The sequence below is a fragment of the Echinicola soli genome (genome assembly GCF_006575665.1).
Lineage (GTDB): Bacteria > Bacteroidota > Bacteroidia > Cytophagales > Cyclobacteriaceae > Echinicola > Echinicola soli.
The window spans coordinates 1-57,671 of sequence record NZ_CP041253.1; the positions used below are offsets into that span (position 1 = coordinate 1).

At 43.5% G+C, this 57,671-nt stretch carries 57 protein-coding genes (1 of these 57 running past the window's edge); 24 read left to right on the top strand and 33 right to left on the bottom strand.

Going from position 1 to position 57,671, the window contains the following annotated elements; translation table 11 throughout:
- Window positions 1-185 precede the first annotated feature (185 nt).
- The gene (gene dnaA, locus FKX85_RS00005) at window positions 186-1,613 is read left to right on the top strand and encodes a chromosomal replication initiator protein DnaA (protein ID WP_141612793.1); all 1,428 of its coding nucleotides are present in this window, start codon (window positions 186-188) and stop codon (window positions 1,611-1,613) included.
- Here the strand turns inward: dnaA and FKX85_RS00010 are convergent.
- From FKX85_RS00010 to FKX85_RS00020, 3 genes are read right to left on the bottom strand one after another with little or no spacing between them, the layout of a single operon-like run.
- On the bottom strand, window positions 1,610-2,413 hold the full coding sequence (locus tag FKX85_RS00010) for a DUF3298 and DUF4163 domain-containing protein (RefSeq protein WP_141612794.1): 804 nt from the start codon (window positions 2,411-2,413) through the stop codon (window positions 1,610-1,612). The genes dnaA and FKX85_RS00010 overlap by 4 nt on opposite strands.
- 19 nt (window positions 2,414-2,432) lie before the next feature.
- Window positions 2,433-3,431: a methylmalonyl Co-A mutase-associated GTPase MeaB gene (gene meaB, locus FKX85_RS00015; protein WP_141612795.1), complete on the bottom strand. Its 999-nt coding sequence runs from the start codon at window positions 3,429-3,431 to the stop codon at window positions 2,433-2,435.
- Between the two features lie 23 nt (window positions 3,432-3,454).
- A complete protein-coding gene (locus FKX85_RS00020; RefSeq protein WP_141612796.1) occupies window positions 3,455-3,862 on the bottom strand; it encodes a hypothetical protein in 408 nt (135 codons plus the stop codon).
- Between the two features lie 189 nt (window positions 3,863-4,051).
- Here FKX85_RS00020 and FKX85_RS00025 point away from each other — a divergent pair, with 189 nt between their 5' ends.
- Genes FKX85_RS00025 through FKX85_RS00035 form a run of 3 tightly spaced genes read left to right on the top strand, consistent with a single transcriptional unit; the run spans window position 4,052 to window position 5,717 of the window.
- Window positions 4,052-4,588 carry a CopD family protein gene (locus tag FKX85_RS00025; protein ID WP_141612797.1) on the top strand — a complete coding sequence of 179 codons (537 nt, stop codon included), beginning with the start codon at window positions 4,052-4,054 and terminating at the stop codon, window positions 4,586-4,588.
- Between the two features lie 15 nt (window positions 4,589-4,603).
- Window positions 4,604-5,272 (top strand): SCO family protein, encoded by a 669-nt coding sequence (locus FKX85_RS00030; RefSeq protein ID WP_141612798.1) that lies wholly within the window; start codon window positions 4,604-4,606, stop codon window positions 5,270-5,272.
- Entirely contained in the window at window positions 5,253-5,717 is a 465-nt protein-coding gene (locus tag FKX85_RS00035; protein ID WP_141612799.1) for a c-type cytochrome, read from the top strand. Before FKX85_RS00030 ends, FKX85_RS00035 begins: the two co-directional genes overlap by 20 nt.
- Window positions 5,718-5,814: 97 nt before the next feature.
- Here the strand turns inward: FKX85_RS00035 and FKX85_RS00040 are convergent, their stop codons facing one another.
- Window positions 5,815-6,231, bottom strand: coding sequence for a hypothetical protein (locus FKX85_RS00040; protein WP_229239722.1), 417 nt, complete (start codon window positions 6,229-6,231; stop codon window positions 5,815-5,817).
- Window positions 6,232-6,639: 408 nt separating this feature from the next.
- Between FKX85_RS00040 and FKX85_RS00045 the strand changes: the two genes are divergently transcribed.
- Entirely contained in the window at window positions 6,640-7,461 is an 822-nt protein-coding gene (locus tag FKX85_RS00045; protein WP_141612800.1) for an aminotransferase class IV, read from the top strand.
- A 13-nt stretch (window positions 7,462-7,474) separates the two neighbouring features.
- On the opposite strand, the gene FKX85_RS00050 is transcribed toward FKX85_RS00045, so the two are convergent.
- Genes FKX85_RS00050 through FKX85_RS00070 form a run of 5 tightly spaced genes read right to left on the bottom strand, consistent with a single transcriptional unit; the run spans window position 7,475 to window position 14,458 of the window.
- Window positions 7,475-7,909, bottom strand: coding sequence for a hypothetical protein (locus FKX85_RS00050; RefSeq protein ID WP_141612801.1), 435 nt, complete (start codon window positions 7,907-7,909; stop codon window positions 7,475-7,477).
- An 18-nt stretch (window positions 7,910-7,927) separates the two neighbouring features.
- On the bottom strand, window positions 7,928-9,154 hold the full coding sequence (locus tag FKX85_RS00055; protein ID WP_141612802.1) for an ABC transporter permease: 1,227 nt from the start codon (window positions 9,152-9,154) through the stop codon (window positions 7,928-7,930).
- A complete protein-coding gene (locus tag FKX85_RS00060; RefSeq protein WP_141612803.1) occupies window positions 9,151-9,786 on the bottom strand; it encodes an ABC transporter ATP-binding protein in 636 nt (211 codons plus the stop codon). Before FKX85_RS00060 ends, FKX85_RS00055 begins: the two co-directional genes overlap by 4 nt.
- A gap of 1 nt (window position 9,787) precedes the next feature.
- A complete protein-coding gene (locus FKX85_RS00065; RefSeq protein ID WP_141612804.1) occupies window positions 9,788-10,963 on the bottom strand; it encodes a hybrid sensor histidine kinase/response regulator in 1,176 nt (391 codons plus the stop codon).
- A 57-nt stretch (window positions 10,964-11,020) separates the two neighbouring features.
- Window positions 11,021-14,458 (bottom strand): ATP-binding protein, encoded by a 3,438-nt coding sequence (locus tag FKX85_RS00070; RefSeq protein WP_141612805.1) that lies wholly within the window; start codon window positions 14,456-14,458, stop codon window positions 11,021-11,023.
- 122 nt (window positions 14,459-14,580) lie between these two features.
- Between FKX85_RS00070 and sucD the strand changes: the two genes are divergently transcribed.
- Window positions 14,581-15,462: a succinate--CoA ligase subunit alpha gene (gene sucD, locus FKX85_RS00075; protein WP_141612806.1), complete on the top strand. Its 882-nt coding sequence runs from the start codon at window positions 14,581-14,583 to the stop codon at window positions 15,460-15,462.
- A 116-nt stretch (window positions 15,463-15,578) separates the two neighbouring features.
- On the opposite strand, the gene FKX85_RS00080 is transcribed toward sucD, so the two are convergent.
- On the bottom strand, window positions 15,579-16,187 hold the full coding sequence (locus FKX85_RS00080) for a 2OG-Fe(II) oxygenase (RefSeq protein ID WP_141612807.1): 609 nt from the start codon (window positions 16,185-16,187) through the stop codon (window positions 15,579-15,581).
- Window positions 16,188-16,301: 114 nt separating this feature from the next.
- Between FKX85_RS00080 and FKX85_RS00085 the strand changes: the two genes are divergently transcribed.
- Window positions 16,302-17,063, top strand: a complete 762-nt coding sequence (locus tag FKX85_RS00085; RefSeq protein WP_141612808.1) for a hypothetical protein — start codon at window positions 16,302-16,304, stop codon at window positions 17,061-17,063.
- 17 nt (window positions 17,064-17,080) lie between these two features.
- Window positions 17,081-17,752 carry an OmpA family protein gene (locus FKX85_RS00090; protein ID WP_141612809.1) on the top strand — a complete coding sequence of 224 codons (672 nt, stop codon included), beginning with the start codon at window positions 17,081-17,083 and terminating at the stop codon, window positions 17,750-17,752.
- Window positions 17,753-17,820: 68 nt separating this feature from the next.
- Here FKX85_RS00090 and FKX85_RS00095 read toward each other — a convergent pair whose 3' ends face one another.
- The 8 genes from FKX85_RS00095 to rpsT form a co-directional block, all read right to left on the bottom strand.
- Window positions 17,821-18,486: a hypothetical protein gene (locus FKX85_RS00095; RefSeq protein ID WP_141612810.1), complete on the bottom strand. Its 666-nt coding sequence runs from the start codon at window positions 18,484-18,486 to the stop codon at window positions 17,821-17,823.
- Window positions 18,487-18,837: 351 nt separating this feature from the next.
- Window positions 18,838-20,397, bottom strand: a complete 1,560-nt coding sequence (gene rny / locus FKX85_RS00100) for a ribonuclease Y (RefSeq protein ID WP_394344994.1) — start codon at window positions 20,395-20,397, stop codon at window positions 18,838-18,840.
- 71 nt (window positions 20,398-20,468) lie between these two features.
- Window positions 20,469-20,753, bottom strand: a complete 285-nt coding sequence (locus tag FKX85_RS00105; protein WP_141612812.1) for a cell division protein ZapA — start codon at window positions 20,751-20,753, stop codon at window positions 20,469-20,471.
- A 2-nt stretch (window positions 20,754-20,755) separates the two neighbouring features.
- Entirely contained in the window at window positions 20,756-21,040 is a 285-nt protein-coding gene (locus FKX85_RS00110) for a hypothetical protein (protein WP_141612813.1), read from the bottom strand.
- A gap of 4 nt (window positions 21,041-21,044) precedes the next feature.
- Entirely contained in the window at window positions 21,045-23,456 is a 2,412-nt protein-coding gene (pheT, locus tag FKX85_RS00115) for a phenylalanine--tRNA ligase subunit beta (protein ID WP_141612814.1), read from the bottom strand.
- 63 nt (window positions 23,457-23,519) lie between these two features.
- Window positions 23,520-24,137 (bottom strand): DUF1684 domain-containing protein, encoded by a 618-nt coding sequence (locus tag FKX85_RS00120; RefSeq protein WP_141612815.1) that lies wholly within the window; start codon window positions 24,135-24,137, stop codon window positions 23,520-23,522.
- A 7-nt stretch (window positions 24,138-24,144) separates the two neighbouring features.
- Window positions 24,145-24,840, bottom strand: coding sequence for a RadC family protein (gene radC, locus FKX85_RS00125; protein WP_141612816.1), 696 nt, complete (start codon window positions 24,838-24,840; stop codon window positions 24,145-24,147).
- Between the two features lie 628 nt (window positions 24,841-25,468).
- On the bottom strand, window positions 25,469-25,723 hold the full coding sequence (gene rpsT / locus FKX85_RS00130; RefSeq protein WP_137400734.1) for a 30S ribosomal protein S20: 255 nt from the start codon (window positions 25,721-25,723) through the stop codon (window positions 25,469-25,471).
- A 213-nt stretch (window positions 25,724-25,936) separates the two neighbouring features.
- On the opposite strand from rpsT, the gene FKX85_RS00135 reads away from it, so the two are divergent.
- Entirely contained in the window at window positions 25,937-26,887 is a 951-nt protein-coding gene (locus FKX85_RS00135) for a zinc dependent phospholipase C family protein (protein ID WP_141612817.1), read from the top strand.
- 71 nt (window positions 26,888-26,958) lie between these two features.
- Here FKX85_RS00135 and FKX85_RS00140 read toward each other — a convergent pair whose 3' ends face one another.
- Window positions 26,959-28,266, bottom strand: coding sequence for a pyridoxal phosphate-dependent aminotransferase (locus FKX85_RS00140; RefSeq protein WP_141616656.1), 1,308 nt, complete (start codon window positions 28,264-28,266; stop codon window positions 26,959-26,961).
- 130 nt (window positions 28,267-28,396) lie between these two features.
- Window positions 28,397-30,076 (bottom strand): energy-dependent translational throttle protein EttA, encoded by a 1,680-nt coding sequence (gene ettA / locus FKX85_RS00145; protein WP_141612818.1) that lies wholly within the window; start codon window positions 30,074-30,076, stop codon window positions 28,397-28,399.
- Window positions 30,077-30,218: 142 nt separating this feature from the next.
- Between ettA and FKX85_RS00150 the strand changes: the two genes are divergently transcribed.
- Together FKX85_RS00150 and FKX85_RS00155 are read left to right on the top strand one after the other, a co-directional pair.
- Window positions 30,219-31,490: a DUF349 domain-containing protein gene (locus tag FKX85_RS00150; RefSeq protein WP_141612819.1), complete on the top strand. Its 1,272-nt coding sequence runs from the start codon at window positions 30,219-30,221 to the stop codon at window positions 31,488-31,490.
- An 80-nt stretch (window positions 31,491-31,570) separates the two neighbouring features.
- Window positions 31,571-31,792, top strand: a complete 222-nt coding sequence (locus tag FKX85_RS00155; RefSeq protein WP_015263907.1) for a DUF2795 domain-containing protein — start codon at window positions 31,571-31,573, stop codon at window positions 31,790-31,792.
- Between the two features lie 28 nt (window positions 31,793-31,820).
- Here FKX85_RS00155 and FKX85_RS00160 read toward each other — a convergent pair whose 3' ends face one another.
- The 5 genes from FKX85_RS00160 to queA all read right to left on the bottom strand — a co-directional run bounded on the left by FKX85_RS00160 (window position 31,821) and on the right by queA (window position 36,449).
- Entirely contained in the window at window positions 31,821-32,558 is a 738-nt protein-coding gene (locus FKX85_RS00160; protein WP_210416888.1) for a LytR/AlgR family response regulator transcription factor, read from the bottom strand.
- A gap of 2 nt (window positions 32,559-32,560) precedes the next feature.
- Window positions 32,561-33,598, bottom strand: coding sequence for a sensor histidine kinase (locus FKX85_RS00165; RefSeq protein WP_141612821.1), 1,038 nt, complete (start codon window positions 33,596-33,598; stop codon window positions 32,561-32,563).
- An 11-nt stretch (window positions 33,599-33,609) separates the two neighbouring features.
- Window positions 33,610-34,407 (bottom strand): LiaF transmembrane domain-containing protein, encoded by a 798-nt coding sequence (locus FKX85_RS00170; RefSeq protein ID WP_141612822.1) that lies wholly within the window; start codon window positions 34,405-34,407, stop codon window positions 33,610-33,612.
- Between the two features lie 191 nt (window positions 34,408-34,598).
- On the bottom strand, window positions 34,599-35,276 hold the full coding sequence (locus FKX85_RS00175) for a 2-C-methyl-D-erythritol 4-phosphate cytidylyltransferase (protein ID WP_141612823.1): 678 nt from the start codon (window positions 35,274-35,276) through the stop codon (window positions 34,599-34,601).
- Window positions 35,277-35,399: 123 nt separating this feature from the next.
- Window positions 35,400-36,449: a tRNA preQ1(34) S-adenosylmethionine ribosyltransferase-isomerase QueA gene (gene queA, locus FKX85_RS00180; protein ID WP_141612824.1), complete on the bottom strand. Its 1,050-nt coding sequence runs from the start codon at window positions 36,447-36,449 to the stop codon at window positions 35,400-35,402.
- A 129-nt stretch (window positions 36,450-36,578) separates the two neighbouring features.
- Here queA and FKX85_RS00185 point away from each other — a divergent pair, with 129 nt between their 5' ends.
- Window positions 36,579-37,826: an ABC transporter permease gene (locus FKX85_RS00185; RefSeq protein WP_141612825.1), complete on the top strand. Its 1,248-nt coding sequence runs from the start codon at window positions 36,579-36,581 to the stop codon at window positions 37,824-37,826.
- A 79-nt stretch (window positions 37,827-37,905) separates the two neighbouring features.
- Here FKX85_RS00185 and FKX85_RS00190 read toward each other — a convergent pair whose 3' ends face one another.
- The 3 genes from FKX85_RS00190 to recA form a co-directional block, all read right to left on the bottom strand.
- Complete coding sequence (locus FKX85_RS00190) at window positions 37,906-38,442, bottom strand: hypothetical protein (RefSeq protein ID WP_141612826.1); 537 nt, start codon at window positions 38,440-38,442, stop codon at window positions 37,906-37,908.
- Between the two features lie 232 nt (window positions 38,443-38,674).
- On the bottom strand, window positions 38,675-39,211 hold the full coding sequence (locus FKX85_RS00195) for a hypothetical protein (RefSeq protein WP_141612827.1): 537 nt from the start codon (window positions 39,209-39,211) through the stop codon (window positions 38,675-38,677).
- 467 nt (window positions 39,212-39,678) lie between these two features.
- A complete protein-coding gene (gene recA / locus FKX85_RS00200; RefSeq protein WP_141612828.1) occupies window positions 39,679-40,707 on the bottom strand; it encodes a recombinase RecA in 1,029 nt (342 codons plus the stop codon).
- Window positions 40,708-40,892: 185 nt separating this feature from the next.
- Between recA and FKX85_RS00205 the strand changes: the two genes are divergently transcribed.
- The 8 genes from FKX85_RS00205 to tsf all read left to right on the top strand — a co-directional run bounded on the left by FKX85_RS00205 (window position 40,893) and on the right by tsf (window position 47,249).
- Window positions 40,893-41,681, top strand: coding sequence for a DUF3108 domain-containing protein (locus tag FKX85_RS00205; RefSeq protein WP_141612829.1), 789 nt, complete (start codon window positions 40,893-40,895; stop codon window positions 41,679-41,681).
- Window positions 41,682-41,831: 150 nt separating this feature from the next.
- Entirely contained in the window at window positions 41,832-42,521 is a 690-nt protein-coding gene (locus FKX85_RS00210) for a response regulator transcription factor (protein WP_141612830.1), read from the top strand.
- A gap of 2 nt (window positions 42,522-42,523) precedes the next feature.
- Window positions 42,524-43,582 (top strand): sensor histidine kinase, encoded by a 1,059-nt coding sequence (locus FKX85_RS00215; protein WP_141612831.1) that lies wholly within the window; start codon window positions 42,524-42,526, stop codon window positions 43,580-43,582.
- Between the two features lie 130 nt (window positions 43,583-43,712).
- Window positions 43,713-44,420, top strand: coding sequence for an RluA family pseudouridine synthase (locus FKX85_RS00220; RefSeq protein ID WP_141612832.1), 708 nt, complete (start codon window positions 43,713-43,715; stop codon window positions 44,418-44,420).
- 201 nt (window positions 44,421-44,621) lie between these two features.
- The gene (gene rplM, locus FKX85_RS00225; RefSeq protein ID WP_137400749.1) at window positions 44,622-45,065 is read left to right on the top strand and encodes a 50S ribosomal protein L13; all 444 of its coding nucleotides are present in this window, start codon (window positions 44,622-44,624) and stop codon (window positions 45,063-45,065) included.
- A 12-nt stretch (window positions 45,066-45,077) separates the two neighbouring features.
- On the top strand, window positions 45,078-45,464 hold the full coding sequence (rpsI, locus tag FKX85_RS00230) for a 30S ribosomal protein S9 (RefSeq protein WP_141612833.1): 387 nt from the start codon (window positions 45,078-45,080) through the stop codon (window positions 45,462-45,464).
- A gap of 42 nt (window positions 45,465-45,506) precedes the next feature.
- The gene (rpsB, locus tag FKX85_RS00235; protein WP_141612834.1) at window positions 45,507-46,268 is read left to right on the top strand and encodes a 30S ribosomal protein S2; all 762 of its coding nucleotides are present in this window, start codon (window positions 45,507-45,509) and stop codon (window positions 46,266-46,268) included.
- A gap of 150 nt (window positions 46,269-46,418) precedes the next feature.
- Entirely contained in the window at window positions 46,419-47,249 is an 831-nt protein-coding gene (tsf, locus tag FKX85_RS00240; protein ID WP_141612835.1) for a translation elongation factor Ts, read from the top strand.
- Between the two features lie 66 nt (window positions 47,250-47,315).
- On the opposite strand, the gene FKX85_RS00245 is transcribed toward tsf, so the two are convergent.
- Window positions 47,316-48,605, bottom strand: a complete 1,290-nt coding sequence (locus FKX85_RS00245; RefSeq protein ID WP_141612836.1) for an aminopeptidase P N-terminal domain-containing protein — start codon at window positions 48,603-48,605, stop codon at window positions 47,316-47,318.
- Between the two features lie 75 nt (window positions 48,606-48,680).
- Window positions 48,681-49,535 (bottom strand): glycosyltransferase, encoded by an 855-nt coding sequence (locus FKX85_RS00250; RefSeq protein ID WP_141612837.1) that lies wholly within the window; start codon window positions 49,533-49,535, stop codon window positions 48,681-48,683.
- A 135-nt stretch (window positions 49,536-49,670) separates the two neighbouring features.
- Here FKX85_RS00250 and FKX85_RS00255 point away from each other — a divergent pair, with 135 nt between their 5' ends.
- The 4 genes from FKX85_RS00255 (at window position 49,671) to FKX85_RS00270 (ending at window position 54,245) form a co-directional block, all read left to right on the top strand.
- Window positions 49,671-50,900, top strand: a complete 1,230-nt coding sequence (locus tag FKX85_RS00255) for a M16 family metallopeptidase (protein WP_141612838.1) — start codon at window positions 49,671-49,673, stop codon at window positions 50,898-50,900.
- A gap of 3 nt (window positions 50,901-50,903) precedes the next feature.
- The gene (locus tag FKX85_RS00260; protein ID WP_141612839.1) at window positions 50,904-51,548 is read left to right on the top strand and encodes an O-methyltransferase; all 645 of its coding nucleotides are present in this window, start codon (window positions 50,904-50,906) and stop codon (window positions 51,546-51,548) included.
- Window positions 51,549-51,630: 82 nt separating this feature from the next.
- Window positions 51,631-53,199: a lytic transglycosylase domain-containing protein gene (locus tag FKX85_RS00265; RefSeq protein ID WP_141612840.1), complete on the top strand. Its 1,569-nt coding sequence runs from the start codon at window positions 51,631-51,633 to the stop codon at window positions 53,197-53,199.
- Between the two features lie 98 nt (window positions 53,200-53,297).
- Entirely contained in the window at window positions 53,298-54,245 is a 948-nt protein-coding gene (locus FKX85_RS00270) for a DUF3078 domain-containing protein (protein WP_229239723.1), read from the top strand.
- Here FKX85_RS00270 and FKX85_RS00275 read toward each other — a convergent pair.
- The 3 genes from FKX85_RS00275 to FKX85_RS00285 form a co-directional block, all read right to left on the bottom strand.
- Entirely contained in the window at window positions 54,242-54,733 is a 492-nt protein-coding gene (locus FKX85_RS00275; RefSeq protein WP_141612842.1) for a DNA polymerase III subunit gamma/tau, read from the bottom strand. The two genes, FKX85_RS00270 and FKX85_RS00275, sit on opposite strands and share 4 nt — an antisense overlap.
- A gap of 83 nt (window positions 54,734-54,816) precedes the next feature.
- A complete protein-coding gene (locus FKX85_RS00280) occupies window positions 54,817-55,962 on the bottom strand; it encodes a DNA polymerase III subunit gamma/tau (RefSeq protein WP_141612843.1) in 1,146 nt (381 codons plus the stop codon).
- 90 nt (window positions 55,963-56,052) lie between these two features.
- Window positions 56,053-57,671: the 3' portion of a polysaccharide biosynthesis protein gene (locus FKX85_RS00285; protein ID WP_229239724.1), read on the bottom strand. The gene runs 142 nt beyond the window's last position; the window shows 1,619 of its 1,761 coding nt (coding positions 143-1,761); its start codon lies beyond the right edge, outside the window; its stop codon occupies window positions 56,053-56,055.

Sequence of the window (57,671 nt, forward strand, 5' to 3'; positions counted from 1 at the left end):
AAAGCCTAAGGGGAAAACACATTTATCGTATGACCAAAAAAAACAATAAACGCCATGACCTTAACAGAAAACTCTAGCTAAGTCAAGCTATTTTCGATTTTTAATTTAGATATATTTTCCCCAAATTTGTTGCCCTTCAATGGTGAAGTGGAGCATCTAAAATTCTTTCTTGTAACTTACTATAAATGAATTCAGAGGCCAAAGCAGTATGGGATGAGTGTTTGCGTGTCATCGAAGAACACGTAAATGAACAAAGCTTTTCCACATGGTTTAAACCCATAAACCCTGTGCGTTTGGATGGTTCTGTACTCACCATTCAGGTTCCCAGCCAGTTCTTTTACGAATGGCTAGAGGATAATTACGTGCAGGTTTTAAAGCTGGCCATCAAAAACATCCTCGGTCCCAATGGGAAGCTGGAGTATGCTGTGGTAGTGGATAGGGGAAATTCCCAGAACCAACCGTACGTGGTCAGCTATCCACAAGGCAATATCAGCCCTAACAAGAAGAAAAATGAAAAACCGGTAAAAGAGGAGCGAAGAAGCCCTTTCGAAATGCAGTCGCTGGATGCACAGGCACTCCTTAACTCCAATCTAAACCCGAATTACTCTTTTAATTCATACATCGAAGGAGATTGTAACCGACTGGCACGTTCTGCAGGCTATGCTGTGGCTACCAAACCTGGGATAACCTCTTTTAATCCATTGATGATCTATGGCGGTGTTGGCCTTGGCAAGACCCACTTGATCCAGGCCATTGGCAATGAAATCAAAAATGGACCTGAGGAGAAATTTGTCCTCTATGTCTCTTCAGAGAAATTTGTCAATCAATTCATGGATTCCATCAAAGATGGAAATGTAAAAAACTTCACCAATTTTTACATGCAGGTGGATGTACTGATCATCGACGACATACAATTTTTGGCCGGTAAAGACCGGACACAGGAGATGTTCTTCCACATCTTTAATCACCTCCACCAAAGCAAAAAACAGATCATCATGACCTCCGACTGCCCTCCCAGGGACCTAAAGGGACTGGAGGAAAGGCTGCTTTCCCGTTTTAAATGGGGCCTAACGGCAGATCTGCATATGCCGGATTTTGAAACCAGGGTAGCTATTATCAAAAGAAAAATGCAGTCTGAAGGCATTTACATCCCTGATGATGTCATTGAATACCTGGCTTATACCGTGGACACCAATATCCGGGAACTGGAAGGCGTCTTAATCTCTCTGATTGCCCACGCCTCCTTAAACAGGGTGGAGATCGACCTTGGCCTGGCCAAGACGATCATGAAAAACATCGTCAAGGATATCGAAACAGAAGTTGGTATTGATTTTATCCAAAAAACCGTTTCCGACTATTATGGCATCAAACTGGATGACCTCAAAGCCAAAACAAGGAAAAAAGAAATAGTGGTGGCCAGGCAAGTGGCCATGTATTTCTCAAAAGAGTTTACCAACCATTCCTTGAAGTCCATCGGCTATCACTTCGGTGGCCGTGACCACAGCACCGTCATCCACGCTGTCCAAACGGTGAATGACCTGATGGAAACAGACACCTCTTTCAGAAATGCAATCAACGACCAACGAAAAAAATTTAAAATGAGGTCCTATTAATTGGTAGGACCTTTTACCTTTCCGGGCATCCAAACGATCTCATCCAGTTCATTTAGCGGAAACTCAAGTACTGTTTGCCCCATGGAATACGGGCCAATTTCATAGCTGTTGTAAATCAGCACGAACGCTTTACCCTCATACCCCATCGATGCAGGCAAAAAAAACTTGCCCTCCTCTAAAAAGAACCTGCCATCTTCCTCCAAACTTACCGCTGGATCCACTGCATGAAATGCCTTGAATGCTTTTTCTGCCTTCTCAAGCAATTTGGGCTTATCCAGTACGATCTCTTCGTTTTGCAATAATTGCCGCCTCTTCAGATCAAAATTTAAAAACATCACTGTATGGTTTGGATGTGCTCCACCGGTAAAGCTGCTATTGGAGAATGCCAAGGAAATGGCTTTGCTCCCATCGTAGGTCACGGTAGCTTTTGTATCAACAAACCAGGGCATGGAAGCAGCGGAAAAATCAGCAGAAAACGCCTCAAAATCCGTAAGAAAATTATCCGCAGCTACTTCCAGCTGATCTGTTTTCACCGTATCCTCTCCCCATTGCAAATACATCAGTAGCTGTTCTTTTACATGGGCATTCAGCCATCCGGGCAACATTTCCTTTTCGCCGGAAAATACCGGATATGCCATCGAAACCACCGCACAAGTACTGTCGGCACCTACACACGCTTGCCGCTTCATGGATATTTGTTCATGCGATAAAGATTCTTTTGCCGTCTCATCACGTTCTTCCTTATCCTGATCGCAGCTCACCAAAAGCGCCAATACCATGGCGATGGAATACTTATTCATATTTTATACTTTTTGACCCTTAATGTTTAAAGAATGCATTCACCAAATTCCTTGCCACAGCAGACGGGAGCTCCTTGGCATCAGAAATTTCACTTAATGCCTCTTCCATTTTTTTCATTACAACAGGGTCTTGATAAAACCGTTGCTCCAGGGACTTTTGGACATGAGCATAAAACCAGTACTTCCGCTGGTCGAGGCGATTGCTGGCCAAAAAACCAGTTTCGGTGATTTGGCCAAAATAATCCTCAACGGCCTTCCATACTTCCTTAAGTCCCTTTTTCTCTACGCTGGACACTAACAAAACTTCAATTTCCCCTATCACGGACCGGTTGGTCAAAAGGTGACAGGCATTTTCAAGTTGTTGCTTGGTTTGTTTTGCTTTATGAAGATTATCTTTCTCTGCCTTGTTCACCACAATGGCATCTACCATTTCCATAATCCCTCTTTTCACGCCCTGGAGCTCATCCCCAGCTTCTGGCTGAACGATCAACAAAAAGAAATCCACCATCTCCTTCACCTGTGCCTCCGACTGGCCCACACCAATGGTTTCCACGATCACTACATCAAATCCAGCCGCCTCACAAACAAGCATCACCTCTCTGGTGCAAAAAGTCACCCCTCCATAGTGGCCACTTCCCGGCGAAGGACGGATAAAGGCATCCGGTGATTTGGCCAGTATCTCCATGCGGGTCTTGTCTCCCAGGATACTCCCCCCGGACTGCTTACTGGACGGATCAATGCTCAACACGGCCAAACGATGTCCCTCCTGAAGAATCTCCTGCCCAAATTGCTCGATAAAGGTGCTTTTACCTACCCCCGGTGCACCCGTCACCCCTATTCGCTTAGCCTTACCAGTGTGGGGCAAAAGCAATTGCAGCACCCTGTCCGCCACCAGCTGGTCCTCTTCCAGCTTACTCTCCACCAATGTAATAGCCTTGCTTAGCATCGCCCGATCTCCTGACAAAACGCCCTCTGCATAGGCGGCTGGATCCATTCGTTTATTCCTTGGTCTTGACATCGCTATCCGGTTCCTTTTGTTTCCTAATGGAAGGGATACTTCCTGAAGCCCTCCTCTCCCATTGCTTTTTTCTCAAACCGGCCTATACAATACTGATTAAACCGTTCATCAAAATGTGGCTTCTGTGCATTCAACTTAACAGGAGCCTGTTCCTTATTGGTGAAAAAATACACTTGCGTGTTGCCATATTTGGTATGGGGCATCAGTTTACCGTACTGCTCCATCTCATGCCAGAGGGTATCGGATACCACCACGGCATACACCCTTTTGATTGGACCAGTGTTATTTTCATTTCGGTAAGTAGCCACTTCGTTAAAATCCATTTTGAGGTCATCTACTCCCGGCTGTGTAAAGGTGTCACTCACCATCCATACCAGTAACAGTAAAACCAGCATTCCGAGCAAATAATAAAGTCTTTTCGTATTTTTCATTTTTATGGGATTCTTAACATTTCACCATTGACAGTTAGTACCAAACCGACCTGGCTGCTGGTGCAGCACCGATAATACATTTACAGGACAAAATATGATATAATACTCCGTATCTCCCAGGTCATGCTTTTTGGACTTTTCTCTTTCCTCTTCCTTAGTTTACCCTTAATTTAGGGGAAAAATTTGGATATGGGGTTCGAATATGTCAAAGCACTACATATTATCTTTATTGTCACTTGGTTTGCAGGATTATTTTATGTCGTACGACTTTTTATATACCAAACAGAAGCCTTGGAAAAAACGCCTGAGGAGCAAAAGATCCTCAAACCTCAATTGGACCTCATGGCCAGGCGACTTTGGTTGGGCATCACATGGCCTTCGGCAATCTTAACACTGATTTTCGGAACTTGGACCCTCACTTACCGTTTAGGATATTTGGAGCTCGGCTTTATGCATGCTAAACTAGCGTTTGTTGTCGTATTGTATGTCTATCATTTTATTTGCCATAGCATCTACAAAAAACTCCAAAAAGGCATCACCACATGGAGCTCTACCCAGCTGCGGCTTTGGAATGAAGGAGCCACGGTATTGCTCTTTGCCATTGTATTCCTGATCGTCCTGAAAAACCTCATGAACATGCTCTGGGGAATGGCTGGGCTGATAGGATTAAGCGTCCTGCTTATGTTGGCCGTCAAATGGTACAAAAAAAAACGTGAAAGAAATTAAAACAAAACAACGATCATGGTTAAGCACAACCTCATCATATTTTCCCTGTTCAGCTGTATTCTTCTTGTATGGAACTGTACAAGCAAATCAGAAAACAAAGAGGCCCTTCCTTACCTTGGGCACAAACAGACCGAAGAAAAAACCGTCGATGGCAAGACTGTCACCGACACCATATACCATACCATAGCTCCTTTTTCCTTTATGGATCAAGATGGCACCACCATTACCAATAATAACCTCAAAGGAAAGGTTTATGTAGCCGACTTTTTCTTCACTTCCTGCCCCACAATCTGTCCCATCATGAAAACCCAGATGCTCCGGGTATATGACAAATTCAAGGAGAATGCCGATTTTCAGATCTTGAGCCATTCCATAGATCCCACACACGACACGGTCGCTGTACTAAAAGATTATTCCATACGACTGGGGATAGAGGACGCCTCCACCTGGCATTTTCTTACTGGAGATCAGGAAAAGATCTTCGAAATCGGCCAAACCAGCTATCTGGCCACCGCCATGGAGGACAAAAATGAACCCGGAGGTTTTCTCCACAGCGGTGCTTTTATCCTTATTGACCGGCAAGGCCATATCAGAGGAGTCTATGACGGCACCAAAGAAGACCAAGTCAACGAGCTGATCAAGGACATCCCAAAATTGCTTAACAATGGCAAAAAACAATCTTAAATGGTCCCTCGGGATATCTTTCGTCCTCATCTTGACCGTGATTGCTTGCCATTCAAAAAAGGAAAATGACGATGGACTTATTTCCCTAAATGAAATAGAGGACCTCAAAACCCGCCAATACGCCATCGAAGGGCAGTTGCTCTATGCTAACTACTGTGCAAACTGTCATCAAAAAAATGGCACCGGACTGGGTAAGCTCATCCCGCCTTTACAAAATGCTGATTTCATGTTAGCCGATACAGGAAGAACCATCCGCCTTATCAAGCATGGTATCAAGGGAGAAATCACCGTAAATGGCGTCAAATACAATCAACCGATGCCAGGAACTCCCCACCTGACCAACTTGGAAATTGCAGAAATCACCACATATGTTTACACGGTATTTGGGAACAATGAAAAACGGGTGGAAGCCAGAGAAGTAAAAAAGTACTTGGAAGACAAATAGAGAATCGGCCAAATACCCCTTACATTAAACGGCCTACGAGCACTTAACCCTTCCAAGAAGGGCAATCAATTGTTTTTATGAAAGTCTCTATTACCGATCAATAAGCTTCTGCTTCTTCCAGTGCATTGGTAATATCATCATTTACCTTGCCTACTTTTTTCTTCTGCTCTTCAAGGTAGGCAATCACCTGCTCCTCTTCCATCCCTTCAAAATCGACTTTATACTGACGCATCCATACAAACATCCCTTCATAAGCATCCCCTAGGTTTTTGGCTACTTCACGCATCTCATTGGCAGTCGCTTTGTTTGCAGCGGAATCAGCAGCCATCAGCTTCCCTGAGGCTGTCATTAGCTGCTTTTGCTCTTCTTTTATCTTCCCCATTAGCGGCATCACTTCATCATGGATCTCCAGTACCTCTCCCTTAAGTTTCTCTACCTCCTTTTGATGGCCATTACATGAAGCCAATATCCCTGCAACCAAAATCAATATAACTATTTTAGAATATATGCTCATGACTCTTTGCTTACAACATTATAATTATACTAAATAAAATACATGCTACAAAAATCACATTTTTTATTTAAAAACCAATACATTTTCGGCATCACTTATAGGAAGATTATCCCACATATATAAAATACGTTTCCGTTTTGCCATCAAACTTGAATAATTATTGATGCCCCTCCTGCAATTTCGCAGACAATGACCAGGATTGGTTATTAGGGATTCTTTAGCACATATGGGTACCTGCATTATTTCCCGGCATAAATCAATTTAATACCACTCCTAAAAGAATACCTACTTAATAGTAAAAACATAACTGTAACACTTATTTTTACAGTGCTTGTTCATGCCATGGAAAGTTTTGACTATTTGAACAAGCCAAGGTAAAGGATAAATCATCAATACTAACAAAAAAATATGAAGCCATTTTGTTTTTCCATAGATAACATCATCTCCAGCGAAAAAGCGAGCCTCCACCCATTGGACATTGGGCTGATCAGGGGATATGCGGTTTTTGATTTTTTCAGGACCGTAGATTACATCCCATTATTTTTGGAGGACTACTTGGATCGCTTTATCCGATCGGCAGCTAAAGCCCACCTGCAGCTTCCGATTGACAAAAGCAAGTTAAGAAGCCTTGTGCTGGAACTGATCGAAAAGAACGATCTAAAGCAGGGCGGTATCAGAATGGTCCTGTCGGGCGGCGTGCCTGACAATCATTTCTCCCCTGATAAGGGCAGTCTTTATATTTTCTGCGAGGAATTGCTAATGCCTTCAGATGAAAAATACCGAAATGGCGTCCACCTTTTGACCACTGAATATATCCGCCCGATTCCTGAAATCAAAACGACCAACTATGCCCTTCCGGTCTTCTTAAGCGCAGACTGGAAAGCCAATGGTGCAGAGGATGTGCTTTACCACGCCAATGGTATAATTTCTGAAAGCTCCAGAAGCAATATCTTTCTGGTAAAGGACAACCTGATCAGCACACCAAAGTCCAATATTCTTCACGGGATTACCAGGAAAAACATTTTGGCCCTCGCCCCTGAAACCCACGTCCGTGACATTACACTGGAAGAGGTTATGGCTGCAGATGAAGTATTTATGAGCAGTACAACTAAGCGGATTTTGCCCATTACCAAAATCGATCATAAGCCTATTGGCTCTGGAAAGGTCGGTGAACACACCCTACGACTAATGGAACTGTTTAAACATATGGAAAAAGAAAAAGCCCTCTGAGAGGGCTTTTCTTTTACAACACCAATTCGGCATCGGTCAATATATACATTAATTTTTCTGGGTCTTTGGCATTGAGCTTAAGGGTTCCCTTGACCTTTACTCGCTTGGAAGTATACTCGATGGGATCCGCCATCATTACCTCCATGACCGTCTCTGGCCCCCCGGAACCGCAAAAGAAGCATTCCGCCAAGGGCAACGAAGATAGGATGATGTGCTCTGGCTTAAACATCCCCTCAAATGGGATGATATAACCTTCTGCTGAAACTTCCGTCCCTTCAAGTTCCTGAATATCTTCGCTAAAAACCGGAAGGTAAAGTTCCCCATATTCATCCTCTCCAACCTCGTAGGTCACTCCTGTCAACTTCTTCCATACATTGTCCTCCTGCGCCTTGCTGACACCGTAAACGGTCATCAACACTACTGCAATTACACTAAATTTTAATTTCATGGTATATTAATCTCTATGTTATTTCGTCAGCTGCTTGGCAATATCGGTCCTATAAGCACCCATGGCAGGGATCAAAGAAGCGACTATCCCAACGGCCACCGCATACACGATGATCCAGGCTTCCTCCTGTAGGAACACCCAGGCGGATATATTGCTCAGGGCTCCTTGTTCTTGACCTATAACCAAGAACGATAGGAAAAGGTGCCCGATCAGCATCCCTGTCACAGCTCCCAGAAATGTTAAAATAACGCCCTCCAGGACAATATGGATAAACAACTGCCCCTTGGAGGCCCCGATGGTACGCATAACGGCCAAGTCGTACTTCCGCTCCTTCAATGAATTGTACAAAGCAATAAAGATGCCCAAGCCAGCGATAAAGATAATGATAAAGGCCAAACCTTTGACCAGCTTAATTCCAACCCCCAGCAATTCGAACAAGCGAGCAATCTCAAACGAGGGAGAAGCTGCCTGCAAGGAACTCCGACTATTGATAAACCTGGGAAGCTGTACGGCTGCCATTGGACTCCTGTATTGGAGCAAAAGCGTCGTCACTTCACGATCTTTCTCCGTTTCGGGAAAGCCATGCTTAGCTACTTCATTCTCCATCGCAGCATGATCATGCTCCTCTCCTTCATCATGGGTCAACCATACCGACTCCAAAGAGGTAATGATCAATTTGTCCACCACCTTACCCGATGGAGCTAAAACTCCGGTTACGACATAGGGATGGTGGTCATGCTCATGACTACTGGTTTCGATTCCATGTGACCCCAAAAACTCATCTCCTACTTTCAAGTTTAGTTTTTTGGCAACCTCACTGCCCAGTACCACATCAAATGGACGTTCCCATCCCTGCCCATTGGCAAATTCTGTCTGGTAAAGCTCCAGATAATCATAATTGGTCCCTACGATTCTATATCCCTGATAATTGTCTCCCAAACCAAGCGGGATCGCATTCTTTATCAGGCGGTTTCTGGAAACGCCCTTGGCTTCTTTTAAATCGATATTGCCCGTGGGAAAGTCAATGTGGTAGACACTGGACAAAATCAACTGTAGCGGACTGCCCTTAGCTCCGACTACCAGGTCAATTCCCTTGGCATCCTTGCTCATTTGGTTTTCAAATTGGTCCTGCATCAGCAATAAAACCGTAATGATCGCAAGCCCCAAAGCGAGCAACAAAATATTAAGCCCCGTATTAAGTGGTTTGGATACCAGGTATTTCCAGCTAAGCTTCAGCATATTCATCGTTTACCTCCCATCATGATTTGGTTAGATACATGTTCTTTCACGCGGTGGTCATGTGTCACAATGATCAGTGCCGAGCGCATTTTTTTTGCTTGCTCCTTTAATAAATGGATGACCATTTCTGCATTCTCATCGTCCAAACTGGCGGTAGGTTCATCCGCCAACACCACTTTGGGGTTATTTACCAGCGCCCGAGCAATGGACACCCGCTGAGCCTCACCTTCACTGAGTGCCGTTACTTTTGATGCTGATTTATGGGAAATGCCCAGATCCTTTAAAAGCCTATCAATTAATCCATGATCCGAATTTCCTGAAAAATACTGTGCCAACCGAAGATTTTCCTTAACGGTCAGTGGGGCAAGGATATGGGGCTTTTGAAAGACCATTCCAATATTAGCTCCACGAAACTTATCCAAACGGGCACCTTTGAGTTCATAAATAGACGTATTGTCGATCTGCACCACCCCACTGATCGGCCTTAAAAGACCTCCCAAAATATTAAGCACTGTAGTCTTTCCACTTCCTGACGCTCCAAGCACCAAGAGCTCTTCGCCCTCTTGAAGGGCCACATCTGGAATGGGAATGGCACGTTCTTTTTCATAATAGAACAAAATATCCTTGGCTAGAATCATATCAATTGATTGGAATGTTCACGGTGAATGTAGAGCCTTTTCCGGCCTTGCTCTCTACAGTAATTTCTCCTTTCAGTACTTCTATACATTTTTTAACGATCGAAAGGCCAAGACCCGACCCTTCTGTGATCCCTACATTTTTGGCCCTAAAAAAACGATCAAACAGTTGGGATTGCTCCTTTTCAGGAATCCCAATACCATCATCCTCTATCTTGGCGATCATCATATCATCTTTAACGGCCACGCTGAACAGTACTTTTCCTTTGTTTTTTGAATATTTTACCGCATTGCTGAGCAGGTTTTCAAAAACCTGGTATAGCAAGTCTGTATCTGATTTAAGGGTTTTGGGAACATCCTGAAAAGAGGTCTCCAGGGTCACATCTTTATCGTTATTTGCCTTAACCACATCGATGACCTCATTAAAAAAAGCTGCTGTAAAAAACCTGGATGGCTTATAATCGATCTTATTGGCATCTGCCTTACCAAAAAACAAAACCGAAGTAAGCAGGTTGTTCAGGTTGCGGACGGAGTTTTCGATTTTTCGCGAGTGCTTCATCAGCTTACCCTTCATCGGATGGTCTTTTTCCGAATAAATCTGGAGCAGTTGTGCTGAGCTAAGAATGGAAGTCAATGGTGTCTTAAACCCGTGGGACACATTCTGAACTATTTTTGATTTCAGCTCACCAATTTCCCTCTCCTTTTCCAGTGCCTTTTTCAGCCCCTTGTTCGCCTCATTGAGATCAGCAGTACGCTGGCGAACCTTTTCTTCAAGTTCATTATTTAGTTTTTGGAGCTCTTTTTCCTTTTTATCTTTGAAGATCGCCAGTTCGATCATCATATTTAGCTCCCGGATATTGAACGGTTTGATCACATAGGCACTGGGGTTGGTGCCGGCTATTTTCTGCAGAGTCTCCTCATCTGAACTTGCCGTAAGGTACACTACAGGAATATCAAATTTTTCATTGATGATTTCAGTGGTTTTAATTCCATCCAGCTCACCTCCTAAATTAATGTCCATCATCACCAGTTCCACAGACACTTCCTCCATGATATCCAAAGCTTCTTCACCAGTCGCTGCGATACCCATGATTTCATGATGATTCTTTTCCAGTGCTTTCTTCAGCAACAGGGCAGAAACATTATCATCTTCTACTATCAGGATTTTAAGTGCAAGCATATCTTTCCGTTTGAGTCAAAAAAAGATCACGTATTTTTTTACAATAATAAGCATATTTTAATTGACAGGAAGAATCACCAATACAGTAGTTCCTTCATTTTTCTTACTCTTTATTTCGATGGACCCGTTAAGCATATCCACCAAGTTCTTGGTAATTGACAATCCCAGCCCCGTTCCTTCGAACTGACGGGCATAGCCTACGCTTTCCTGTTCGAAAGGAGAATAAATTTTATGGATAAATCCTTCGCTCATGCCTATGCCATTGTCCTTGACCTCCAAGTGGATTTTATCACCCACTCGCTTCAGCATGACCTTTATAAGCCCTTCATCAGAGTATTTGATGGCATTGCCCACAATATTGTTAACGATCATTTCGAAATACCGCCTGTCTACTTTTGCCATAAACGGCTTGGTCGTAAACCGGGCAGTCAGCAGGAGGTTTTTCTTCATGGCCAAGGTCTTTAACGGAATCAATAAATGTGATATAAAATCGTTTATATTGGTTTCTTCATAAACAACCTCCATTTTATGGGCCTCGATCTTGGCCATGTTCAAAATACTGTTTATCGTATTCAATAAGCGCTCTCCGCTTTCCATAATGATTTCCAATTGCCCTACCAGAGAGTGGTTATCCTTGTTTTGGAATATAATGTTCTCGGTACTGCCCAATATCCCATTTAGCGGTGTTCTGATTTCATGGCTCATATTGGACAGGAAGTTGGTTTTTATCCGGTTAGCCTCTTCGGCCCGCTCCTTGGCTTCTTTAAGTCCCTCCTCATAGATTTTCTTATCGGTAACATCACGAAATACCATCAACACGATATCGTCCTTTTTTTCAGGGTTGACTTTGGTCACAAACAGATCAATGTTTTTATATCCACTGTGAAAGGGCATAAATGCTTCCATAGAGCCACTTTTACTCTTGGAAATGAGCCTGATGATCAAATCCTTGTGTTCATAATAATACTCCGGTTTCTTAAAAAACTCCTTCACGTGCCTTCCGGTAAATTGCCTGTACTCCTCCACTCCTGCCAGTTTGGTCATGGATGGATTCACTGCCAAAACATCGCCCTTCAAATTGAGAAGCATAAAGCCATCTTGGGAGCTCTCCCACACATTCTTGAACTGGTCTTCGGCTGTTTTGATTTCTTGGTTCTTTTCATCGATGCTCTTCTGAAGTACCCCTTGCTCCTTAAACTGCGTAATCAGTATGTTCAGACCAAAGCCAAGCATCAGCAAGAACAGGATCACTGCACCTATAAACCAAGACTGTAAATAGGTTGGTTTGATTATAGAAAACGGCTCAGAGCTAGCTATTTTTGAAGAAAACTGACCGCCCAAACTGGCCTTTATCTTTAGCTGATAATCCCCGGGGGGAAGGTTATTAAATTGAAGTTTGTTTGTCCGGGGATTCTGAACATGCTGCCAATCATCATGTAGTCCTTCCAGCTTGTAACTGACCGTAAAATTGGCTAATTGCAAAAAACTTATGGCACTAAACGCCACCTCCACATTATTGAGCTCATACGGTATTTTATTTTTTGAGATCTTTCTTTCATCTTCCACTCCCAGGATATTCAGGTCCCTCACGTCCACCTTAGGTTCGACAAAAAACACCTCATCCTCCTCGGGGATAAAAACTGACAGCCCGTTTTGTGTACCAATATGTACCCTTCCCTGCCCATCCACAGTCAGTGCCCCTCTGTTCACTTCATTTCCCACCAATCCACTATGTTCATTAAAATAACGAATCATCCCATTGCCAATAATGGCAACACCTTCGTCTGTTCCTGCCCATAAATTTCCCTTTTTATCTTCTAAAACCGAATATACAGGACGTTCGACCATTTGTCCATTCACCAGATAAGGCACTAGCTTGTCACCATCATAATACTTCAGCCCGTCGTGTGTGGCCAGCAAGAATCCCTTACCGCGTCGCATCCAGTCGTATCCAGAGAAGGCCATGACTTCATCATTGGACAAAACACTATCTTTAAGACCTTTCCAATCTCCCGCCATGACAATCATTTTACCCGTATCGGTAAAATCTACCTTCCGGATATCATCGACAGGCGTGCCCAACAGGTCATCAAATAAATGTTGGGTAATCTCATTTTTAAAGTGAGTCATGCCCCTATGATAGATATTACTGAGGTAAACATGCTTTTTTGCCACAATGTATAGACTGTCCCCTTTTGGAATGACATGCATGACGAAGGACTTATCGGGAGCCTGAACATAGGTCAACAGGTGATTGTATGGATCATACCGACCCACCCCCTTCATGGCAGACGATATCCAAACGATTCCATTTTTATCTCGGTGGAAAGTGGTAATACGATTTTTTGGTTCGCCCATTAAACCTTCTTCCTTTGATTCAAAAACCACTTTACCATCTTTCCAGTGCTGCATACCATTATTAAAACCATATAAGGTACCGCCCTCCTCCATGGTCAAGACTGCTGAAACCTCATGCTCCAGCAAGCCTTCCCATTTATTGTAATTTTGGAAACGTAATGTGGGAAGGTTGACCACACCCCGCCCAGTGCCTATCCAAATTATATTTTCCCGGTCTACGAAACTGGCATTGATATAAAAGGACTTTAGCACATCGTAAGTGGAAATCTCAATAATCTGCCCATTGGCAAGGTTATATTTATACAATTGGGAATTAAAAAAATAATACACCCCCCTGTCCTTGATTTGTAATCCGTACTGCCTGTCGTAGAAATAATCTATCTGTGAAAATCCCCGATCGATGATTGTATCAATCTCATACAAACTTTGACCACTTGCCAGGAAATCATTTCCTAAAAAAAAGTACCGATCGGCTGCTTGACTGTAACGCACCATCCATACAGGACCTGGCAAGGAGGACTCATGGAATTCAAAAGGAACTATTCTCCCTTCTATAAAACGGACAGCCTTATTACCAAATAAGAAAAGAATGTTATCGGAGGAACTGCAAAATATTGACCTCAGCCTACCCCATTGCTCCTCATTATAGTGATGTCCTGTCCATTCTTTCGAATTCTCAAAGGTGCTCGCCAAAACCCCGTTTCCCGACAGTACCAATAGCTTACCAGCTTTGGTCCCCGAAACATAAAAGTCCATCTTCTCCCCGTCAAAAAGGGCACTAACAGCATCTGCTATCCCGTACCTTTCCCATTCATGTCCTACCAACTTAAACACCTGCGGTTTTCCTTTTTTGACATATACCCAAACTTCTCCCTGCTCATCGATTTCAAACGCAGCCGTTCCTTCCATGCTGCGAGTCAATTCTTCAGGCAAACTGTAGGTATTGATACCATCAGAATAAAAGACCCCCTTGGCCGTCGCAAACCATATCCTTCCAGCCTTGTCCTGATTGATAGAGGACACAATTTGAGAAGGCAAATCCAACCCTTTGATTTGCTTGTTCATCTGAAAGGACTGGGCCATAAGGGTCGCTTTCAGAAAAAACAGGAAGTAAAGGAAAATGATAATTCTAGGCATAGTTCGGTTCTAAGTTAGAAAAAGAATCGTTTCAGATAAATTAAATTTGACATTGTTTCTTTTTTCTTTTTGTACTAGCCCTTAATCTTTTATTTTTGTATCCAAACTTTAAAAATCGCATCATGAGTGTTTTAGTAAATAAAGATTCTAAAGTAATCGTTCAGGGCTTCACTGGGTCTGAGGGTTCATTCCACGCGCAACAGATGATCGAATACGGTACCAAAGTCGTAGGAGGTGTAACTCCAGGCAAAGGCGGTTCGACCCACCTTGGGAAACCCGTATTCAACGCTGTAGCGGAAGCTGTCAAAGCCACTGAAGCAGATACTTCCATTATTTTTGTACCACCTGCCTTCGCCGCTGACGCAATCATGGAAGCTGCTGATGCTGGCATTAAAGTAATCATCGCTATTACAGAAGGCATCCCTGTAAAGGATATGATGATAGCCAAGCCATACATTAAGGAGAGAGGTGCTACACTCATCGGGCCTAACTGCCCAGGTGTCATCACTCCAGGAGAGGCCAAAGTGGGCATCATGCCGGGCTTTGTCTTCAAGCAAGGCCGTATAGGTATTGTTTCTAAATCAGGCACCCTTACCTATGAAGCTGCTGACCAAATCGCCAAAGCTGGATTGGGTGTTTCTACTGCCATCGGTATCGGTGGTGATCCTATCATCGGTACTTCTACCAAAGATGCCGTTCAGCTTTTGATGGAAGACAGTGAAACAGATGCCATCGTAATGATCGGTGAAATCGGCGGTAACTATGAAGCAGAAGCTGCCAGCTGGATTAACAGTAACGGAAACAAGAAACCTGTTGTAGGCTTTATCGCCGGACAGACTGCACCTCCAGGTAGAAGAATGGGACACGCAGGCGCCATCATTGGCGGTGCTGATGACACTGCTGAAGCAAAAATGAGAATCATGAAAGAAAATGGCATTCATGTGGCTGAGTCCCCTGCCGAGATCGGTGAGGTAATGGCAAAAGCGCTGAATGTAAAAGCATAAGCATCTTGTCAAAGCATAAAAAAAGGGCGTCCACTAAAATAGACGCCCTTTTTTATGCTCTTAACCATTCCGCATGGCATGAATTTCCAGTACCTGCCTTGCGCCTTACATTATAACTAATATTCAATATCCCTAAACCATCCCGTAATACTGACCCGTTCCTTTTTGGTCAATAGCACTTCATGAGGAATTTCGCCACTTAAAAAGACCACCAGACGGCCTCCCTGCGGATAGACATCTACACTGGTTTCTTCTCCATTTTCTCCTGGAAAATACATTCTCAATGCTCCTCCGTCATCATCATCCCAATGGTCATTCAGATAAAGAATAACCGTGACCACACGGTACTTGACATCCTGAAACTGATCCAAATGGCGAAGGTAAAAAGACCCTGGTGGGTACATCGCGAAATGTGCCTCAAAGGACCTTAGCCCCAAAAAACATCGCTGGTTAATCGCCATGCGCAATTCCTCCATCATTTCCCAATACCAGGACTGGAGAGGAGTCAGCAAATGATAATCCATCCAACTGACCTTATCACTGCGGATTTCAGGTTTGATTTTAAAGTCATCGCCCTTACCAATGCCAGCATGCCTAAATTGTCCGTGGGCAAGGATCTCCTGCTGTTCCTGCAATAACTCCTTCCTGAAATCCTCCGAAATAAAATCATCGATTATGCACCAGCCCTTCTCATAAAGTGCCATCGCTACAGCTTCATTTTCCATGCCATTTGTTTTTAGCCACAAATGTAGATGAATTAATCTCAAGAAAACCATAATTTTGCATGGAAATCCGTTACTATTTTATCACCCAATAGGGAATCCCAAAGAAAATTTAACATGCTACTTAAATCTGACGATATAAAGCGAATCGAAATTGATTATGACTCGGGAATAATCCCGCCTCCCTTTAGCCATGTATTCAAATTGAAAATCAGTTTTGAAAGAGGTTTTATCAACACGCAGTTTACCATTCATTATACCGATAGGGATGAACTGACAGAAGAGGAAATCTATGCAGAAGGGTTCACCGAAGAAGACGACTATCACTTTATCGGGGAAGTGCCCACTGCTTGGGAACAACCTTTCAAGTCGCTCTATGCCCAAACAAAATGGTCAAACAAACGCGAGTTGGATGAGAACGGAGGCGTAAAGGTCTTCGCTAAAGACATCCATGGAAAAATCTCCAGAAGCATCCCCATCAACCAGGAAGAATGGCACATGCTGGCCCAGGAATTTATCCAAGCCATCTATGAAGTCAATAAAAAGGAAGCACCACTGACGGTTCGCTACAGGTCCATTACCAAAGAAACCGTGGATGAATATACACTAACAGTGAAATTTTCGGTACGAAAAGTAATCGTCGAAAGAAATGGTCAGATCAAAGAATGGAACTGGGATGATAGCCGACAACTTCTTTCTTACATTTACCTACCAGACTATGACTACGAAGTAGCCAGTGATAGCACTCCCAAAAAGCGTGGCCAATATATTGATTGTGGAGATGGACTTTGGCACAAATTTGGCAAGGGAGTCAATAACCTCGATGAATCGTTTGATGCAATTTCAAAAATTCAAGAGGGGTTTGAAAAATTAAATTAATTATAAAAACTTTTACAATGAAAACTTTAAAATCAGTACTCGCGATCGTATTGAGTGCAACAGTATTGTTTAGTTGTGCTGACTGGAGCAAAACAGGAAAAGGAGCTGCCATTGGTGCTGGAGCAGGTGGGGCACTCGGTGGCCTTATCGGAAACAAAAAAGGCAACACTGCCGCAGGTGCCGTAATCGGTGCAGCAGTAGGTGGTGCAGCGGGTGCTGCGATCGGCAAGTACATGGACAAGCAGGCCAAAGAAATGGAAGAAATCGAAAATGCAGAAGTAGAACGAGTGGGAGAAGGCATTCAAGTTACCTTCGACTCCGGTATTTTGTTCGGATTTGATTCCTACCAACTTACCCCTCAAGCCCAAGAAAATGTCATGGAAATGGCCCGCATCCTCAACGAATATCCTGATACCAATATCATGATCGATGGCCACACAGATAGCAAAGGCAGTGAAGAGTATAACCAAAAGCTCTCTGAGCAAAGAGCGGGGTCGGTAGCCAACTACCTTAAAATGCAAGGGATCGACAGTTCCAGGCTAACAACCGTTGGGCACGGCGAATCCGTGCCTGTCGCTTCAAATGATACCGATGCCGGACGGGCTGAAAACAGACGGGTAGAAGTAGCAATTACAGCCAATGAAGATTTGGTGGAAAAAGCAGAAAAAGGAGAACTCGAAAACATGTAATCCTCACGAGTTACAAAGCAATAAAAAAACCATCCGCGATCGCGGATGGTTTTTTTATGGTTAAAACCTTAACGCCCTACACGAGATTGCATCTCAGGGATCAATCCTTCATATTTTCTCAAAATACGGTCCCACTCCCTAAATGCCTCATCAGTTTTCACAGAAGTCCCAGGGGCATTGGCATGTTCACTTACCAGCTTTACCTTATATTCCAATGGGCTGGTATTACCAAGCTTCACGATACAACGAGACCTAACTACAGAGCCATTAAAGTTTTGTGCCACCCAGGCTGTTCTCAGGTACCCCGTCTCCCTGTCAGTAGTTTCGATCACGTCAAAATAAGAGGTCACAATCCTGGATACTAATTGCCACGCCTCCAGCTCATCTTTTGAAGGTTTGAGGCTGATATCTACATTGGCGATATCTGAGCTTGACGATGCCGTATAAGCCTCATCCACCGCCAGTTTGATATATTCCCGTTTATTGGGCTTTGGTTGGTTCTTTTGATCACAAAAGGTACGTTCCTCCACCACAAATCCCACCTTCTCGACCCTTACGTTCACACAAGTCCGTTTTTCGATTTTCAGCTCCACACTTCCCGTCCCAGCTAATTGGCCATCCACATAAATATTAGCATCTGGTTCGGATGCCGATATTTTGACTTTCTTGTCAAAGGCCATGGCCATAGAGGATATTAAAATGAATAATGTCAGCAAAGTAGATAGTTTCTTCATAATTAAATTTGATTGATGTTGATTTAAAATATTTTATTCGGTAATACCGCAACCTTTTAAATCATAATGTTAAAACAACTTGCAGCATAAAACAATACTCTAAAAACAGTATATTTTACTTTTTAAATAAAAAAAAATATGTTTTATAAAAAAAATTCAATTATAACACACAAAACAATTAAAAAATCAATTTACAATCAAAAATAATCGATAGTTTCATATCAGTTGCTCCAATTGCTCCCCACCATAATAAAAATCCGCGATTCGTAAGAAGTCTCCATCAGTCTTGATAAACTTCAAACAAATCGCGGATTTAAAAACACCAATCGATCCGATCAGCATTTCAGGCCATTATTTAGCGTAATTGACAGCTCGCATTTCCCTGATCACCGTTACTTTTATCTGCCCGGGATACTGCATTTCCTTTTCGATCTTCTGGGAGATATCAAAAGAAAGCTTTCCTGCCGTAGTATCATCAACATTTTCAGCATCCACTAAGACCCTAAGCTCACGTCCTGCCTGCATGGCAAAACATTTGTTCACTCCATCAAAGCTCAATGCCAAATCCTCCAAGTCTTTCAGACGCTTGATATAACTGTCCATAATTTCCCTTCTGGCTCCTGGCCGCGAACCGGAAATGGCATCGGAAGCTTGGACAATCGGAGAGATCATGGATGTCATTTCTATCTCATCGTGGTGAGCGCCGATGGCATTGCACACCTCTGGATGCTCTTTATACTTCTTGGCCAGCTCCATGCCCAAGATGGCATGAGGAAGTTCTGCTTCCTCTGGATAAACCTTTCCGATATCATGGAGCAGTCCGGCTCTTTTGGCAAGCTTGGCATTAAGCCCCATCTCAGCGGCCATGGTAGCACATAGCTTGGCCACTTCCCTGGAGTGTTGCAATAGATTCTGTCCATAGGAAGAACGGAAGCGCATCCTACCGACCATCCTTATCAATTCCGGATGAAGGCCATGCACTCCAAGGTCAATACAAGTTCTTTCACCGATCTCCACAATCTCCTCTTCAATATTCTTTTCGGTCTTCGCCACTACTTCTTCGATACGGGCCGGGTGAATCCTTCCATCCTGAACCAATCTATGCAGCGACAATCTCGCAATCTCTCTTCTGACTGGATCAAAGCCAGAGATAATAATTGCCTCAGGGGTATCATCCACTACGATTTCCACACCTGTGGCCGACTCCAGCGCCCGGATATTTCGCCCTTCCCTACCGATGATCTTACCTTTTATATCATCACTTTCGATATTAAAGATAGAAACGCAGTTTTCTACGGCATGCTCTGTAGCTGTTCTCTGAATGGTATCCAGAACAATCTTCTTGGCTTGCTTGGTGGCCGAGAGTTTCGCTTGGTCGAGGATATCCTTGATGTGCGAGGAAGCCTTGGTATGTGCCTCATCTTTCAGCATCACTACCAACTGATCACGCGCTTCTTCCTTGGTCAGTAGCGCCACTTTTTCCAAGTCTGCGATACGCTGATTGGTTACCCTGTCCAGTTCATCCTTCTTGACCTGTACAGCATGTAGCTGGGCACTGAGATTTTCTTTTTTACTATCAAGTTCGGCTTCTTTCCGCTTGATCTGCTCCATCTCTTTGGAGAGAATTTGCTCACGTTGCTTGAGCTTGCCTTCATTGGTGATAAGAATGTTCTTCTTCTTATTCACATCCTCTTCGAAATCAGCTTTTAGCTTAAGGTATTTCTCCTTGGCTTCCAGCATCCGATCCTTTTTGAGGGATTCGGCATTCAGCTCAGCCTCTCTGAGGATGCTTTTCGCTTTCTCTTGTGCCTCTTGTTCTAGTTTCTGATTGTTTTTCTTAAGGAAAAGACCAACCACTATTGCCCCTAATGCCAGGCCGACTATGCCGGCAATTATTGTGTATATTACCATAGGTATTTTAGGTTAATAAAAGACCTACCGGTAGCGGAAAAACCTCGTCCGGAGCACGAAGAATAAAATAATTACAATATGGATTTCAGTTGGTTGTTGATATTTGATAGTGCGACAGTGATCTGTTCACTGTCTTCTGTATTCACCTCATTGACTTCCATGGCTTCTACCATACAGTCGAAGGCCACCATTGCCAACAGGTCTTGTCTATCATCTAAACCAAATTCTTCTCTATATCTTTTTAATTTATCATTAATCAATTTACCCGCTCGCCTGATTTTCGCTTCATCCTCCGCCTTCACTTTCATAGGGTATTCCCTATCTCCTATTTTTATTCTTATCGAAAGCGTATCCATAACTATTCAGACAGGTGAGTAATGATCTTATCGATCTCTTTTATATAATTATCTATTCTATTTCGCAATTCAGCAGACGCTATATTTTCTACCGGTATGTTGTTTACAATTTTACTAATTTTAATTTGATTTTTAAAATGGTCCAATGAAGCCTCCTTTTCCTGCAATTTCTGTTGCAGGTGATCCACTTGCGTTTCCAGCGCCTGCTTATCCTGCGCTAGCTGCTCAAGCTTCTTGGTCACCCTATTGGTAAGTTGCTGCAGATGTTGGAGTTCCTCGTGAATCATCTTATCATTTTCTAATCAACGCCCCAATTTCCTTTTCAAACGACTTCATCAGTCGGTTCATGGACTGATCGATGATCTTCTCGGTAAGCGTTTTGGTATCATCCTGAAGGTAAAAGCTCAGCGCATAGGCTTTTTTACCTGCTTCGATTTTATCTCCCTGATAAACATCAAACACTCCGATGTGCTTCAAAAGCTTTCCTCCAGCTTTCTCGGCCACTTTTCTGACCGCATCAAAAGACACCGATTTATCAATCACCAATGACAAATCCCTACGAACTTCTGGAAATTTGGAGATTTCCGCATATTGCTTCAGCCCATTTGTTTTCTTTAACAAGTAGTCCCATCGCAGCTCCGCAAAAAGCACTTCTTGCTTTACCTCAGCCAATTTGGTGATTTTCGACGACAATTGCCCTACTTTACCTATTTCCTTTTCTCCAATTTTAAGTTTAAGTGCATAATCAAAAGGTGAATCATGGATGATCTCCACCTCTGGCATACGGACATTCAGCTTATCAAATAACCGCTCCACAACCGTATAAAGGTCAGGGAACGACACTTGTCTGGTCGGTTCCAGCCAAGTCTCCGCGGATTTGTTACCGGTCAGGAAAACAGACAGGTGCTTTTCTTCACGGTATCCCTCTTGCTCCTTGAAGTAGGCCGTACCAAACTCGAAGAATTTAAGGTCAGTCTGGCGTCGATTGATATTGTGCGCCAATACCTCCAACCCTGTAAACAGTAAACTCTGCCTCATCACGCCAAGGTCCTCACTGAGCTTATTGAATATCTCTACGTTCTCTTCTGTATTAAGAAAACCTGATTTCGCTGCATAGCCCGGCTTGGTCAGTGAATTGGTCATGATTTCAAAATACCCCATCCCTGTAAGCAACTCAGAAACCCTGTATTGCAACTTATTGGTATCCTTGGCCGGATGCTCGGCCAAAAAGCCCGATTGGTAAGTATCAGAAAGCATGACATTTTCAAAACCATACACCCGTAGTACCTCTTCGATAATGTCTGCCTCACGCGTCACATCCACCCGGTAAGGCTTGACAATCGCTACAAAACCTTCTTCATGAGGTTCACTTACGTTGATCTCAAGGCTCTCCAGGATACCATGAACGGTCTCCTTGGGAATATGCTTTCCTATCAGGCGGTCGATATGGGCATACTTTACTTTCACCTCAAAATCAGCAATGGGATCTGGATAAAGATCCTCCACTTCAGAAGTGATTTCACCTCCGGCAATTTCCTTAATGAGTAACGCAGCTCTCTTAAGGGCAAAAACAGGCATATTGGGATCAGTACCCCTTTCGAAGCGGAACGAGGCATCGGTCTTCAGCCCATGCACCAAACTCCCCCTTCTGATCACATCAGGAGAGAAATAGGCGCTCTCCAAAAATATGGAGGTAGTCCCGTCACTGACTCCTGAGCCTAGTCCTCCAAAAACCCCGGCGATGCACAACCCGCCATCCGCGTCACAAATCATCAACTCTTCCCCGGTCAGCTTACGTTCCTTCTCATCCAATGTAGTGAACCTCGTGCCGTTGGGTAGTTTTTTGACAATTATTTTATCTCCCTTCACCTTATCCAAATCAAACGCATGTAATGGTTGGCCAAGATCATGCAAAATGAAATTGGTAACATCCACGATGCTATTAATGGGTTCAAGACCCAGCGCTTTCAGGTAGTCCTGAAGCCATGCTGGTGAAGGTCCCACTTTTATATTGGAAATGGTCAATCCCGCATACCGCGGACAATCGGCCGAATCTTCCACCACTACTTCTACCGGTCTTGAAGTATTATCTACCTTAAAATCACTGACATCAGGCATCTTCAGATCACGGTTCAGTAAGGCTTTCAGATCACGGGCCACTCCCAGATGGGAAGCAGCATCCGCACGGTTTGGGGTCAAGCCTATCTCCACTACATCAGTGGCTGTCACGTCAAAATATTTACCGGCTGGAGTTCCGTTTGGCAAATCAGTATCAAGCACCATAATCCCATCATGGCCCTGGCCAAGGCCCAGTTCATCCTCGGCACAGATCATGCCCTGTGAAACTTCTCCACGGATTTTCGCTTTTTTTATGACAAAGGTACCACCATCCGGGATGGATAACTCCGCTCCTACAGTGGCGACCACTACTTTTTGCCCTTGGGCGACATTGGGTGCTCCACAAACGATCGGCACCACTTCCCCTCCCAGATCCACGGTAGTTTTTTTCAGCCGGTCGGCATTCGGGTGGGCTTCACAGGTGAGCACCTCACCGATCACCACCCCACGCAATCCCCCAGCAATGGATTCGAAACGCTCCACACCTTCTACTTCCAGTCCAGACTGGGTAAGGAGTTCGGCGATCTTCTCCGTACTTTCTTCAAATGGTATATAGTCTTTTAATCTATTGACAGAAATTTTCATGTATTCGGAATGATTTCTCTAAATTAAAGAGCAAATTTAAGATAATTGCCAATGGCAGAAAGCTTATTCTAAGTAATTTTTCTCACCTGCTTCGATTGGGACATCCAAAATATTCTCCTTTGGAGGAATGGGACAAGCAAAATCGGGGTTATAAGCACAATAAGGATTATATGCCAAGTTAAAGTCAATGGTGATACTGTTCATTCCATCCTGTCGAAGATTTAAATACCTCCCACCGCCGTAGGTAAGTTCTCCGCTGGTCTCATCGGCAAATGGCAGGAAAAAGTTCTTTTTATCAGGTTCATCTGCTGCCTGCAAAAGCAATAAGCGGCACGACTTGCCTTCCAGTTCGAAATCCACATAGCTGTGCTTCACATAAGTCTCCATCGAACCATCGGTCATAGGGATTTCCAGGAGTTGCTTTTGCTGGAGCGGCACTAATCGGGCGCGTAGCTTATATTTTTCATCCACGGGAAAACAAATTAGGGAATCGAAGGCCAACTTTTGCTTATCCGTAAGCGGGGATTCATCGTTATACCTTAAAAATTTATACTGTCGTTCACGCTCGTCCAATATCTTCTCACGGTAGTCACCGCTACTTTGGCCTCCAAAAAACATATAACCTACTGCCGCCAAGACGACTACCCCCACTATTCCCAATAATATCTGTTGCTGCTTCATTTATTTTTTAGATCATTGATTCATCTGCGAAGCTAAAATAACCAACATCTGTGAAAATTAAATGATCTATAATCGGCAACTCCAACTTTCTGCCTAAATCCACCAGCTTTTTTGTTAATTTTTCATCCGGATCTGAAGGCTTGCATGTACCAGAAGGATGATTATGTACAAGTATCATCGACGATGCCCCATGTTCCAGCGCAGCCTTGAAAACCAGCTTAGGGTCCACCACCGTCCCACTCGTACCGCCCTTACTGATCAATGCTTTTCGGATCAAGCCATTGGCCCGATTCAGGAGCAGGGCATAAAAAAACTCTACACATTCATCCAGAAGATCGGGCCTCATCAGCTCATACACCTCCCTTGCACAAGTTATCTTCGGCTTTTTGGGAATCTCCAGCAGTTTCCGCCGCCTGCCCAGCTCTAGGGCACTTACGATAGCAATGGCCTTTGCCTCACCGATTCCTTTAAACTTTTTGAGATCATTTACCGACAATCGTGCCAATGCCGCCAGATTATTTTCCACGCTTGCCAAAATATGCTTGGAAAGGTCTACTGCACTCACCGAGGCTGTTCCCGATCCTATCAAAATAGCAATGAGTTCCGCATCTGTTAGCACCGCCTTTCCTTCTAGCTGAAGTTTCTCTCTGGGACGGTCTTCCTCTGCCAGAGATGAGATTTTTATAGAATGATATATTTCCATATTCAAAAAGTATGATGGTATAAAATATCCGGTCAACGACTAGTTAAATTTATCGAAAAAAATCACTGATGTGAAAAGGCAATTCCATTATAATGGCCCACTTACCAATAAATGGCTACACCTCCTCAAAAGTGGTCTTTTTAACAAGTCCAATCCCTACCCAATCAGCATTACCTTCGCTCCATCAAAAAACGACTCTGCTCACCTACTTTATGGGAATGAAGCTGAAAAGCGGGGATGTACCAGTCTAAATGTCAGTTAGAGCCAAGTCGGGGCAAGCTAAAAAATTGAGGGCACGAACCCCTTTATTTTAATATGATTTGTTTTTTGCCACAAAGTCACCAAGACACGAAGATACCTGTTGTTCGGATAGCACGCAGATGGCGCAGATTAATGAGATTTGCGCTGTTTTTTTATGCTGGGTTACGCATTCCTATTGCTGAATCAAAGAGAAATATGCTTACCATAACCACCTAGAAAACGCTCATCCCTCAGAAATATTGCTTGGTTCCTGATTGGCAAGATTTCCGCTGATATATTTTTTCTGCTTTTCCGGTATACTCCCAAAAACAACAAAAAGCCTTGCCGCTTAGCGACAAGGCTTTGTAAAAGTCTTTCATCCACGCTATTAACCTAGTGCATTAACAAGTTTTGCCAGACTTGACTTCTTGTTGGCTGCATTGTTCTTATGGATAATGTTTTTCTTAGCAAGTTTATCGATCATAGAAGAAACTTTCTTGAACAACTCCTGAGCCTCCACCTTATCAGTAGTGTGTCTCAATTTCTTAATGAAAGTCCTTGTAGTCTTAGCTTGATATTTGTTTCTCAAACGCTTGGCTTCGTTTGCACGAATTCTCTTAAGAGCTGATTTGTGATTTGCCATATCTTATTTTTACTTAAATTTCTTTGATTTCGCCACTGTCCATTAATAGGAGTGCAAAGTTAACTGTTTTATTTATAATCACAAAAGGATTAATCAACTATACGCCAGAAAGTTTTCAAACCAATCAAATCTTACACCTGAATACTTCCTAATCAGCTGCAAATGTAATCATTTTCACTTTTCAATTCTCCATATTTTTCACTAAATTTCTATATGAGACGAATTTTACTTTTTGGCTTTTTGCTATTGTTTGCCCTTCAGAGTTTTGGATTTTGGGGATTTTACGCTCACAAAAGGATCAATCGTCTTGCTGTTTTTTCCCTCCCAGTCGAAATGACGGGCTTTTACAAGGAAAACATTGTCTACATTACTGAAAACGCAGTCAATCCGGATCGAAGAAGATATGCAGTAAAAGGAGAGGCAGAAAAGCACTACATAGATGCGGACGTTTATGGAGACAGTGCTGTTTACACCTTACCCAGATACTGGAGCGCGGCGGTGAAGTTATACGGAGAAGACAGTTTAAGAAAATACGGCATTGCTCCATGGAATGTCCAATTCGTAAAAAGCCAGCTCACCAAAGCCTTCAAAGACAAAAAAGCCCCAGCAATCCTCAGGTTATCCGCTGACTTGGGCCATTACATTGGCGATATCAATGTCCCACTCCACACTACTGAAAACTATAACGGGCAGCTTACAGGGCAAGAAGGCATTCACGGCTTTTGGGAAAGCAGGATACCAGAACTGCTTTCTACTGACTTCGACCTGTTTATCGGAAAAGCGGAATATATACCAAACACCCAGCTCGCCGCTTGGGATGCCGTCATTCAGGCCCATGAGGCCATGGACAGCGTTTTGCGTTTTGAAAAAAAACTGAGCAAGAAATTCAGTGACGACAAGAAATTCAGTTTTGAGGAACGAGGCACCATAAACACCAAAGTTTACTCAAAACCTTTCACTATTGCCTATAACCAGATGCTGGATGGCCAAGTGGAGCGACAGATGAAACGCTCTATCAAAATGATAGCCGATTTCTGGTATACCGCCTGGGTGGACGCCGGACAGCCTGACCTGACACCGCTACTGAACCAAAAGATTCCAGCAGAAGCTTGGCAAAAACCTTCTTCGGGGAACAACATCAAGGCAAGGGGCCATAAATTCTAGTATTTTCACATAAAAAGTACGAGCCCTGTCATCGTGGATAAGTGTTTATGGTCGTTATTTGACCTCCATTTTCAGGCAGACTTCAAATAGAGCCGTATACTATTGGCAATGCGGGTAAATGTATCCCTGAACTTATCTTCATCTTCTTCCAATAACGTCACCCGAAAGCCTCTAAGGTTAGAACAAAATGAACTTACGGGCACTACGCAAATCCCTTCTGATGCCAAAAGGTTATACACAAATCGTTTGTCGTGCGGCATATCATCCTCATTGAGCCACTGTGAAAGGTAGCCCTTGACGCGCACATCCTCCACCGGAAGGTACTGCCGCTCATTGAGCATGGCCTCATCAAAGACAATGGTGTTATAAAACGCTCCTTTGGTCTTATTGAACTTGATTCCAGGAACACCTGAAAGCACCTCTTCCATAATCTGGCTCCTTTTGCCTATCCGGTCATTGGCGTTTTTCCGGTAGGGCAAGTATTTGGGATGGCTCATGATCTTGGGAATGGCCAGCTGGGGAAGCATGGTGGAGCATACCTCGATCATTTTGGCATTTTCCAATGTCGTGCAGAGCTTGTTAAACTCCTCGGAGCCGTTCTTATTGTAGAATTCCATCCAGCCACAACGCGACCCTGGCCAAGGAAATTCCTTAGAAATCCCCTTGAGGGATATTCCCGGGAGGTCACCGATTACCTCAGAAAGGGTAATGGCCTCATGGCCGTTATAGGTGATATTTTGATAAATCTCATCTGCAATCAGCAGCAAGTTAAACTCTCGAGCAATGGCCACAAATTGCTCCAGCACCTCTCTCGGATACACCATTCCGGTGGGATTGTCAGGATTGATGATCAATAGACCTACGATATTGGGATTGTACTTCACCTTATTGTACAAATCATCCATATCCGGATACCAACTATTGTCCGGATCCAACCTGTAGGTTATTGGAAAAGTATTGGCATGGGCTGCTTCGGCAGAACTGTGGGTGGAATAGGCCGGAGAAGGGCCTATGATCCTGGCTGTAGGGATCAGAAACTGGTACAGCTTGGCTATGGCATCACCAAGACCATTGAAAAACAAAATATCGTCTTCGGAAACCTGCACCCCGTTACGCTTATTATTAAGCCCTGCAAGGTACTGCCGGGTCTTCAGCATCCCTTTGGAATCAGAATAGCCATAGGTCTTATCATCACTGACAAGATCCTTTACGATATCCTTCATCCATGCCGGAATGGTATTGCTCTTCTGGATGGGATCACCGATATTTTCCCAAGTGATCTCAAATCCCAGGCCTTCAATAATCTTTGCTTTTTTTACGATTCCCCTGATTTCGTAGTTCAGTTCATCGGCCCCAGGGGCCAGCAAAATCTGTCTGATCATAACACTCCCAATCAATAATGCATTTTAAAATTTCCGCCAAAGGTAGGGAAAATTAATTCCCTGACCTTCTTATAGCGGCAATAAAATTTGGCACTCACACTCTTTCCCAAACTTTCCCCAAGTTTGATCATTTTAGTTTTTTGTACTTAATCCTTTTAGGATCCACGTCTCCCAGTCGTTTTCTTTTGTTCTCCTCATAATCAGTAAAGTTCCCTTCAAACCAGTACACTTGGGAATCCCCTTCAAATGCCAGAATATGTGTACAAATTCTATCCAGGAACCACCGGTCGTGGGAAATCACCACCGCGCAGCCCCCAAAGTTTTCCAAGGCTTCCTCCAGAGACCTCAGCGTATTGACATCCAAGTCATTGGTAGGTTCATCGAGCAGTAGCAGGTTTCCATTTTCCTTTAGGGTCAATGCCAAATGCACCCGGTTTCTTTCCCCACCGGAAAGCACGCCTACCTTTTTCTCTTGATCTGAGCCTGAAAAATTAAATTTGCTCACGTAAGCCCTGGCATTCATTTCTTTATTGCCAAGCTTGATGTTTTCATTTCCTTCAGAAATCGTCTGGTAAACACTCTTGTTGGCATCTAACAGGTCATGTTCTTGGTCCACATATGCCAATTGAACGGTTTCCCCTACCTCAAAACTACCGGCATCAGGTTGTTCATTTCCGGTAATCAGCTTAAACAAGGTCGATTTACCGGCACCGTTTGGCCCAATAATCCCAACGATCCCTCCTTGGGGAAGGGCAAATGTCAAATCTTCAAAAAGTAACTTGTCGCCATAAGACTTGGAAACACCGTTCACCTCGATCACCTTCGACCCCAACCTCGGTCCCGGCGGGATATACAGCTCCAGTTTGGATTCGCGCTCCTTGGCATCCTCTCCTACCAATTTCTCATAGGCACTCAGACGGGCTTTTCCTTTGGCTTGCTTCGCCTTGGGTGTCATCTTGATCCATTCCAGTTCGCGCTCAAGGGTCTTCTGACGCTTAGATTCAGACTTCTCCTCCTGTGCCAGTCGTTTCTGTTTTTGATCCAGCCAGCTACTGTAGTTACCTTTCCACGGAATCCCCTCTCCCCTGTCCAGTTCAAGGATCCAGCCGGCTACATTATCCAAGAAATAACGGTCGTGGGTTACGGCGATTACAGTGCCTTTATATTGTTTTAAGTGTTGCTCCAGCCAATGCACTGATTCGGCATCCAGGTGGTTGGTAGGTTCATCCAGCAGGAGCACGTCCGGCTCTTGAAGCAATAGACGGCAAAGCGCCACCCGCCGCTTTTCACCTCCTGAAAGATTGCTGACGACGGCATCACTAGGGGGAAGTCTCAGGGCATCCATGGCCTTGTCCAGCACCACATCAAGTTCCCAGGCATTGGCAGCATCCAGTTTTTCCTGGACTTCTCCCTGCTTTTCGATCAGCTTATTCATGGCATCAGGATCTTCCATCACAGCAGGATCCATGAATTTTTCATTTATCTCCTCAAATTCCTTGAGCAGCGCCACCGTGTCTGCCACAGCCTCTTCCACCACTTCCTTGACGGTTTTTTCAGGATCCAGCTGAGGTTCTTGCTCCAACATCCCCACCGAATAACCTGAAGACCAAGCCACTTCTCCTTGGTACTCCGTATCCAAACCAGCTATAATTTTTAACAAAGAACTCTTTCCAGAGCCATTCAAGCCCAATACACCAATTTTAGCCCCATAAAAAAAAGACAGGTAAATATCTTTCAACACCTTCTTTTGGGGAGGGTAGATTTTTGATACCCCGGCCATTGAAAATATAATTTTCTCGTCACTCATATTTATTTGTTTTACCTTATGGTTATATTTATGATGGAACAAATATGGCAAATAATCGCCTTCTTTAGGATAAATGCATCTTAATTAATTAATTTGCACAAAACAAGAATTAGCCAACTTACCACCAACCTATTAAATCGAGATGGAGCATCCATACGGATACATTAAAGACGACAAAGTTTATTTAAAAGGTTTTCTAAATCAGGGGGACAGAGTGATTGGAGAGGTCAAGGAAAGCGAAGCTTCCACCATCAAATACTTTGAAGATCGGTTTGAACTAGCGAAGAAAAAAGTAGCGGACCTTAAAAAAGACATCGAAGAAAATCAAAATAAGGGTTCCTTTCTAATGAAACTTATTCATTTAAGGGAATCATTGATGCAGTACGATGCCTTGGGGGATTTTGTGCCCTTGATTGACGAGCTCAACGAACAGGAAGAATTCCTCAATGAGATCATCCAAGCCAATCGTGAACGTAACCTGGAAATCAAGCGCGGCCTAATAGAGGAAGCCCGTGAGATCATGAATGACACCGACTGGAAGGAGACCTCGGAAAAATTCAGGGACCTAAAACTTCGATGGATCAAGACAGGACCTGTCTCTCCGGAGCTAAAAGATGAAATAGAAGGAGCCTTCAAGGAAACCACGGATACGTTTTTTGAAAACCGCAAGAACTATTTTGATGGCCTGGCCCTTCAAGCAGAAGAGAACATCAAAGTATACGAGTCCCTCGTAGAACAAGCGCGGGAAGCTTTCAACATGCAAGATGTAAAGCAAGCCTTCGAAATCAGTAAGCGTATCCAAAAGCAGTGGAAGGAATCCGGGAAAGTACCTGCAGAAAAAAGACAGCCGCTCTGGGATGAGTTTTCCAGGTTAAACAACAAGATTTTTGGTCGTTTTAAGCGTACCATGCAAAACCGACCACGCCAGGGCTATAACCAGCCTACCCATTTGCGGCCTTTCGAAGTAGTCAAAAAAATAGAAAAGCTTGCCGAGTCTATGAGGGATCTTTCGCTGGGCGACACTAGCCCAGAAAAAATTTCCAAGGCAAAGCGGCTACAGGCTGAATGGAAATTGTTACCTCCTAAAAAGCCCAGAGAAGCACAACAATATTCAAGATTGTTCGTCTTCTTTACTGATATTGTCTTTGAAAAATCTTTTTTACATAAACTTGCAAGATCCAAATATGATAACTACTATGATATGGACGAGCAAGAACAAAGGCAAGTCAAAATCAGTATCATGAAAGACCTGGTCTCCAGAGATGAAAAAGAACTGGAAACAGTCAAAGAAAACTCGGAGAATTTCAGATCGCATGAACCTGATTTCGAAACCATGTTATATAGAAAAATCAGTGCGTACAAAAGGAAGCTGGATGTGAAAAATCACATTATTAAGGAACTTTCAAACAAATAAGAAGTTAGGGTAAAAAAAAATAAAAGATTTTATATTTTTGCTTCCCCGTGTACAACGGAAACACTTAAAATGTAGACACTATGTATTGGACGTTAGAATTAGCATCTTACTTGGAAGATGCACCATGGCCAGCTACTAAAGATGAATTGATCGATTATGCTATTCGGACGGGTACTCCTCTAGAAGTAGTGGAAAACCTACAAGAACTCGAGGACGATGGTGAGCCGTATGAAAACATCGAAGAAATCTGGCCGGATTATCCAACAAAAGATGACTTCTTCTTCAATGAAGATGAATATTAAAAAAAGCCCTCAACAGGGCTTTTTTCTTTTATACGCCCAACACCCCTTTTAGCTTGGTCATTCCGCTGCGACTCACTGGTATCGCACCTCCCTTTCTGAGACGAAGGACGTTTCCCTCTTTTTCATAGGGCTCCACACTGGTGATCTCTGAAATCCTGACAATATAAGAACGATGTACCCGGACAAAATCCCGGGGATCAAGCACTGACTCAAAAAACTTCAATGTCCTGTTTTTAATATACTTGCTACCCTTGCTGTGAATATTGACAAAATCATCATTGGCCTCCAGGTATTCCACATCCTTCACCTGAACCACTTTGATCTCACCTTTTTCCTTCAGCACTATCCGGCTCGCATAGTCTTCCTTGCCCACCACATCCCTGGATGCCAATAATTTCTGTACCATATCTCCATTTTCGGTCAGAGAGAATTTCCTGATTGCCTCATCAAAGCGTGACTGTGAGAAAGGTTTCAGCAAATAATCCACGGCATGGCTATCAAATGCCTTTACGGCATATTCATCAAATGCTGTTGTAAAAATCACCGCCGGAGGACACTCTATCAGCTCCAACATCTCAAAGCCATTGATTCGGGGCATTTGGACATCAAGGAATATGAGATCAGGCTCGTGTTGCTGGATGGCTTTCAGACCATCAAAACCATCGTGACAAACTGCCACCACCTCAAAATCCGGAAAAACCTCCAGGTACTCCTCCACAAGCTGTCCCGCCAATGGTTCATCATCAATGATTATGGTTTTGATCATGATTATTCTGTTATCGGTATGCTTAAATTCACGGTATATAATGATGCGGTTTTATCCACACGGAGCAAATCATGCCTGCCAAACAACAGGTACATTCTCCTTTTGACAGATTCCAGCCCGAATCCTTTGCCATTGGAATTGACCGCCTCTGGATCGTAAGGATTGCTGATCATGATATTCAAATACCTACCAAGCTTCGTTATTGCCAATTTAACAAATACTTCGTCCGTCCGTCCATAAACCCCGTGTTTGACAGCGTTTTCCAATAAAGGCTGAATCAGCAAGGAAGGCAATGTCAATGTTTCAACTTCTTCACTCACGGTAAAATCCACCTCCAGACGATGACCAAACCTCACCATTTCTATTTCGGTAAAGAGCCGAAGTGCCTTTACTTCCTCTTTCACACTTACCCACTCCAGCTGGTTTTTACGAATTGTCCCTCTCAAAAACTCAGACAACTGTAACACCATTTCTCGCGCTTTATCAGGCTGCCGCTTCACCAAGGCACTGATGGAGTTTAGGCTGTTAAACAAAAAATGCGGCTGTAGCTGCTGACGAAGATGGTAAAGCTCCGCCTCCTTCGACAGTTTATCGATCATCTCTGCCCGCTTTCTTGCTTCTAGCTGATCTTCCAGCAAACCACCAATGATCAACAAGCCCGTATACGCCCCAAAAAGCAACAGCACAAAAACCCCTCGCACCAAACGTCCGTCATGTAAAAATACCAAATAGTCCGTTTTTTCCTTCATCAGTCGCTCCAGGGCCATCCCTCCGAAAAACACCACCATCCCCCCCAGCACCAACGGCACGGCCACCCAAAGCCATGAATTGGCTTTTTTGGGCTGATAAAACCTGAAAATGTTCTCCAGTAGCATTACCCCCGAAAATATCAGCGGGACAAACACAAGGCTATCGACAAAGCTTACACTGAATTCCACTCCATAGGTCACCAGTAGAAAGGTATTTAAAGCCGCCAGCGAAGCCAGTATAAGGATCAACCTTAGCCAACCATATGGAGTTTTCAGTAGCCTACTGACCATACCTTGGCACCTTAATAGGATTTAATCTCCAATCCCCCAAACAAAACTGTTCCCGTGATGGTCAAGACCTTATTGGACTCACCCGTCGACTGGGGATACATCCGCTTATCCTCCACCCCAGCAAAGATATTGGTCACTCCCATTTTCAGGTCCCAGTGAGGCGGCATCAATAGTTTCACTCCACCAAAGGCCACCTCCACGCTCAGTACAGCATTTTCAGACAAATCCGCTTGGGTAAGATCGATCTCCGTCCCGCCAAAGATGGCAGACACCTTACCGCCCTTAAAATTCTTGGAAAGTATTCTCTTTTGTATACCGCAAAAAAGCGCCTGTGAATTCACCATATCAGATTGCTCGGAAGTAAATGCCCCCGAACCTCCGAAGGATTCCTCACTGGACATATAAGATGCACCTTTTCCTGCCCCCCCACCTGAGTGAATTTTCTGCTCTCCCCCGGTCCAGTTCCCAAAGTCACTGAAGACCTTCCTGTTTTTGGTGGCCAATAAAAACAACCCCAGTAAAATCAAGCCAGCGGGAACGAGGTATCTCTCTATATTTAATGGAATGTTGAGCTCATTCTTAAGGAGAAAAAAGCCTCCAAAAAGGATCATAAAAAAACCAAAGCCGCTCTGGAAATTGTGTTTGGACAAAGTGATCAGCCCGATCGCTACAAAGATCATGGGCCAGCTAAATATCCAACCGGGAACGATCACTCCCAATTGTTTCACCAATAGGAACAGTCCAACGACAAGCACGATCAGTCCAGTGGTCGTTCTTCCTCCATCTCCACGTCCAAATGTCTTTTTCATAGTCATAGTAAATTAGTTCATAATTCAATAATGCACTAAAACTACTTTAACTTATAAAAACATTAGACACCTTTTAGGCAATAAGTGACAAAAACTCGGTAAACGGATGAATTTTGAAGGTAAACAAATTCACGGATATTCCACAGGCCCACTATAACTGCCCTAACACCAAGTTTACTACCTGGTCTCTTTCAAGAATTTCTTTGGAGTAAAAATTGGGCGTACTCCATGTCTTCAGGAGTAGTGATCTTAATATTTTCAGAATTCCCTGCAATGAGGTGAACTTGCCATCCCTGATGCTCATAAACGGTTGCATCATCGGTAAAATGATGCAATTCGGTCACATCAAAGGCCTGCTTGATCATCTTCAGGTCAAAGGTCTGAGGAGTCTGCACCAGCCTAAAGTATTGCCTTTCCTGATAAAAAGACTTGTTCTCATCGGTAAGTTTACGGATAGAATCCTTGAGGGGAACGACAGCTATGGCGCTACCATGCAGTTGTGCTTTTTCAAAGCTCAAGGCCACCACCTCAGGTGATACGAAGGGACGGACACCATCATGGATGGCCACAAGCCCTTCCTCCCATTGCAGGCTGTCCAGCCCATTCTTCACGGACTGGAATCGAGATTTTCCGCCTGCTACTACTTCATGGGAAACCCCGAAACCAAACTTATGGCACAATTCGTCCCAAAGAGGAAAATCCGTTGCCGGTATCACCAGAACAATTTTTATGGACGGATCCAATTGGTAAAAAACTTCCAAGGTGTGCATCAAGACGGGCTTGCCACCTATTTCCAAATACTGCTTTGGTATGGGCGACCCCATACGTGTCCCTCTTCCTCCCGCTACAATAATCGCTGCTTTATTCATAAAACTCGTTTAGCTTTCGCCCGCAAAAGTAGTTGATTCTTTAAAAAACCGTGTTTACGAAGTGTTATCCTTTGGTAAAGGTTATATCAATAAAAAAGGCGCCTTATAGCGCCTTTCATTTTTTTACAATATCAACATGGCGTCTCCATAGGAGAAGAACCTATATTTTTCTTTTACTGCTTCCTTATATGCCTTCATGATCAGATCATAACCTCCAAATGCTGCGGTGGTCATCAGTAAAGTAGACTCCGGTAAATGGAAATTAGTGATCAATGCGTTGGCAATTTTAAATTCATATGGAGGAATGATGAACTTATCCGTCCAGCCGCTCGAAGACTTGAGCTTATTGCTGGCGGTCACGGAAGACTCCACCGTTTTCAATGAAGTGGTCCCTACTGCCACCACCCGTTTTTTAGCTTCAATGGCACCATTCACCAAGTCCACTGTCTTTTCAGGAATATCATAATTTTCAGAATCCATCTTATGCTTGGTAAGATCTTCGACATCTACCTGACGGAAGGTACCCAAGCCTATATGCAAGGTAATCGGTGACACTTCCACCCCTTTGATCTCCAGTCTTTTCAGCAAATGAGGGGTAAAATGAAGCCCAGCCGTAGGTGCTGCCACAGCTCCAACGTGCTCTGCATAGATCGTCTGATAACGTTCCCTATCTTCCTCTTCTACTTTCCTATCAATAAAATCCTTCAAAATAGGCGTCTCTCCAAGCGTATCGATGGTCTTGTAAAACTCCTCATCCGTACCATCAAACAAAAACCGAATGGTTCGGCCTCGAGATGTGGTATTATCAATCACCTCTGCCACCAAATCACTGTCACCAAAATAAAGCTTATTCCCCACACGGATTTTTCTGGCAGGATCCACCAGCACATCCCACAGCCTCAATTCCTGATTCAGCTCTCTCAGCAGGAAAACCTCGATTTTTGCTCCTGTTTTCTCTTTGTTTCCATAAAGGCGAGCGGGAAAGACTTTCGTATTATTGGTCACGAAGACATCTCCTTCATCAAAATATTCAATAATATCTTTAAAAACCCTATGCTCAATCTCACCTGTGTCTCTGTGCACCACCATCAACCGGGATTCGTCCCTATTGTCTGTTGGATATAAAGAAATAAGTTTTTTAGGAACTTCGAATTTGAAATCTGATAATTTCATATGTATTTTTAGAGAAATATGGTGAATATTTTGATTCTACGATTACGCTCGTAAAAACCGCAAAGTTAATAAGAATTATAGCGAAATCTAGCTATATTGTCAAATAGTTTTTAAACAAAATTTTATCTGGTGATCATTTTCAAACTTATTTGGGAAAGTTTTCGGTTTGCACTACAAGCTTTGCGGTCCAACCTGACACGAACAGTCTTATCGCTATTGGGTGTCACAATCGGGATTTTTGCCATTATTGCCGTTTTCACTTTAGTGGATTCCTTGGAGAAAAACATAAAATCCAGCTTTTCGTTCCTTGGCACTAATGTTTTAAGGGTAGACCGGTTCCCTTTTTCCTCTGGCCCTGGCGAATATCCATGGTGGAGGTACTTCCGCCGGCCTCCTGCTAACCACAGCGAGTTCGTGTTTTTAAAAGACCGGTTAAAAAACGCCGAAGCCATCACCATCTCCGCATCGGCATCTGCCACCCTGAAGCGAGGCAGCAGTTCTTTTGAGGGAGCTAATCTGGAAGGGGTGGTTTTTGATCATAAAGAAGTGTATGATGTGCCCGTGGTCGATGGACGTTTTTTTACTGAGCTGGAAATCACGGCCGCCAGAAATGTCACTGTCCTCGGTGCCAAAATAGCCAATGCCCTCTTCCCTGAGGGAGATGCAGTCGGCAAAGAAATGAAAATCAAAGGGCACAAATTTATGGTTATTGGATTGTTGGAAGAAGAAGGAGAAGGACTCTTTGACCTGCCTTCCAAAGACGATGCTTGCCTGATTCCTTTTGGTGCCTTCGGAAAAATGTACCATATGGGCAGATGGGGCGTGGAACCTACCATTGCCGCCAAGGGCATGGACAGCGACGAAGGACTGATCGCGCTGGAAAATGAAATGACGGGGTTGCTTCGTGGCAAAAGAGGATTGAAACCAACCGAAGAAGATAATTTCGCCCTGAACAAGTCTGAATTTATCCAAAACGCCATCGGGGCCATCTTTGATGTCATCAGCATCGCCGGGGCAGTCATTGGTGGTTTTTCCATTCTGGTAGGCGGTTTTGGCATCGCCAACATCATGTTCGTTTCCGTCCGCGAGCGTACCAACATCATTGGCATCCAGAAGTCCTTAGGTGCCAAAAACTATTTTATCCTTCTTCAATTCCTCTTTGAGTCTACATTCCTTAGCCTTTTTGGCGGACTGACAGGTTTACTGCTGGTATTTGCCATCACCTTTGTACCACTCGGCTCCTTAGAGATATTTATGTCTGCGAAAAACATCTTATTGGGAATCGGACTTTCCTCCGTCATTGGCATGCTGTCCGGAGTGGTACCTGCTGGAATTGCCGCCAGAATGGATCCTGTGGAAGCTATTAGGACTAATTAACCGATATCTCAATGCCAAATTGACCTTATCAAGGACAATACACAATCGTTCCTGGCACTTGGACAAGGCATTCTTGAAATCACAACCGTACAGCTACCCCAAGCGTTGCCCTGAAATAACCTGCCCCTGTAATCAAATCAAAGTCACTGTAAAGATTGAACCATTGGCTTTCATCAGGAAATTGGTACACCACCCTAATAAGCGCTCCAAAGTCAGGGGCATGATCACCTGTTTCTTCTCTGCTCAAAACCTGATGACAGGCAATCCCCGGGCCGGCAAACAGCCTACCCTTTCCTAACCTGGGGATTTCATACAAATACACTCCACTTGCTCGCAAGCTCCAGCCTTGATAGTAATGATATTCAGGTCGGTCTTCGTAAGCTCCTGATTTAAAATAGTGAAACTGCAGCCCAAACTGTAACGGCTTATTCCTCACTGGAAAACTATAACTCAATCCGACCACTGGCCCTAAAGGGCTGGAATTCTTGTGATCTACCAAATCGAGCTGATAGCCAAGTCCCGCATTCGCTAAAAAACCAACTTCACGAAGGCCTTGCGCTGGCAATTCGCTCATCCAGACCATTGTGACCAACAAAGTAAAAACGATTCTGACCATAATTCATCACATTCATTATCTACGACTCATTTTCTATCAACACAGAAGGCAACCTCTTCAGGGAAATCACTTTTAGCCAATGGTGTTATTTAATTCAAGCAATATGGTGTCAGACCGAGTGGACCTGTCTGTCCGCCAGATAGAGTCGAGGCCCAAGACGCATCTTTAGAATCCGTATAGGGTGACATACGCTCTAATGCCATAATCAAACCGCATTAATTTATAATTTAAATCACCACACTTGCACCGCTATCCCCAGTGTACCCCTAAAGTAATCTGCCTTTCTGAGGTAATCGAGGTCCGCATATAGGCTAAGCCTTCGACGGATGGTATTGAGTAAATAGTTTGCCCTTATCATCACCCCATAATCCGAGCGATGGGCCATCACCTCTTCTTGATTCAAAGTCACATAATACGCAGCACCTGGCCCCAGAAAAAGCTCTCCCCTCCCCACTCCGGAAATCTCAAATAGATACACTCCACTGAACTTGGTACTCCAATCCTGATAATACCGGGTTACTTCTTCTTTCTGGTCATCCAATGCCTTAAAATAATCAAACTCCACCCCTATCTGGAGCGGATTACTCCACAGCGGCCGGTTATACCTAATACCGACCACCGCTCCTACGGAACCATGGAACGGGTTATCCAGGAGCTTTGCCTGATGGCTTACCCCGCCGTGTACCAATAATGCTGGATCGTGCAGGTGCTGGGCTGAAAGCGCAAAACTCCACATCATCGCCACTATGGCCAAAAACAGCTTTTTCATAAATTAATTGACTTATGCTTAACTTAGTGTAGTTTAAAAAATATTTCTGTCACAAAACTAAAAGGAAGCGTTTACAGCTATTAAATGGTGCAAAAACAGGTATTTTGTTATTTAGTACGAAAAATTTGGTTCTATATGATTTATTGTGGGTACTGAATTAATTTGTGTTGGTATAATTTCAGCGTTGTCATCAACTCATTCTTTGCCACTTTTTTCCTACAGGTGAAAAAAGTGGCCAAAAAACCCCGCCGCGGTGCATCTATTAATACAAGTTTTATATCCCAGTGCGAATTTTATTTAAGATTTTCGGTGGAATACCCTACCCATAGTATTTCAAATAGAGCCAAAAATTGAGTAGAGGGTAATTCTCTTGTAGGCTTAAAAAAGCTTGGCAACAATGGCATTAAAAAAAGGACATCTTGAGTGTCAAGATGTCCTTTTACGGAAGTTTCATGAATATTTAATTGCTATTCCTTTACTGGCTCCTCTTCCAATGCGCCATCCAAGCCTGCTTTTGCTTTGATTTTGGCTTCTAGCTCTTCCATTAGCTCCGGATTGTCCAGTAAGAGGTTTTTCACTGCATCACGCCCTTGGCCCAGCTTGTTTCCATCATAGGAGAACCAAGATCCGGCCTTTTTCACAATATCAAACTCCACCCCAAGATCAATGATTTCACCCACCTTGGAGATTCCCTGGCCGTACATAATATCAAACTCCACCACCTTAAAAGGAGGTGCCACTTTGTTTTTCACTACTTTTACTTTGGTTCGGTTACCGAGGATATTGTCCGCGCTCTCTTTGATCTGGCCGATCCTTCTGATGTCCAGCCTAACAGAAGCATAGAACTTCAGTGCATTACCACCGGTAGTGGTTTCCGGGCTGCCAAACATCACACCAATCTTATCCCTCAGCTGGTTGATAAAGATACAGGCACAACCGGTCTTGTTAATGGCCCCCGTCAGTTTTCTAAGTGCCTGGGACATCAATCTCGCCTGAAGGCCCATCTTGCTATCGCCCATTTCACCTTCCAGTTCACCTTTAGGCACCAATGCTGCCACTGAGTCAATCACAATGATATCCAAGGCACCTGAACGGATCAAGTGCTCGGCTATTTCCAACGCTTGCTCACCATTGTCGGGCTGGGAAATCAGTAGGTTTTCTGTATCGATTCCCAGTTTTTCTGCATAAGATTTATCAAAGGCATGCTCCGCATCGATGATCGCTGCCATCCCTCCTTTTTTTTGTGCTTCGGCAATGCAATGCATGGCCAGGGTGGTCTTACCGGAAGATTCCGGTCCGTAAACCTCTATGACCCTTCCCCTTGGGATACCTCCTACGCCCAATGCCATATCCAATCCGAGTGAACCTGTAGAAATGGTTGGGATATCCACCACTGAATTATCACTCAACTTCATGACCGTACCCTTTCCGTAGGTCTTTTCCAACTTATCCAACGTAAGCTGAAGTGCTTTTAATTTTTCTGTATTTTCACTCATATGCTCAAAGAATCCAAGGTATGTTAAAATATTATGTGAAAGTAAACATTCGCCATCTGAATATCAACTTTCGCCACAACCATTGTTTTGTTAAGTCGTTTTATTAAATTAGGTATTTGTATTATACGGTGACAGTAGATTTGGTATAACTTTTGAATTTAGACTTAAAAAGTAACATTTTATTTATGCCCTTGATCATAAGATTATTTTTAATACATTTCTTTATTGTTGCCATTTACTCTAACACGCACGGCCAACAATTTTCCAAGCCTTATCAGGCGGGTGAAGAGCTTACATTTAAGGTAAAGTATCTTTTTTTCAATGCAGCCGAGGCCAAAATGGTCATAGATGACAACATCCACAAGATAAAAGGCCGTCCAGCATATAAAATCGATGTTTATGGCAAAACCTTAAGTATTTTTAGCATATTTAAGGTAAAGGATAATTGGGGCACCCTGATGGACACGACCCAAAATATCCCTTACCGTTCTTACAGGCATATCGAAGAAGGCGGATACCGTAAGCATGAAGTCATTGACTTTAACCATAAGAAAGGCACCGCTATCGTCAAAGAGTATGACAAGGACAACAGGAAGTTAAAAGAGACCAAGGAGTTTGACATCCAATCCGGCATTCAAGATATCGTCAGTGGATTTTACTATATGCGTCACCTCGATTACAGGCTGTACAAAAAAGGAGATGTCATTAACATTAAGGGCTTCTTTGACGAGAAGACCTACGATCTGAAGATGGTGTACGAGGGAAGAGACAAGGTATCCACCAAAATTGGGGAATTTGACACCATCGTCATCTCTCCGGTCATGCCAAACAACAAACTATTCAGTGGGGAAAATCCCATAAAAATGTGGATTACCAATGACAAAAACAGAATCCCAATCAAAGTAGAAGCTGAACTGGTCGTGGGATCACTTAACATGGAGATAACACAAGCCAAAGGTTTGCGTAACAAGTAGGTAATGATAGCTTAATATTTAATTAATAACACTGGGTTTCAGCAAAATATTCTATCGAACAACAAGCCTTTTTCCTTAAATAAAGTTATTTCTTTTGATAGTTTTTCTAAATTAGCGGTGCTTTAAAGAACATTAAACAGGCAAAGTCAAATGAGTGACAAACCAAAAATCAAAGTTCTGGTAGTAGATGACGAACCAGATATTATTGAAATTTTAACTTATAACCTTGAAAAGGAAGGTTACGAGGTAGCCTCCGCCAGTGACGGAGTAAAAGCTGTACAGACTGCTGGTAAATTCAAGCCTGATGTCATCCTTCTAGACATCATGATGCCAAACCAAGACGGGGTCGAAACATGCCGGCAAATCAGGGATATGGAAGAACTGAAAAACACCTTTATCATTTTCCTTACCGCCCGATCTGAAGAATATTCTGAAGTGGCTGCCTTTGACGTAGGAGCCGACGATTATATTACCAAGCCGATCAAGCCAAGAGCATTGGTCAGCAGGATCGCCGCGCTCTTCAGAAGGGAGTCCAAAAAAGAACAGGAGGTATCCCAAATCAAAATAAAAGACCTTACCATTGACAGGAGCAGTTTCACCATCGACCAAGGCGGCAAGACGATCACCCTTCCCAAAAAGGAATTTGAACTGCTATACTTCCTGGCCAAAAACCCTAATATGGTCTTTAGCAGGGACGAGTTGCTCCAAAATATCTGGGGCGCAGATGTTTTTGTCTTGGCGAGAACAGTGGATGTTCACATCAGAAAAGTGAGGGAAAAAATAGGAGACCACTATATCACCACTGTAAAAGGTGTTGGCTATAAGTTTGACCACAACTAAATATGCTTACCACATCCAGAGGAATATCGCTTGTACTGGCTTTTGCTATATCGGCCCTTACTGTTGCCTTCCTCTCATTGCTTGACGATGCCACCCCGATGCTACTGACTGTAGCTTGGGGGCTGACCATCGCCATCTCCTACCTTCTGATCAACCTTACCCTCGAATTCCTGATTTTCAAGGAAATCAGCAATATTTACAGTGCACTGGAGAAAATCCAAAAGAAAGACCTTTCAGGAATAGCGGACAAGCCCCGCAAGACCTCCATCTCTCCACTAAGAAAAATAAATAACACCATAAACTCCTATGCCATTGCCAAAAACAAGGAAATAGAAACGTTACAGCGCAATGCGGCTTTTAGGAGGGAATTTGTAGCGGACATTTCCCATGAACTGAAAACCCCCATTTTTGCTGCACAGGGATATGTGCACACGCTACTGGATGGCGCTGTAGAAGATGTCAATGTACGGGACAAATTCCTGAAACGAGCTGCCAAAAGCCTCAACAACCTGGACAATCTGGTCAAAGACCTGCTTACCCTAAACCAAATGGAAAGCGGCGTGGTCAAATTCAATTATGAGGTTTTTGACATGATTCCGCTAATCGGAGAAGTGTTGGAACAGCTGGAAAATAAAGCGGAGAAAAGGCATATCAACCTTCGCTTCAAATACAACCCTGAAAAATCCTACATTACCAAAGCGGATAAGGATAAAATTTATCGCGTCTGCCAAAACCTCATTTCCAACGCCATCAAATACAATCATGAAGGCGGGGAGGCGCTTGTCCATCTAAAATCCACCAAGAATCACATCAAAATAGACATCAAAGACAATGGACTAGGCATTCCTCCTGAGGACATCAAGCGTATTTTTGAACGCTTTTACAGGGTGGACAAGAGCCGTTCTCGGGAAATGGGCGGCACTGGGCTTGGACTAGCGATCGTAAAACACGTCCTGGAAGGTCACAAGAGCAAAATCGCGGTAACCTCCACTGTGGGCAAGGGATCCAATTTCAGTTTTACCCTTCCATCTGAAAAGAAAGCACTGACTGAAAAGGAGTAGATACTTCTCCTAAATCCTCGTCAGCGCCTCGTCCGGTGGGCAACCAAACATTATTTTGACAATCATTTTTTCCGTCCACTTATTTTAACTAATTTTGCACCTTAAATTTGAAAGGTGTAAGCCAGGCTGTATGAAGAAGTTAGATTTCGAAGATCTTATTCTGTTTCAAAATGATGACTATATTGTCATCAACAAGCCTCCATACTTATCGACCTTAGACGATAGGCATGAAAGACAAAACATCCTTCACTTGGCCAAAGATTACATTTCAGATGCCCAAATGTGTCACCGATTGGACAAGGAAACTTCAGGATGTTTGGTTATTGCAAAAAATCCGGATGCATACCGTAATATTGCGATCCAATTTGAACACAGAAAAGTCGAAAAAATCTACCACGCCGTGGCAGAGGGGATCCATGAATACGACCATAAACTCGTAGACAGGAACTTGGCAGCGACCAATAAAGGTATCGCCAAGATCAGCATCAAGGGAAAACCCGCCACGACCTATTTCACCACGCTGAAAACCTACGCCATGCATTCATTGATCGAATGCAAGCCGGTTTCGGGAAGACTGCACCAAATCAGGGTTCACCTGTCGTATTTGGGAGCACCTATCTGTGGCGATGAAATGTACGGCGGTAAGCCGCTATACCTTTCAGCACTTAAAAGAAAATTTAACCTGAAGAAGGGAACAGAAGAATTTCCGATCATGCAACGTGTTTCACTGCATGCTTATTCCATCTCCTTTGAGGGAATGGACGGCCAGCCCATTGAGGTGACCGCCCCTTACCCCAAGGATTTTGCGGTATTGATAAAACAGTTGGAAAAGAAGTAGCCGACAGGCCGTGACATTTCATACTGACAATTACCGATTAAGCATCTTCGCGACAAATTAGGATAGAAAAAACCGCTATCCACGTGAAAATTAGGCAGTAAACGTAAAGATATTTTGCATATAATCGGAATTCCTTCTATCTTTGTGTCCCTTTTTGAGGGCGAAATGTATTTAACAAGCTAATAATTAAACATTTACACAGTGGATACTTTAAGCTATAAAACCGTATCAGCAAACAGTGCTACCGTACAAAAAGACTGGGTGATAGTGGATGCCTCAGCAATGGTACTTGGTAGATTTGCAAGTGAGGTAGCGAAAATCTTAAGAGGAAAAAACAAGCCTAGCTTCACTCCTCACGTTGACTGCGGCGACAATGTAATTGTCATCAACGCAGACAAAATCCGATTGACTGGTAAGAAGTGGGACGATAAGGTATACGTTCGTCACACAGGCTACCCAGGTGGTCAGAGAATCTCTACCCCAAGGATCCTTAAAAGCAAGTCTTCTGCAATCCTTGTAGAGAAAGCCGTAAGAGGAATGCTTCCCAAAAACAGATTGGGGAGAAAACTGTACACCAACCTTTATGTATACGAAGGTACTGAACATCCTCACGAAGCTCAACAACCAAAAGCAGTTAAACTTTAATCTGATCATTCCATGGAAGTTATCAATACAATCGGTAGAAGAAAGACATCTGTAGCGAGGATCTATATGAAGCCTGGCAAGGGTGAAATCATTGTTAATAATAGAAGCATTGAAACATATTTCCCTTTTGACCTTCACCAGATCGTCGTAAGACAGCCGCTTACATTAGTGAACGAAGCTGAAGGTTTTGACATCAAAATCACTGTAGACGGTGGTGGTATCAAAGGTCAGGCGGAAGCAGCCAGAATGGCGATCGCCCGTGCACTATGCGAAATCAATGAGGAACACAGAAGCCCATTGAAGAAAGAAGGATTCCTTACCAGAGACCCAAGAATGGTTGAACGTAAGAAACCAGGACGCAGAAAAGCAAGAAGAAGATTCCAGTTCTCCAAGCGTTAATCTGGAAATTACTAAAGTACTTTATAAAACATACATATTTAAATGGCTAAAATCGAATATAAAGACTTACTGGATGCTGGTGTCCACTTTGGACACTTAACAAGAAAGTGGGATCCAAGAATGGCGCCGTATATCTTCATGGAGAAGAACGGTATCCATATCATTGATCTGAACAAAACGCTCGTGTGCCTTGATGAAGCATCCAACGCACTCAAGCAAATCGTACGCTCCGGCAAAAAAGTGATGTTCGTGGCGACCAAAAAGCAAGCCAAGGACTTGGTAGCTGAAGAAGCAGCAAGACTAAAAATGCCCTTCGTGACCGAAAGATGGCTAGGTGGTATGATGACCAACTTCGCCACTATCCGCAAGTCACTTAAGAAGATGTCTTCCATCGACAAGTTGATGAAAGAAGAGTCTTACACCAACCTTGCGAAAAAGGAACGTCTGATGGTCACCAGACAGCGCGAAAAACTTGAAAACGTACTGGGCGGTATTGCTGACCTTACACGTCTTCCTGCAGCGCTATTTGTAGTGGACATCAAAAGAGAACACATTGCAATTGCCGAAGCCAAAAAGCTTGGTATCCCTGTTTTCGCCTTGGTAGATACTAACTCCAACCCTGGAGAAGCGGATTTCCCAATCCCTGCCAATGACGATGCATTCAAATCCATTTCATTGTTGGTAAAAGCGGTCGGTTCTGCTATTGAAGAAGGACTTTCTGAAAGAAAGAAAGACAAAGAAGAGGCAAAACTCTCTGAAGAGGAAGAAGCAAAGAAAGCTGCTGACGCCGAAACCAAAGAATAATCCACTATGATTTAATGATAACAGAAAATTGAACATACGGTAAACTACCTATGTTCAATTTTTTTGTTATTGCCTACTCGTTTTGACGCTTCCTGAGAGGAAAAACGATCATATTATATAAGTCATCATCACTATTAAAAATATCAAACAATGGCTATTACTGCACAAGATGTAAACAAACTAAGACAAATGACTGGTGCCGGTATGATGGACTGTAAAAAAGCCCTTACCGAAGCTGAAGGAGATTTTGATAAAGCGGTTGATATCTTAAGAAAAAAAGGACAAAAGGTATCCGCTTCCAGAGCAGACCGTGAAACTAAAGAAGGTGTAGTAGTTACTAGTGTAAGTGCCGACAAATCAGAAGGGGTGCTATTGACGCTTACTTGTGAAACGGACTTCGTAGCCAAAAATGAAGAGTTCGTAGGTTTTGCCAACGCAATTCTTGAATTGGCTGTGGAAAAAGGAGCTTCTACTAAAGAAGAAATCCTAGCCCTTCCTTTCGAAAACATCACTGTAGGTGAGAAAATCATCGAAATGACCGGTAAGATCGGTGAGAAGATCGAAATCAGCGACTACGTAGTCGTAAAAGGTGAAGCCGTAGTACCTTATATCCACTCTAATGGCAAACTAGGTGTATTGGTAGCGCTTAAAAACGTAGGTGGTGCTGAGGTAGAAGAAGCTGGCAAAGACGTAGCCATGCAGATCGCTGCCATGAATCCTGTAGCCGTGGACAAAGACGGTGTGGATGCTTCTGTAGTGGAAAGAGAAATCGCCGTAGGTAAAGAGCAAGCCCAGGCAGAAGGCAAGCCTGAAGCAATGATCGAAAAGATCGCTATGGGCAAACTGAACAAATTCTACAAAGAAAACACCTTGCTAAGCCAGTCTTTCGTAAAAGACAGCAGCAAGTCTGTTACCCAATACTTGGACGGCGTAACCAAAGGCCTTACTGTAGTGGACTTCAAAAGAGTATCTATCGGATAATTCATTTCCGAAACAGTATAAAATAACAAAAACCGCAGGTCATAGGGCTTGCGGTTTTTTTTAATCCTATCCCTTCATCAGCTCCTCTATCTCCTCCGCTTCGATCGGAATATTCTTCATCAAATCCGTATTTCCCTTCTCTCCGATCACATAATTATTCTCTAATCTGACGCCTATCGCCTCCTCACGGATATAGATTCCCGGTTCAATGGTGAAGACCATCCCTGCCTTTACGGGCGCATAGACCGAACCTACATCATGCACGTCCAATCCCAACGGATGAGACGTCCCATGCATAAAGTACTTCCGGTAGTGTGGCTTGGCGGGATCCTGCTTGCGCACATCGTGCTTGTCCAGCAGTCCCAGTCCGATCAATTCTGCTTCCACCAACTTGCCCACCTCCTTTTGGTAATCCTGTAACAGAATACCCGGTCTGAGCATCTTTTCGGCCGCTCTCATGACACGAAGTACCGCATCATATACCTTACGCTGCCTTGGCGTGTAACGGCCATTTACGGGGATCGTCCGAGTCATGTCTGCGTTGTAATTACCGTATTCGGCTCCCACATCCATCAGGATCAGGTCGCCCGAATGACATACCTGATCATTTTCCAAGTAATGCAGCACACAGGAATTGGGACCGGATCCGACAATGGGCTCATAACCAAATCCCCTGCTGCCATGACGGACAAATTCATGCAGGTATTCCGCTTCGATTTCATATTCTTTAACCCCTGGCTTCACAAAATCCAAAACCCTATTAAATCCCTTTTCGGTAATATCACAAGCCCTTTGTAGTTGGTCGATTTCATCTGGTGCTTTGATCGACCTCAACTCCCCCATCAAAGGTGCCAGTCGCTCATATCGGTGAAGCGGACACGCTTCTTTTAACTTTTTAATAAAACGCGCATCCCTACTTTCTACTTCATTGGCAGCTCCCCGGTGTTCATTTGAATTAAGATAGACATGATCCACATGGCTCAGGATACTCTGCAATACCTGATCAAATTCAAAAGTCCACCGCACAGATTTTATACCAGACAGCACACTTGCTTCAGACTGACTTAGCTTATGCCCTTCCCACACAACAATCTGCTCATTTGTTTCCCTTACAAACAACATTTCACGCATCGATTCACCGGGGAAATCTGGACAAATCAGCAGGATCGTCTCTTCCTGATCGATACCACTGAGGTAGAACAAATCATTATTTTGCCTGAATTTCATCGTCCCATCAGCATTGGTGGGCATAAGGTCATTGGCATGCAAGATGGCAACGGAGTTTGGCCGCAGCTTCTTGGCCAGCTTAGATCGGTTTGCCTTATAAAAAGTATTGTTTAATGGTTGATATCTCATTGCTTAATATTTTCTCTGAATTGATTTCCCAAAGGCATTGCCGGCACAGAGGAAGGCGTCGGCACCATATGATCGCTAATGTTTTGCCCCTGCTGAAGGCTCCTTCACCAAGCCATCTGTGCACACGTATTTTTTGGCAGCGATATTTTCATTCATTATCCGCAAGTTCTCTTCCTGGTCGGTCCAGCTTTCTTTGTGGTACAAATGATATTGGACAGCCAAATTCCTCACCGAGCCCAATTGATAACCGAGCCCTTTAAATCGCCAAAGTAGATCAGCGTCCTCACCAACTGCTGGGCGTGTGTAAGCTTCATCAAATCCGTTAATCGCATAAATCGCATCTTTGTGAAAGGACATATTGCATCCTTTTAGGTGCCTCATTTTACGTGTCCCCACTATCCTTCCCAATATACCTTTCGGATCAATAAAAAAGCCCTCTTCCACAAACTCCCCGCCCCGCTTTTTGATTTTTGTAAAATGCTTTCTCAAATAAGCATTCATTTCACTTGGCTTGATGGATTCCTCCAGCAACAACGCTGACGTCTCGGAATCAAGCTTAATGCGTTTTCCGGCAAGGATGGCAGTTGGATCGGCATTCTTTATATGAAACTCCATAAACCGGGGATGGAGTACACAGTCCCCATCGATAAATACCAGCCAATCGGTATTGGCTGCCCTGATGGCTTCATTGAGTGCTTGGTTTTTTTGCCAGCCTTTGTCCTCCCTGGCCAGATGCTGAATAGGATGCTTGAAGGAATAATGATCCACAAATCCCTTCATCTCTTCAGAATCACCATCCTCAGAGATGATCACCTCAAACCGATGGTCAGTTTGCCCGGCCAGTGAATCCAACACGGCCTTTAGGAAAGTAGTGTTTTTATAAACCGATATAATTAAAGTAGCCTTTAACTCGTCTTTAGTGTAATACATATTACTCATTTGGTCAATAGAAAGGGACTTCCACCCATTATTCCGTTATTAAAATTAACATATTAAAGACCATGAAAAAAATATCCTGATAAAGTACATTATTTTTGTAATTTCAAGGTTGAAAGTAAATAATACATGTCATATAATATCAAAGCGTTACCAAATGGTATCCGTATCGTGCACCAGGAAGTGACACACACCAGACTGGTCCATTGCGGGTTTATTCTGGATATCGGCAGCAGGGATGAAGCGAAAGAACAAGCTGGCCTGGCCCATTTCTGGGAACATATGGCCTTTAAAGGCACCCAGAAGCGAAAGTCATTTCACATCCTGAACAGGTTGGAGTCTGTGGGCGGAGAGTTGAACGCCTATACGACCAAGGAAAAAATATGCTTCTATTCCTCCATTTTAAAGGAACACTTCAATAAAGCAGCCGAGCTGCTGTTTGACATTACTTTCCACAGTACCTTTCCTGCAAAGCAAATCGAAAAAGAACGCCAAGTCATCCTGGAAGAAATGGCCATGTACCGTGATTCTCCCGATGATGCCATCCAAGATGAATTTGATGAGGTAGTTTTTCAGAATCATTCGCTGGGAAGGAATATTTTGGGTACAGAAGAGACGGTAGCCAGCTTCTGTCAAAATGATTTCTTTGATTTTATATCCACTAGAATGGATACCTCAAAGATCGTCTTTTCGGTAGTGGGCAATATCTCTTTCCAAAAAGTACTCCGACAACTCGAACCTAAACTAAACGAAATCCCTACCAAAAAAAGCCTTTACAGAAGAAGTGACTTTACCCACTATCAGCCAAAACACGAAACGGTTTATAAAGAGATCAGCCAGGCCCATTGTGCCATTGGAAAGCCGGCCTATTCGCTGTACCACCCTGATCGCTACAAACTTTACCTACTGAACAATATTCTTGGAGGCCCAAGTATGAATTCCCGTTTAAACCTTGCCTTAAGGGAAAAATATGGATACGTTTATAGCGTAGAATCTGCCTACCAAGCTTATAAAGACACCGGTTTTATTGGTATGTTTTACGGTACCGAGGAAAAGACCTTTAAAAAAGCCCAAAAGCTGGTATTGCGTGAACTTAAGCGACTAAGAGAAAAGAAACTGGGAACGCTGCAGCTTCACATGGCCAAAGAGCAGACCATCGGACAAATGGCCATGGCCGAGGAAAACCACGCGGCACTCATGTTGGTATTTGGCAAAAGCCTTCTGGACAAAGGTCGTATTGATTCACTGGACCATATATTCAACATCATCAGAAACACCTCCTCTGAGGATCTCCAGCACATTGCCAACGAGATGTTCAGAGAGGATGAACTTAGTTTTCTCACTTATTTACCCCACTAGAAAATGGAATTTATTAGCGAGGACCTTTTGCACTATTGTCAGGAACATACCACCGATGAAGATGAACTGCTTCAACGGATCTCTCGTGACACCCACGCCAAAGTTTTGATGCCCAGGATGCTGTCTGGTCACCTCCAAGGGAAGACCCTGGAGTTCTTCACCAAAATGCAACGGCCTAAAACCATACTCGAAATAGGAACCTATACTGGCTATTCAGCCATCTGCATGGCAAGAGGGCTTGATAAGGACGGAAAGATCATCACCATCGATAAAAATGATGAGCTTGAAGAAATGGTCAGGGAATATTTTACAGCCTCTGGTCTGGATTCACAGATCCATTATATGTTGGGAAATGCCATGGAACTCATTCCAGGGATCGATGAATCATTTGACATGGTGTTTATTGATGCGGATAAAACAAATTATTCCAATTATTACAACATGATCATCGATAAGGTAAATCCTGGGGGACTGATCCTTGCGGACAATGTCCTTTGGTCAGGGAAAGTAGTCCAGGATCATTCAGGTAAAGCGGACAAATCCACCCAGGCCATTTTGGACTTCAATAAAATGGTACAAGATGACGACAGGGTAGAAAATGTACTCTTCCCAATCAGGGATGGTATCATGATGGCCAGAAAGCGATAGTTTTCTACGCACAATACACATATCAAAACCAGTTTTCCGACCGTTTATTAATTAGGTAATCAATACTTCGTAAACTATTGGCATGTTTTATAGACCAACCAAGACTATTTACAGTGGCCTGATCTTTTTTATTTTTGCCACCCTAAACCTTGCCTATGCCCAGGCACCACATGTCCCCCAAACCATTCGTTTTGCCGACATGACGCTCCATCTCAACAACCAGGCCCAGCGAGACATCCAGTTGGATGTAGATGCCCTTCACCGCAATCCCAGTTACTTTAAAACCAAGATGGAAAGGGTCGATCTCTATATGCCCGTAATCGAACAGGTCTTGCGAGAGCAAGGCGTGCCTGACGACCTTAAATACCTGGTTATTCAAGAAAGTGGCCTGATACCTGATGCAGTATCCACCTCTAACGCTGTTGGCTTCTGGCAGTTTAAAAAAGGTACTGCCCATGAAGTGTTTTTACAGGTGGATAACCAAATCGATGAACGAAAAAATATCGTCGCCTCGACAAAAGGTGCCGCCATCTACCTAAAAAAGAATAATAGCCGGTTTGACAACTGGGTATGCGCGATGGTGGCTTATCAAATGGGCCTTGGGGGAGCCCAAAATTATTTTGGCAGCCAATATAACGGGGATAAAACCATGAAGATCACCCGAAACACCCATTGGTATTTCAAAAAGTACTTAGCTCATAAAATTGCTTTTGAAAGCCAAATGGGCAAGTTTGTCAGCAATCAGCATCTGGAGGTGGTCGAGGTACAAGGTCCTGCTACACTTTCCCAACTTGCTAAAAACCTTAAGGTAAGCGAATCCCACCTTGAAGCATATAACAAATGGGTCAGTCGTAAAAAAATACCAGGCGGTAAAACCTACAGTCTTACCTATTTGGCAACAGGTGCTCCTTCATACAAGCCAGTCCTCACGTCATCCAGCACCACATCCGCCCCTACAAGCGTCCCCAACGCTAGCCACATCAACCAAGCTGGTTATCCCAAAATAACGGGCAAACAGTCCCAGCCTTTCGAAAGAAACCAAATTCGCGTCAATGGCATAAAGGGGATCGTGGCCGCTGTCAACACTACCCCTGAAGACTTTGCCGAACGAATCGGCATACGTGACGGAAAATTCAGAAGGGTAAACGATTTGTCCAAATCAGACCCTGTCCTAAAAGGCCAATATTATTACACCAAAAGAAAAAAAGGAAAGGCCAAAACACCTTATCATGTCGTCAGAACAGGAGAAACACTCTGGGGGATCTCCCAAGCTTATGGCATCCGACTGCACTCACTAAAGGCCAAAAACAGGTTGTACAAAGACGAAGACCTTAGGGAAGGAATGATATTAAAACTGCAAAAATACCGGAGAAGAAATGAGCCATTCGAATATCGCCAAATAGCGCCTTCTCCCCCTAAAAGACAGTCCGGTACACCAAAACCATCACCTACTTCCACTAAAACGGCTGCCCCCTCCCCTACGAGCCAAGCTCCCCGAACCCAACTCACGCACAAGGTGGCAAAAGGGGAAACACTTTATGCCATTGCAAGAAAATATGGTGTCACGGTTTCGCAAATCCAACAATGGAACCAAATTGGAAACCAATCGGTGATCCAGGTGGGACAGGAACTAATCATTCGTCGTGATTGAGGCATATCGAGAAAGAAATATATATTTGTAGTCTATTCATTAAAAACCCAGGAATGATTCGGCACCTTACCTGCTTTCTTTTTTTATTGTTGACAAGCATGCAATGGGCTTCTGCTCAGGACAGAATAACTGACATTGTACCCGACACCGTTCTGATCAACGGCGACACCCTGGTCATGCTGGGAGATAGCCTGATCATAAAAAAAGAAGTAAAGCCCACTTTCTGGGAGACTGGCGGCAACTACAATCTTAGCATTCAGCAAGTGAGCCTGTCCAATTGGGCTGCCGGTGGTGCCAGTTCCTTTGCGCTAAACACAGGGGTAAATCTTTTTGCCAACTATAAGAAAAACAATAAAATCTGGGAAACTTCCTTATCGGTCAATTTTGGCTTTAACAGGCAATCTGACAGATCCTACAAAACCCGAAAGACCAATGACAACTTTAAGTTTGTCAGTAAATATGGCCGTGAATTGGCTAAAGGGTTCTATTTGTCCACCCAATTGGAAGCCAGAACACAGTTATTGGAAGGTTATAAATATTTTAAAAAAAGCGGATCCGACCTGGAATCCAGAAATTTGATTTCTGATTTTCTCAGCCCTGGCTATGTTCAGTCCTCTACAGGTCTGAACTACCAAAAAGAAAAAGATGGCTTTAAGTTCTCCTCCATTCTATCGCCTTTCACGGGACGTTTTACCATTGTGCTCAATGACTCCTTGAGCCAAGCCGGTGCTTTTGGCATTGTACCAGGAGATAAGGTCAAGCCCGAAGCGGGTGCCTCCCTAGGTACCTCTATTGATATGAGAGTAATGGAAAACATTAATTGGAAAGCTGACCTTAACCTCTTCTCCAACTACGGCAAATTTGGCAATATGGTGGTCAACTTTAACTCTACCATCAGCATGAAAGTCAATAAATACATCAGCACAAGAGTCGAAACCATCCTGATCTACGATGAAAATGTCTATATAGAAATGGATAATGGCAATAAATCCAGGGCCGTGCAGCTCCAAAACCTCATTAACTTTGGACTCGGCATTGACTTCTAAAAATCCGTCTCCAGGCCAAATCGCTTTTGCAACTCCTTGAGTGCCGGGGATTTCTTGGTCAGGTAAGCCAATTTATCTGTGGATGTATAAAGCTTGGATTCTTCGCTGACCGCATCCTCCTTGACTTCAAAATCTATTTCCACAAAGTCATTTTCCAGTTTTCTTCTAAACACCCCGATCAATTCTGGTCGTAACTGCGCAAAACGGTGTTCTTGCAGTTCTCCATTCAAGAAAAACTTTACTGTACTTTCATTAACCTCAAAGGGCTGTTTGAGCAATGTACTTTCTATTAGCCGCTTCTGCTGCTTATAATCAGCAATGATATCCTCTAAGACAGCGCCTAGCCTCCCCTTATCAAAAGGAGTGCTTTGGGTTGTCTTTTGATCGATAGATTTCTCTTGCTCTTCCTTTTTAGGTGATTGGAGACTTTCTTCTGCTTTGCTCTTCACACGGCTTTTTACTTCAGAAAGACTGGAAGGAATTGCCATCGTTCTCTTTACTTCCGTTTTTGGAGCAGATGAGTTCGTGGAAGGCTTTTCTTGATGACTGGCTGACGGAGACTTCTGCTTAGCTAGTCTTTTTTTTTTGCCTCTTCACGTGCTACAGCAGCCAATGTTATGGCCTGTGGCAGTTTTGCCAGCTTCATCAAAGCCAGCTCCACATGAAGTCGTTGGTTTTTGCTGCCCTTATAATGAATGTCGCACTGGTTGCAAATGTTTAGCGCAGAAAGTAAAAACGAAAGATTAGATTTAGCAGACTGCTCAATATAACGTTCCTGGGCACTTTCGGAGACCTGAAGCAATTCGACCGTGGCCGCATCCTTACAAACCATCAAGTTTCTAAAATGCTCACTTAACCCTACAATAAAATTATGGCCATCAAATCCTTTTTTGAGGATTTCATCAAAAATCAATAACACATTGGATACACTTTCCGCCAAAAGCGCATCTGTAACCTTAAAATAATAATCATAGTCCAAAATATGGAGATTATTAATCGTCTCAGAATACGTCAGCTTATTGCCTGCCGAATAGGTAACGATAAGGTCAAATATGGAAAGTGCGTCCCTTAATGCCCCGTCCGCTTTAGCGGCTATCAATCGTAATGCTTCATCTTCATAAGCAATATTTTCTTCTGAAGCGATATACTTTAGATGCTCGGCAATGTCCTTGATCTGAATCCGATTAAAATCAAATATTTGGCAGCGGGAAAGGATTGTAGGAATAATTTTATGCTTTTCTGTAGTAGCCAGAATAAAAATCGCATATTTGGGCGGCTCTTCCAAGGTTTTCAAAAAAGCATTGAAAGCCTGTGTCGAGAGCATGTGAACCTCATCAATGATGTAAATCTTATAACTCCCCTTCTGAGGTGCATACCTCACCTGATCCACCAAATTCCGGATGTCGTCCACTGAGTTATTGGATGCTGCATCCAGTTCATGGACATTAAAGGAACTATTGGTATTAAATGCTTTACAAGACTCGCATTCATTGCAAGCTTCAAAGTCATCAGACAGGTTTTCACAGTTAATGGTTTTTGCAAGAATCCTTGCGCAAGTGGTCTTTCCCACACCACGAGGCCCACAGAACAGGAATGCTTGCGCCAAGTGGTTATTTTTAATGGCATTCTTAAGCGTAGTAGTAATATGCTGCTGCCCCACCACGCTTTTAAAATTGGAAGGTCTATATTTTCTTGCTGAGACTACAAAGTTTTCCATCACCGCAAGATATAAAATTCCTAGAATTTAGAAGGGCTAAAAACCCAAAATCCATCTGTAAATGAACCAACTTCCTGAAAAACAACACCATCAATTCAACCGGTCCAACACATTGTACCGAGAGGTATTGCTGACATACTCTGGCACAATCTGCTTTATATGCCTGACAATGTCGGTATCAGAATTCAAAATCAACAACCGCTCGAAAAATTCTATCTGATAGTTGACCCTGTTAAAAGGGACATTACCCATTTTGACCACCCTTATTTTAGGATGATGGGTGATTTGGAGCTGTTCAGAATGGCATATCAGTTCTTCATGCAGTTTTTCTCCTTCGCGAAGTCCTGTAAAGACGATCTTGATATCTTCCCCTACCTTTTTGTCACTCAGCTGTATCATTTTCTTGGCCAGGTCAAGGATTTTCACTGGCTCGCCCATGTCAAAAATAAAAACTTCACTTCCTTTTGACATTGCTCCGGCTTCAAGTATCAGCTGACAAGCCTCACTGATGGTCATAAAGTACCTTGAGATGTTGGGATCTGTAACCATCACAGGACCGCCCTGTTCAATCTGCTTTTTAAACAGGGGAATAACGGATCCATTGGATCCCAGCACATTTCCAAACCTGGTAATGGCAAACTTGGTAACCTGTCCTTTTTCCACGTCCAGGTAATCACTCAATGCCTGGATATAAATTTCCGCTATTCGCTTTGACGCACCCATTACATTGGTAGGGTTTACAGCCTTATCTGTGCTGACAAATACAAACTGTTTTACATTGTGCAAGACGGAAAGGTCAGCAAGATTTTTAGTAGCCAAAACATTACTGGTCACCGCCTCTTCTGGATAGTTTTCCATCATAGGAACGTGTTTGTATGCTGCTGCGTGATAAACGATTTCAGGCTTGTGCTCCTTGAATATTCGATCCATCTTTCTGGCGTCTCGAATATCTGCCAAAATCGGTTTGATTGAGCTTTTCCAATGTCCACCCTTAAACTCCTGCTCTACATCATAGAGTGCTGATTCGGCTTTGTCCACCATAATCAACACCGAAGGCTTATGTGCAATGATCTTGCGGCACAGTTCACTCCCGATAGATCCTGCTGCACCGGTTACCATAATAACCCTATTGGATATTTGACCAAATACAGCTGGATTGTCCAGTGATATCTCAGGCCGAGACAGCAGGTCTTCAATCCTAATTTGTCGAATTTTACCCATACTAAAGCCTCCCTTCACCCATTCATCTATCGACGGCACCACACTCACTTTGATGTCTAGCTGCAAACACTCTTCGATAATTTCCTTTTTCCTTCTGGGAGAAATACACATTACCGAAATCAATAGGTCGGTGATCGTATGATCCTTTTTAAGGGATTTCAGCCGATCAAGCCCGTAATAAACAGGAATCCCTCCAATACTCTCTCCCGCTTTCTGCGCGTCATCATCCAAGAATGCATGAATTTTCTGATTTGTTCCGGCTTGGCTCCCTAAAACGGTTTTCGAGAGTCTACCGGCTTCTCCAGCCCCAAAAATAACGATATGCTTCTTTGGTTGCTTTTTCTTTAAGTACATTCCATAAAACTCCTTCGCGAACAGCCGGTATAGTGTCATGGTAAAAAACGCCAATAGCGCCGCAATGATGAGCACCGACATCGGTATGAAGACCTCCGGTAACACCAGGTTTTCCAATACTAGGCAAACCAGAG

What these genes read in the sequence shown, in the direction of transcription:
- FKX85_RS00160 (WP_210416888.1), bottom strand. Translation starts at nt 32,558, where the DNA reads ATGATCAAAACCATAATCATTGATGATGAACCATTGGCGGGACAGCTT.
- FKX85_RS00020 (WP_141612796.1), bottom strand. Translation starts at nt 3,862, where the DNA reads ATGAAAAATACGAAAAGACTTTATTATTTGCTCGGAATGCTGGTTTTA.
- FKX85_RS00085 (WP_141612808.1), top strand. Translation starts at nt 16,302, where the DNA reads ATGCTACTTAAATCTGACGATATAAAGCGAATCGAAATTGATTATGAC.
- FKX85_RS00060 (WP_141612803.1), bottom strand. Translation starts at nt 9,786, where the DNA reads ATGATTCTAGCCAAGGATATTTTGTTCTATTATGAAAAAGAACGTGCC.
- FKX85_RS00260 (WP_141612839.1), top strand. Translation starts at nt 50,904, where the DNA reads ATGGAATTTATTAGCGAGGACCTTTTGCACTATTGTCAGGAACATACC.
- FKX85_RS00050 (WP_141612801.1), bottom strand. Translation starts at nt 7,909, where the DNA reads ATGAAATTAAAATTTAGTGTAATTGCAGTAGTGTTGATGACCGTTTAC.
- radC (WP_141612816.1), bottom strand. Translation starts at nt 24,840, where the DNA reads ATGGAAATATATCATTCTATAAAAATCTCATCTCTGGCAGAGGAAGAC.
- FKX85_RS00155 (WP_015263907.1), top strand. Translation starts at nt 31,571, where the DNA reads ATGTATTGGACGTTAGAATTAGCATCTTACTTGGAAGATGCACCATGG.
- FKX85_RS00080 (WP_141612807.1), bottom strand. Translation starts at nt 16,187, where the DNA reads ATGGAAAATGAAGCTGTAGCGATGGCACTTTATGAGAAGGGCTGGTGC.
- FKX85_RS00250 (WP_141612837.1), bottom strand. Translation starts at nt 49,535, where the DNA reads ATGTATTACACTAAAGACGAGTTAAAGGCTACTTTAATTATATCGGTT.
- queA (WP_141612824.1), bottom strand. Translation starts at nt 36,449, where the DNA reads ATGAAATTATCAGATTTCAAATTCGAAGTTCCTAAAAAACTTATTTCT.
- FKX85_RS00245 (WP_141612836.1), bottom strand. Translation starts at nt 48,605, where the DNA reads ATGAGATATCAACCATTAAACAATACTTTTTATAAGGCAAACCGATCT.
- FKX85_RS00150 (WP_141612819.1), top strand. Translation starts at nt 30,219, where the DNA reads ATGGAGCATCCATACGGATACATTAAAGACGACAAAGTTTATTTAAAA.
- FKX85_RS00165 (WP_141612821.1), bottom strand. Translation starts at nt 33,598, where the DNA reads ATGGTCAGTAGGCTACTGAAAACTCCATATGGTTGGCTAAGGTTGATC.
- FKX85_RS00030 (WP_141612798.1), top strand. Translation starts at nt 4,604, where the DNA reads ATGGTTAAGCACAACCTCATCATATTTTCCCTGTTCAGCTGTATTCTT.
- FKX85_RS00135 (WP_141612817.1), top strand. Translation starts at nt 25,937, where the DNA reads ATGAGACGAATTTTACTTTTTGGCTTTTTGCTATTGTTTGCCCTTCAG.
- FKX85_RS00010 (WP_141612794.1), bottom strand. Translation starts at nt 2,413, where the DNA reads ATGAATAAGTATTCCATCGCCATGGTATTGGCGCTTTTGGTGAGCTGC.
- FKX85_RS00035 (WP_141612799.1), top strand. Translation starts at nt 5,253, where the DNA reads ATGGCAAAAAACAATCTTAAATGGTCCCTCGGGATATCTTTCGTCCTC.
- rpsB (WP_141612834.1), top strand. Translation starts at nt 45,507, where the DNA reads ATGGCTAAAATCGAATATAAAGACTTACTGGATGCTGGTGTCCACTTT.
- sucD (WP_141612806.1), top strand. Translation starts at nt 14,581, where the DNA reads ATGAGTGTTTTAGTAAATAAAGATTCTAAAGTAATCGTTCAGGGCTTC.
- rny (WP_394344994.1), bottom strand. Translation starts at nt 20,397, where the DNA reads ATGGTAATATACACAATAATTGCCGGCATAGTCGGCCTGGCATTAGGG.
- FKX85_RS00280 (WP_141612843.1), bottom strand. Translation starts at nt 55,962, where the DNA reads ATGGAAAACTTTGTAGTCTCAGCAAGAAAATATAGACCTTCCAATTTT.
- rpsI (WP_141612833.1), top strand. Translation starts at nt 45,078, where the DNA reads ATGGAAGTTATCAATACAATCGGTAGAAGAAAGACATCTGTAGCGAGG.
- FKX85_RS00175 (WP_141612823.1), bottom strand. Translation starts at nt 35,276, where the DNA reads ATGAATAAAGCAGCGATTATTGTAGCGGGAGGAAGAGGGACACGTATG.
- FKX85_RS00040 (WP_229239722.1), bottom strand. Translation starts at nt 6,231, where the DNA reads ATGAGCATATATTCTAAAATAGTTATATTGATTTTGGTTGCAGGGATA.
- FKX85_RS00170 (WP_141612822.1), bottom strand. Translation starts at nt 34,407, where the DNA reads ATGAAAAAGACATTTGGACGTGGAGATGGAGGAAGAACGACCACTGGA.
- FKX85_RS00120 (WP_141612815.1), bottom strand. Translation starts at nt 24,137, where the DNA reads ATGAAGCAGCAACAGATATTATTGGGAATAGTGGGGGTAGTCGTCTTG.
- recA (WP_141612828.1), bottom strand. Translation starts at nt 40,707, where the DNA reads ATGAGTGAAAATACAGAAAAATTAAAAGCACTTCAGCTTACGTTGGAT.
- FKX85_RS00195 (WP_141612827.1), bottom strand. Translation starts at nt 39,211, where the DNA reads ATGAAAAAGCTGTTTTTGGCCATAGTGGCGATGATGTGGAGTTTTGCG.
- FKX85_RS00095 (WP_141612810.1), bottom strand. Translation starts at nt 18,486, where the DNA reads ATGAAGAAACTATCTACTTTGCTGACATTATTCATTTTAATATCCTCT.
- rpsT (WP_137400734.1), bottom strand. Translation starts at nt 25,723, where the DNA reads ATGGCAAATCACAAATCAGCTCTTAAGAGAATTCGTGCAAACGAAGCC.
- FKX85_RS00090 (WP_141612809.1), top strand. Translation starts at nt 17,081, where the DNA reads ATGAAAACTTTAAAATCAGTACTCGCGATCGTATTGAGTGCAACAGTA.
- FKX85_RS00105 (WP_141612812.1), bottom strand. Translation starts at nt 20,753, where the DNA reads ATGGATACGCTTTCGATAAGAATAAAAATAGGAGATAGGGAATACCCT.
- FKX85_RS00205 (WP_141612829.1), top strand. Translation starts at nt 40,893, where the DNA reads ATGCCCTTGATCATAAGATTATTTTTAATACATTTCTTTATTGTTGCC.
- FKX85_RS00215 (WP_141612831.1), top strand. Translation starts at nt 42,524, where the DNA reads ATGCTTACCACATCCAGAGGAATATCGCTTGTACTGGCTTTTGCTATA.
- FKX85_RS00110 (WP_141612813.1), bottom strand. Translation starts at nt 21,040, where the DNA reads ATGATTCACGAGGAACTCCAACATCTGCAGCAACTTACCAATAGGGTG.
- FKX85_RS00070 (WP_141612805.1), bottom strand. Translation starts at nt 14,458, where the DNA reads ATGCCTAGAATTATCATTTTCCTTTACTTCCTGTTTTTTCTGAAAGCG.
- FKX85_RS00055 (WP_141612802.1), bottom strand. Translation starts at nt 9,154, where the DNA reads ATGAATATGCTGAAGCTTAGCTGGAAATACCTGGTATCCAAACCACTT.
- FKX85_RS00190 (WP_141612826.1), bottom strand. Translation starts at nt 38,442, where the DNA reads ATGGTCAGAATCGTTTTTACTTTGTTGGTCACAATGGTCTGGATGAGC.
- FKX85_RS00270 (WP_229239723.1), top strand. Translation starts at nt 53,298, where the DNA reads ATGCAATGGGCTTCTGCTCAGGACAGAATAACTGACATTGTACCCGAC.
- FKX85_RS00255 (WP_141612838.1), top strand. Translation starts at nt 49,671, where the DNA reads ATGTCATATAATATCAAAGCGTTACCAAATGGTATCCGTATCGTGCAC.
- meaB (WP_141612795.1), bottom strand. Translation starts at nt 3,431, where the DNA reads ATGTCAAGACCAAGGAATAAACGAATGGATCCAGCCGCCTATGCAGAG.
- FKX85_RS00265 (WP_141612840.1), top strand. Translation starts at nt 51,631, where the DNA reads ATGTTTTATAGACCAACCAAGACTATTTACAGTGGCCTGATCTTTTTT.
- FKX85_RS00025 (WP_141612797.1), top strand. Translation starts at nt 4,052, where the DNA reads ATGGGGTTCGAATATGTCAAAGCACTACATATTATCTTTATTGTCACT.
- FKX85_RS00275 (WP_141612842.1), bottom strand. Translation starts at nt 54,733, where the DNA reads ATGGCAATTCCTTCCAGTCTTTCTGAAGTAAAAAGCCGTGTGAAGAGC.
- FKX85_RS00210 (WP_141612830.1), top strand. Translation starts at nt 41,832, where the DNA reads ATGAGTGACAAACCAAAAATCAAAGTTCTGGTAGTAGATGACGAACCA.
- FKX85_RS00220 (WP_141612832.1), top strand. Translation starts at nt 43,713, where the DNA reads ATGAAGAAGTTAGATTTCGAAGATCTTATTCTGTTTCAAAATGATGAC.
- FKX85_RS00065 (WP_141612804.1), bottom strand. Translation starts at nt 10,963, where the DNA reads ATGCTTGCACTTAAAATCCTGATAGTAGAAGATGATAATGTTTCTGCC.
- dnaA (WP_141612793.1), top strand. Translation starts at nt 186, where the DNA reads ATGAATTCAGAGGCCAAAGCAGTATGGGATGAGTGTTTGCGTGTCATC.
- ettA (WP_141612818.1), bottom strand. Translation starts at nt 30,076, where the DNA reads ATGAGTGACGAGAAAATTATATTTTCAATGGCCGGGGTATCAAAAATC.
- pheT (WP_141612814.1), bottom strand. Translation starts at nt 23,456, where the DNA reads ATGAAAATTTCTGTCAATAGATTAAAAGACTATATACCATTTGAAGAA.
- tsf (WP_141612835.1), top strand. Translation starts at nt 46,419, where the DNA reads ATGGCTATTACTGCACAAGATGTAAACAAACTAAGACAAATGACTGGT.
- FKX85_RS00045 (WP_141612800.1), top strand. Translation starts at nt 6,640, where the DNA reads ATGAAGCCATTTTGTTTTTCCATAGATAACATCATCTCCAGCGAAAAA.